Genomic DNA, 57,671 nt, shown 5'->3' with positions numbered 1-57,671 from the left:
TACCAGGACCGGCCGCCCTCGTACGCCTGGCACCACGCGATCGGGTGGTCGGATCCCATCCTGGAGCCGCCCGCGTCGTACGTCGTCTCGTCCAGGCTCGCGAGCACGTGGACGGTGTCGCGCGGGTTGGTCCGGAAGTTGTACCACTCGTCGTGCCGGTCCCAGCGGGACGGCAGGTGCGCGGTCGAGGGGTGGACCCCGTCCTCGACCTTGATCGTGGCGTCCTGGTTCTGCGGGTGCCCGGAGAAGTAGGCGCCCACGAGCGAGCCGTACCAGGGCCAGTCGTACTCGGTGTCGGACGCGGCGTGCACGCCCGCGTAGCCGCCGCCGTTCGCGATGTACCGCTCGAACGAGGCCTGCTGCTCACCGTTGAGCACGTCGCCGGTCGTCGAGAGCCAGATGACGACCTCGTACTGCGCGAGGTTCTCGTCGGTGAAGGCGGCCGCGTCCTCCGTGACGTCGACCGTGAAGCCGTTCTCGGTGCCGAGCCTCTCGATCGCCGCGATCCCGGCCGGGATGGCGTCGTGCCGGAACCCGGCGGTCTTGGAGAAGACCAGGGCGTCGAAGGGTTCCGCGGCGGCAGCCGCCGCGGCCGACGTCGTGGCGGACTGGTTGGAGCTGGGGACGGCGCCGGGTGCGGCGGCGAAGGCCGCCGCCCCGGTCGCCATGGACAGTGGGAGGGCCACCGCGGTAGCGGCGACGGCCGCGACCGTGCGCAACGCTGCGCGCGGTGCTCTCCAGAGCACGTTTCTCACCAAGGACTCCTTGTGATGTCGGGACATGCTGCGCTCCGGGGTGACGACGGCATCGGCCGTGAACCGTCGTCACCGATGGCGGACCAGCTCCGCCGGGCATCGTGCGCCACGCGTGGCGCGGCTCCCCGCCGCGGGCGGGGACGAGGGCCTCCCTTCTAGATCTGCTGCCAGTCGCCGTCGGACGCGGCGCTGCGCTCGACGGCGTGAAGGATCCGCTGGACGGCCAGGCCGTCGGCGAAGGACGGGGTGGGCTGGACGCCGGCCGCCAGGTCGCGCACGAGGTCCACGGCCTGGTGCGTGAACGCGTGCTCGTACCCGAGGCCGTGGCCCGCGGGCCACCAGTTCGCGATGTACGCGTGCTGGGGCTCGGTCACGACGATCCGCCGGAAGCCCGCGACCTGCGGGTCGTCCGAGGCGTCGAAGAAGTGCAGGACGTTCATGTCCTCGAAGTCGAACGCGACCGACCCGCGCGAGCCGTTGATCTCGAGGCGGATCGCGTTCTTGCGGCCGTAGGCGAAGCGGGTCGCCTCGAAGACACCCAGCCCGCCGCCGGCGAGCCGCGCGAGGAAGACCGCGGCGTCGTCGACCGTGACCGGTCCCCGCTCTGTCCCGGCCGTGCCGGACAGGCCCGAGAAGCCGGTCGCGACCGGCCGCTCGGAGACGAACGTCTCCAGGACGCCCGCGACCCCCGTGATCGCCTCGCCCGTGACGAACTGGGCGAGGTCGACGATGTGCGCCCCGATGTCGCCGAGCGCGCCCGAGCCCGCCTTGGACTTGTCGAGCCGCCACGACAGGGGCACGTCCTCGTCCGCGATCCAGTCCTGGAGGTACTGGGCGCGCACGTGGCGGATCGTGCCGATCCGCCCGTCCGCGACGAGCTGTCGCGCGAGCTGGACCGCGGGGACCCGCCGGTAGGTGAAGCCCACCGAGGCGAGCACCCCGCGCTGCGCGGCCGCGTCGGCCGCGGCGACCATGAGCTCGGCCTCCTCGACGGTGTTGGCCAACGGCTTCTCGCACAGCACGTGCTTGCCCGCCTCGAGCGCGGCGATCGCGATCTCCGCGTGCGTGTCGCCCGGGGTGCAGACGTCGACCAGGTCGACGTCGTCGCGCGCCACGAGCTTGCGCCAGTCCGTCTCGACGTCGCGCCAACCGAGCCGGCTCGCGGCCGCGGTCACCGCGTCCGCGTCCCGGCCCGCCAGCACGCGCATCTCGGGCGCGAGCGGCAGGTCGAAGAACCGCGGCGCCGTGCGCCATCCCTGCGAGTGGGCAGCCCCCATGAACGAGTACCCGACCATGCCGATCCCGAGGGTCGGGTGACCGTCTTGCGCCATCTCAGGCACTTCCTTTCGTGGTGGACGTCGCGGGCGGGTCGGTGGGAGAGGTGTCCGCCGGGCCGTGGCCCGGGGCTCCCGCCGGGCCGTGGCCCGGGGCGACCGGCGTGCGGCCGCCGGGGCGTCCGACCCGCCCGCGACGTCGAGGGAGCATGCTCAGGACTGGAAGGCCGAGGGCAGGTACTCGTCGACGTTGTCCTTGGTCACGACGGGCGCGTAGAGCTGCACCTGACGCGGGACCCCCATCGATGCGAGGTCGCTCATCGACTTGCCCTGCACCGCGAGGCGGGCGAGCTTGACGCCGTCGGCGGCCTGCGTGGACGGGTAGACGACCGTGGCCTGCAGGACCGTGTCGCCCGCCTTGATGTCCTCCATGACGTCCTTCGAGCCGGCGCCGCCGACCATGAAGAACTCGTCGCGCCCGGCCGCGTCGATCGCGGAGAGGACGCCGATGCCCTGGTCGTCGTCGTGGTTCCAGATCGCGTCGATCTTGGGGGCTGCCTGCAGGAGGTTCGAGGCGGCCTGCTCGCCGCCCTGGACCGTGAAGTCGGCGGCCACGCGGTTGCTGACCTCGAGCCCGCAGCCCTCGAGGGCGTCGGCGAAGCCCTTGCTGCGGTCCTGGGTCAGGGGCAGCGAGTCGATGCCGGCGATCTCGGCGACGACCGCCTCCTTGTTGTCCCCGAGCTGCTCGCAGATGTACGTGCCGGCGCTCACGCCCATGCCGTAGTTGTCGCCGAGCACGGTCGCGCGGGCCGCGAAGGGGCTCGAGAACTCGCGGTCGACGTTGATGACCGTGATGCCGGCCTCCATGGCGTCGGTCGCGACCTCGGTGAGTGCGGCACCGTCGAACGGCAGGATGACGATCGCGTCGACGCCGTCGTTGATGAACGTCTCGATCTGGCTGATCTGGAGGTTGACGTCGTTGGTGCCCTCGGCGACCTTGAGGTCGACGTCGTCGTACTTGTCGGCCTCGGCCTGGGCGGCCTTGGTGATGGCGCCCATCCAGCCGTGGTCGGCGGCCGGGGCGGAGAAGCCGATCACGACCTTGTCGCCGGTCGCGTCGTTGTCGGACGACGCGACGGGGGCGGCCGCGGCGCCGCCGGTCTCCTCCGCCTCGGGGGTGTTCGAGGTGCAGGCCGAGGCGAACAGTGCGACCGAGGTGAGGGCGACGGTGGCGAGGGTCAGACGACGACGCACCGAGGTGCGGGTACGAGCGGACATGAGATCTCCCTTGATTCTGGTCCGGCTGGTGCGGGTTGGGTGTGCTGGTCGGGTGTGCTGGGCGTGCTGCGTCCGGTTCCCGCGAGCGGGTCCGGCAGGTGGAGGCGCGGTCGGGCGGTCTGACGCCGTGGCGTCAGTCGGACCTGCTGCGCGAGGCGAAGCGCTGCTGGAGGAGCACGGCGACCACGATGATCACGCCCTTCGCGACGTTCTGTGCCGAGCTCGACATGTTGTTCTGCGTGAAGACGTTGGTCAGCGTGGTGAAGATGAGGACACCGAGGACGGTGCCGACGATCGTCCCGCGGCCGCCGACGAGCAGGGTCCCGCCGACGACGACCGCCGCGATCACGTCGAGCTCGTAGAAGAGCCCGTTGGTCGAGGTGCCGGCCGTCGTGCGGGCGAGCATCATCACGGCGGCGATGCCGGCCGTGAGCCCGACGAGCCCGTAGAGGTACATGGTGTGGCGCTTGACCTTGATGCCCGCGAGCCGCGCCGCCTCGGGGTTGCCGCCGACCGCGACCGTGCGGCGGCCGAACGTCGTGCGGTTGAGGAGGAACCAGCCCGCGACGGCCACGACCGCGAACATCCACACGAGCACGGGGATGCCGATCAGGTCCGCACGGAAGAAGTCGAGGAACGCGTCGACCTCGGTCACGCGCTGCGTCTGCCGGTTGGAGATCATTTCCGCGAGGCCTCGGGCACCCACCATCATGGCGAGGGTCGCCATGAACGCGACGACCTTGCCGTAGGCGATGATGACCCCGTTGATCAGCCCGCACACCGTGCCGACCGCGAGCGCGACGCCGACCATGACGATCCAGTGGGTGTCGGCGGCCATGGTCTGGGTCGCGAGCGTGCTCGCCCAGACGGTCGCCAGCCCCATGACGGACCCGACGGACAGGTCGATCCCGCCGGCCGTGATGACGAAGGTCATCCCGATGCTCAGCACGCCGATCACGGCGGCCATGCGCAGGATCGTGAGGACGTTGTTGACGCTCGCGAAGTTCTCCCCCGCGGTCGCGTACCCGACGACGCACAGCACGACGAGCGCCAGGACGAGGCCGATGTTCCTACCCATCGATCCATTGAACAAATTGCGGCGCGATGCCCCGCCCCCGGTCGCTCCAGGGCTCGGGGCGTGCGCCGGCCCGTCCACGACGGCGGCGCGAGCCATCTCCTGCTCGCTCATGCGGCACTTCCTTCCATGACGAGGTCGAGCACGCCGTGCTCGTCGATCGAATCTGCTGGGCCTTCGTGCATGACGCGCCCCTCCGAGATCACGAGCACGCGGTCGGAGAGACCGAGCACCTCGTCGATCTCGCTCGAGACCACGAGCACGGCCGCGCCCGATGCCGCGAGGTCGCGGATCAGCGCGTAGATCTCGGCGCGAGCGCCGACGTCGACGCCTCGGGTGGGCTCGTCGAGCAGGAGGACGCGGCACCCGTGGACGAGCCAGCGCGCGAGGAGCGCCTTCTGCTGGTTGCCCCCGGACAGCGTCCGGGCGTTCCGCTCGACCCCGGCGGGCCGCAGGTCGAGCGCGTCCGACTGCTCCTTGGCCGCAGCCCGTTCCGCTCCCTCGTCGAGGAAGCCCGCCTTCGCGAAGCGTGCGAACGTCGAGAGCGTGATGTTGCGGTACACGGGCTCGTCGAGCAGCAGCCCCTGGCTCTTGCGCTCCTCGGGGCACAGCCCGATGCCCGCGGCGACCGCGGCGGCGACCGAGCCCGGTCGCAGCCGCTTGCCCGCGACCGAGACCGTCCCCTCGCTCGCACGGCGCGCCCCGTAGACGGTCTCGAGGATCTCGGACCGGCCGGAGCCGACGAGACCCGCGAACCCGAGCACCTCGCCCGCCCGCACCTCGAACGAGACGTCCGAGAACTCGCCCGTGAGCCCGAGGGCCTCGACCGCGAGCACGACCTCGGCCTCGTCGGGGATCGGCGCGCGGGCGGGGAAGACGTTCTCCACCGCCCGGCCCGTCATGAGCTTGATGAGCTCGGCCGTCGGGGTCTGCGCGACCGCGAGGTTCTGGGCGACCGTCCGGCCGTCCTTGAGCACCGTGATCCGGTCCCCGATCTGCCGGATCTCCTCGAGCCGGTGCGAGATGTAGACGATCGCGACCCCGCTCGCGGTGAGCTGACGGACCACGCGGAACAGGTTCTCGACCTCTTCGCTGTCGAGCACGGCCGACGGCTCGTCCATGACGATGACGCGCGCGTCGTGCGAGAGCGCGCGGGCCATCGAGACGATCTGCTTGCCGGCGGCCGACAGGTCGCCCACCTCGCGGTGCGGCGAGATCTCCGGGTGGCCGAGGCGCCGCATGAGCTCGCGGGTCTTCTTGGCCGCCGTCCGCCGGTTGGAGAACCCCGCGGTCGACAGCTCGTGGCCGAGGTAGATGTTCTCGGCCACCGTGAGGCCGTCGACGACGTCGAGCTCCTGGTACATCGTGGCGACCCCGAGCCTGAGCGCGGCCACGGGGTGCGGGATCGTGACGACCTCGCCGTCGATGAGGATCTGGCCCTCGTTGGGCTGGTGCGCACCGGCGAGCACCTTGATGAGGGTGGACTTGCCGGCGCCGTTCTGCCCGAGGAGGCAGTGGACCTCTCCGGGGAGGATGTCGAGATCGACGCCGTCGAGTGCTCGGGCGCCGGGGAACTGCTTGACGATGCCCCGCATCTGCAGGAGCGGCCGCATGGGCTGTGGGTCTGCGTTGACCATGTGGGAGAACGTAGCCGACCTTTTGACGAGCGTCAATCATAAGATTGGCAACTTCCGCTTCACAATCACGACCTGACCGACAAAAGTAGCCATGCGTGTCCGACCCGCCGACCGTCCGATCCCTCGACACGCAGGGAGCGACACGCTGGGCGAGCAGGTGAGGGACGGGGAGAGCAGGCCTCGAGGCGGGCGTTCCGCGCCTGGGCGGGCGCGGGACGAGCTCCGGCCTCCTTGCCGCAGCAAACCACACGCTAGGTCGGCTTCTGTCGATCGTCAAGCAAAAGCCGCCGCGCGCAGTACGCTAGACGGATTGTCACCACTGCGTAGCAACGAGAGGCTCCGTGATACATCGTGCCCACCGAGGAACTGCTGAAGTTCGCCCCTCGCCCGACCGGCGCCGGGGACATGTTCCAGCTGCTCCGGGACGGCCAACCCCGCACTCGGGCTGACCTCGCCGCGATCACGGGCCAGGCCCGGTCCACGATCGCTGCTCGCATCGACCTGCTGATGGCGTCGGGGCTGATCGCCCCCGCGGGCGAGGCGAGCTCGACCGGCGGCCGGCCTCCCGTGACCTTCGCCTTCAACCCGGGCGCACGCATCGTGCTCGCGGTCGACCTCGGCGCGACGCACGCCCGCCTCGCGGTGACCGACCTCGCGTCGAACATCCTCGCGGAGGTCGATGCCCCGCTGACCATCTCGGACGGACCGCAGGACGTCCTGGCCTGGGTCGCCGAGACGGGCGAGAAGCTCATCGCGACGACCGGGCGGGACCTCGACGACCTGGTGAGCGTCGGCGTCGGCCTGCCCGGGCCCGTCGAGCACTCGACCGGACGTCCCATCAACCCTCCGATCATGCCCGCGTGGGACGACGTCGACGTGCCCGCGATCCTCAGGAAGACGTTCGACGCCTCGGTCCTGGTCGACAACGACGTGAACATCATGGCCCTCGGGGAGCACCGCACCGCGTGGCCGGGCGTGAGCGACCTGCTGTTCGTCAAGGTGGCCACGGGCATCGGTGCGGGCGTCATCTCGGACGGCGAGCTCCGCCGCGGCGCCCAGGGCGCCGCCGGCGACATCGGGCACATCGCGGTGCCCAACGGGGCCGACACCCCGTGCCGCTGCGGCAACATCGGGTGCCTCGAGGCGATCGCGAGCGGGCAGGCCATCGCCGGAGCCCTCACCAGGGAGGGCCTGGACGCCGCGAACAGCGGCGACGTCGTCTCGCTCGTGCGCGGCGGGGACCTCATGGCGAGCCATGCCGTGCGCCAGGCGGGCCGCGACATCGGCGCGGTCCTGGCGGCGTGCGTGAGCCTGCTCAACCCGTCCATGATCGTGGTCGGCGGTGTCATCGCGGACGCGGGCGAGCACCTGATCGCGGGCATCCGCGAGATCGTCTACCAGCGGTCCCTGCCCCTGGCCACGCAGCACCTGCGCATCGTCACGTCCCAGGCCCGCAGCCAGGCCGGCGTGCTCGGTGCGAGCGCCATGGCGATCGATCACGTACTCTCTCCCGCAGCGATCGACGCCCTGATCGCGTGAGCGCCAACGGAGGACTGATGAGCGTGCCGGACCGTCGGGCCCTGATCGTCCGAGGAGGGTGGTCAGGCCACTCCCCCGAGGAGAGCACCGACCTCTTCGTCCCGTTCCTCGAGGAGTCGGGCTTCGACGTCGCCGTCGAGTCCTCGCTCGAGGTGTACGCGGACGCCGACTACATGGCCGGCGTGGACCTGGTCGTCCAGTCCTGGACCATGGGCGAGATCCTGCCCGACGAGCTGCGGGGACTGCGCCGGGCCGTGACGGACGGGACGGGCCTCGCGGGCTGGCACGGCGGGATCGTCGACTCCTACCGCATGGCCACCGACTACCTGCAGATGCTCGGTGGCCAGTTCGCCGCGCACCCGGGCGACCTGGTCGACCACACCGTGGACGTCGTGCCCGAGCACGCGCAGCACCCGATCGTCGCCGGCATCGGCCCGATCCGGCTCCGCTCCGAGCAGTACTGGGTGCTCGCCGACTCCCTCAACGAGGTCCTGGCCACCACCACGATCGTCCCGACCGCCGACTCGCCCTGGCGTTCGCCCGTGGTGTCCCCTGCGATCTGGACCCGCGGCTGGGGAGCGGGCAAGGTGTTCGTGTGCACTCCGGGCCACCAGCTCGCCGACCTGGAGACCCCCGGGCTGCGGGCAGTGATCGAGCGCGGCCTCCTCTGGGCGGCTCGCTGAGCCCGCCCGCGCCTGACGGGGCTGCGCCCCGGGAGCGGACGAACGGTCGCCGGCCCGCTGGGGCCGGCGACCGTTCGTCGTGCTGATCCGGGCGACCTACCAGGCGCGCGCGACCGCGGTGTGCACGTCGAGCAGCGGGCCGGTGCGCTCGCTCGGGCCACGCCCGAACCCGCACTCGGTCCCCACGCCGAAGCCGCGCCCCAGGACCTGGGTCGCGGCCGCGAGCCGACGCTGCGCGCCCTCGACACCGTCCTCGTGGTGCACGACCCCGAGGTACAGCTCGGTCGCCGGGTCGATCGTGAGCTCCGCGAGCGGCGCGACGTAGTCCACGTCGTCGCGCTCGATCGGCACGGGCAGGTGGAACCACGCGACCTCGCGCGTGACGGCCGCCGCGAGGCCGTTCGCGACGTCGACCAGGCGCCGCGTGTCCGCCGGCTCGACGAAGTGCTTCTCGGCGATGTCGCCGTAGCAGAGGTGGAAACCGAGCTCGACACCCTCGGGGACGGTGGACGCGACGCGCGCGGCGAGCTCGACGCAGCCGGCCACGACGGGGGCGGCGTCGGTCGATCCCTCGGGGGCGAACCAGGCGCGCGAGGGACCTGCACCCAGGTTCGCGCCCTCGATGAACGCGAACTCGCTCGCGAGGTCGAGCTGGATCGCGAGGTCGGCCGCGGGCACCGCGGCGACGATCGCCTCGATCTCGCGGACCATCGCGGCCTCGTAGGCCGGGTAGACGGCCGCGCGCAGCTCGGGCACGACGAACGCCATGACGGGGGCCAGCGGCGTGGGCAGGCAGACCTGGAAGCGCGTGGTCGCGGGGATCGCCCCCTCGGTGCGCAGGCGTGCGAAGTCCGCGTACGACGCCGCCGCGGCGGCGGCGTAGCCCAGCTCGCCGAAGACCAGCTCGTCGGCAGGGACGGAGCCGTCGAGGACGTGCGGGCGCGCGTCGAAGCCCGCGACGGGGATGGGGGCGATCGGGACGCGCACGAGCCCGGCGACGGCCTCGAAGTACTGCCCCTGGAACATGATCCAGTGGAACCGCTCGCCCACCTCTCCGTCGGGGATGCGCTTGAGGTGGGTGCCTGCGTGCGCCGCGACCGTGCGGAACGTGTCCTCGGCCGTGGGGAGGTTGACGGAGCCGACGAGATGGGCGCCGCGCACCTGGGCTGCTGCGGAGGATGCGGGGGCGTGCGTGGCGGGCTGGGGCGCCTGGTTCACCTGGGTCATGGCCGTCATCGTAGACGCGGGTACCACTTCGCTGGTCGGGCTGCCCATCCCTCGGCCGACGACCTGTGGCACCATCTCGCGGATGACCTCACCGACGCACTTCACGGGCCTGCTCGCCTACCCGATCACGCCCCTCGGGCCCACGGGGGCGCCCGCGCCGGACGTGCTGGCCCGCCTCGTGGCGGACGCGGTGCGCGCGGGGTCGACGGCGTCACGGTCCTCGCCTCGTCGGGTGCGGGCACGTCGTTCTCGTCCGAGGAGCGCGCCACCGTGGTGGCCGCCGCCGTGGGCGCGGCACGTGATGCCGGACCGGGACCGTCCGGGCGGCGGGTCCCGGTGCACGTCGCCGTCGCGGCTCCCTCGACCGCCGACGTGGTGCGGAACGCGGTCGCCGCACAGGCCGGCGGCGCGGACGGCCTGGTCCTGACGCCCTTCTCCTACGTCCCGCTCGTCGACGACGAGGTCGTGGCCCTGTTCGAGGCCGTGGCGGCCGAGACCGACCTGCCCGTGTGCTTCTACAACCGGCCCGCCCAGAGCGGGTACGACGCGACGCCCCAGGTGCTGGCCCACCTGTCGAGGTCCGCACGGCTCCGGGGGCTCAAGGACCCGGCCGGGCGAGCGGGCGTGGGTGCACGCCTGGACGCCGTGCGGACGGCCGTCGGGAGCGAGCCGTTCGCCGTGGGCCTGAGCGGCGACCTCGCGATGATCGAGGGGGCGTTCACGGCCCTGCCCGCGAGCGACGCCTGGCACACGGGGGTCGCGGGGCTCGTGCCCGACGAGTACGCCGCGCTGCGGCGCGCGCACGTCGACCGGCGCCCGCTCGACGCCGTCGACGAGCGCTCGTGGCTCCTGGCGCTCGTCCGCGAGCTCGCCCTCCTGCGACCGGTCTCGGGCCTCCACGCGCTCGCCGGGCTGCTCGGCGTGCCCACCGCCCCGCCGCGGGGGCCGCTCCTCGCGACCCCACCCGAGCAGACCGTGGCGCTGAGGACCGTGCTCGCCCGGCGGCCGGCCGCGGCGCCGGGAGCCGCGACGTGGGGTCCCGCGCGGTAGAGGCCTCTCGTCGAGGGAGAGGGCTCCAGCCCGCTCCCTCGACGGGCCCTCGCGCCCGCGGGCCGTCAGTCGGCAGCCTGTCCCTGGTCACCGCCGTCGACGTCGCTGCCGGCACCACCGGACCCGTCGGGCTCCGGCGGCGCGTCCTCCTCGACGCCCGGCGCGTCGCCGACCGCTGAGGGGCCGCCGGCGAGGAGCGCCACGAAGCCTGCCTCGTCGAGGATCCGCAGGCCCAGGTCCCGGGCCTTGGTCTCCTTGGTGCCCGCGTTCTCCCCCACGACCACGTAGTCCGTCTTCTTGGACACCGAGCCCGACGACTTGCCTCCCGCCGCGAGGATCGCCTCCTTGGCGCCGTCCCGCGTGAACCCTTCGAGGCCCCCGGTGACCACGACCGTCAGCCCGCTGAGCGGGCCGGTCGTCTGCTCGACCTCGCCCGGTCCGGGGTGGCCAGGGATCGAGAACTGGACCCCGTCGCGCTGCCAGGTGTCGACGATCTCGACGTGCCAGTCCACCTCGAACCAGGCGAGGACCTGGTCGGCGATGATCGCGCCGACGCCCTCGACCGCGGCGAGCTCCTCGCGGCTCGCGGCCCGGATCGCGTCCAGCGAGCCGAACCACTCCGCGAGGGCACGCGCCGCGACGGGGCCGACGTGACGGATGTTGAGGCTCACGAGGATGCGCCACAGGTCCTTGGTCCGAGCGCGCCGCAGCTCGGAGACGAGGGTCTCCGCCGTGGTGGAGGGCCCGTACACCGGGACGTTCTTGACGACGCCCGCTGCGCGCCGTTCTGCGGTCGTCGAGTTCTCGTACCCGGGCGGATAGGTCTTGGCGACGACCTTCTGGAAGGGCCGGACGACCTTCGCGCTCATGACCGAGCCGTCGGACATCTCCACCTCACCCGACTCACCCACCCCTTCGAACGGGCGCGGCAGCCCGGTCTCGGGGTCACGGACGACGACGCGGATCGGGGCGAGCTGGTCGACGGTGAGCGAGAACAGCCCGGCCTCGGTCGGCAGCGGCGGCTCCGCGGGTTCGAGGGGCCGGGTCAGGGCCGCGGCCGTGACCTCGCCCAGCGCGTCGATGTCGAGCCCTCCGCGCGAACCGATGTGCTCGACGCGGCCCTGCACCTGCGCGGGGCACGAGCGCGTGTTGGTGCAGCGCAGGTCGACGTCGCCCTCCTTGAGGGGACGCAGCGGGTGCCCGCACACGGGGCAGTCGGCGGGCATCACGAACTCCGTACGGGGCACGCCGTCGTCCCGCAGCGCGACGACCGGACCGAGGATCTCGGGGATGACGTCGCCCGCCTTGCGCAGCACCACGACGTCGCCGATCAGCACGCCCTTGGCGCGCACGACGTCCTGGTTGTGCAGCGTGGCCTGGCGCACGGTGCTGCCCGCGACGAGGACCGGCTCCATGACGGCGTACGGAGTTGCCCGGCCGGTGCGCCCGACCCCGACCTGGATCGCGAGCAGGCGCGTGTTGACCTCCTCGGGCGGGTACTTGTACGCGATGGCCCAGCGTGGTGCGCGGCTCGTGGCCCCGAGGCGGCGCTGGAGCGCGAGCTCGTCGACCTTGACGACGATCCCGTCGAGCTCGTGCTCGATGTCGTGCCGGTGCTCGCCGTAGTACGCGATCATCTCCTGCACGCCCGCGAGCCCGTCCACGACCCGGTTGTGCGGGGACACCGGGATGCCCCACTGCTCGAACAGCGCGTACGCGTCCGACTGCCGCCCGAGCTCGGCGTGCTCGCCCTCCTGCCACTGCAGCGCCCCGACGCCGTGCGCGTACATGCGCAGGTTGCGGCTCGCCGTCACGGCCGGGTCCTTCTGCCGCAGCGACCCCGCGGCGGTGTTCCGCGGGTTGGCGTAGGGCGCCTGCCCGGCCGCGACGAGCGCCTCGTTGAGGGCCGCGAAGTCGTCGACCCCCAGGAAGACCTCGCCGCGGACCTCGATCACCGCGGGGTGCGTGGCCGGGTCGCCCGCGAGCTGCTGGGGGATGCTCGTGATGGTGCGGACGTTGGCCGTGACGTCCTCGCCCGTGCGCCCGTCGCCGCGCGTCGCGGCCCGCACGAGGCGGCCGCGCTCGTAGAGCAGCGCGATGGCCAGGCCGTCGATCTTGACCTCGCACAGGTACTCGACGGGGGCCTCGGGTGGGACGTCCAGGTCCCGGTGCACGCGCGCGGCCCAGGCCGCCAGGTCCTCCTCGGAGAACGCGTTGTCGAGCGAGAGCATGCGCTCGAGGTGCTCGACGGTCGCGAACCCCGTCGCAGCCCGTCCGCCGACGCGCTGCGTGGGCGACTCGGGGGTCTGCAGCGCGGGGTGCGCGGCCTCGAGCGCCTCGAGCTCGCGCATGCGTGCGTCGTACTCGGCGTCCGAGGACACGGGGGCGTCGGCCTCGTAGTAGGCCCGCTGGTCGGCCTCGACCTGCGCGACGAGCTCCGCCCAGCGACGCTGGGCGTCCGCCTCGTCGAGCGCGGGGGCGGCGTCGGGCACGACGCCGGACGCCTCGAGGTCGTCGGCGGGAGTCGTGGGGGGCGGCGGGGTGGCGTCGTTCACGTGCCCATTCTCGCCCGCGCCACCGACAACCGCCCGGTGCCCGCCGCGACACGCCTGCCCGACGACGTCGCTCTCCGTCGCGCGGCCGCCCCACCCCCGCGGGCCCCCCGTCCGGGCGGGGTGATCCGCGCCGTCGGGCCTGCGCTCCACCTCCCGACGGGGCCGGGCGGAACGGGTCCGGACAGCGCAACGCCCCCGCGCTGGAGGACACGGGGGCGTTGCAGGGGGGCCGGGGCCAAGGGGGGATGCCCCGGTCCCGAGGCGGGTGGCGCCACCCGGCAGGACGCGCCACCCAGCCGCTGACCCGTACCGCTCGGGTCGTCGGCAGGTCGCCGGCGGGCGGGCTGCTCCCCGTCCGCCGGCGCCCGATCAGTCCGAGGTCGTGGCCGCGGCGAGCGCGGCCGCCTCCTCGGTCGCCTTGCGCTCTGCGCGGACCTCCTCGCGGGTCGTGCCGTAGTAGGCCGCCACCATGATGTCGCGCATGTCCTCGAGCATCGGCAGGCGCGGGTTCGCGGGAGCGCACTGGTCCTCGTAGGCCCGCATCGCGAGGGCGTCGAGGCCACCGATGAACTCGCGCTCCGGGACCCCCTGCTCCTTGAACGAGCGCTCGATCCCGACCTTGGCGCGCAGCTCCTCGACCGCCCGGGCGTAGGACTCGACGGCCTGCTCGGGCGTCGAGGCCGGGAGCCCCAGGTGCTTGGCGATCTGCTGGTAGCGCTCGTGCGCGATGTACTTCTCGGCCTTGGGCCAGCCCGTGACCTTGGTCGGGATCTGCCCGTTGTACCGGATCGCGTGCGGCAGGAAGATCGCGTTCGTGCGGCCGTGGACCAGGCCGAACGTCGAGCCGACCGTGTGGGCCATGGCGTGCACGATCCCGAGGAACGCGCTGCCGAACGCCATGCCGGCGATCGTGGCCGCGTTGTGCATCTTCTCGCGGGCCTCGGGCGCTGCCGCGCCCTGCGTCACGGAGGCCTCGATGTGCTCGAAGACCAGCTTGATCGCGTGCAGCGCCAGGCCGTCCGTGAAGTCGTTCGCGTAGACCGAGACGTAGGCCTCGGTCGCGTGCGTCAGGGCGTCGAAGCCCGAGTCGGCCGCGAGCTTGGCGGGCATGGTCGCCGTCAGGACCGGGTCGATGATCGCGACCGACGGGGTCAGCGCATAGTCGGCGAGGGGGTACTTGTACCCGGTCGCGTGGTCCGTGATGACCGCGAACGGCGTGACCTCGGAGCCCGTGCCCGACGACGTCGGGATGCAGACGAGCTTGGCCAGGTCACCGAGCGTCGGGAACTTGAACGCGCGCTTGCGGACGTCGAAGAACTTCTCGCGCAGGTCCGAGAACGCCATCTCCGGGTGCTCGTACTTGAGCCACATGACCTTGGCTGCGTCCATGGGCGAACCGCCGCCGATCGCGACGATCGTGTCGGGCTTGAAGTCGCGCATCATCTCCGCGCCCTTCTCGACCGTCTCGACGCTCGGCTCGGGCTCGACCTGGTCCATGATCTGGATCGAGACCTTGTTCGGGCGCCGGCCCAGGACGTCGAGGACCTTGTCGACGATCCCGATCTGGCTCATGACCTTGTCCGTGACGATGGTGACGCGCTCGACGTCGGGCATCTGGGCCAGGTACTGGATCGAGTTCGGCTCGAAGTACGTCTTCGGCGGGATCTTGAACCACTGCATGTTGTTGTTCCGACGTCCGATCCGCTTGACGTTGATGAGGTTGACGGCCGACACGTTGTTCGACACCGAGTTGTGCCCGTACGAGCCGCACCCGAGCGTCAGCGAGGGGATCAGCGCGTTGTAGATGTCACCGATGCCGCCGAGCGCCGAGGGCTGGTTCCACAGGATGCGGACGGCCTTGACGCGCTGGCCGAACTCCTCCGCGACGGCCTTGTCCTCGGTGTGGATCGCACCTGAGTGGCCCAGGCCGTCGAACTCGACCATCTGCTCGGCGAGCGTGATGCCGTGGTTCGTCGACTCGGCGCGCAGCACCGCGAGGACCGGGCTGAGCTTCTCGCGCGTCAGCGGCTCGGCCGGACCGACCTGGGCGCACTCCGCGAGGATGATCGAGGTGTCGTCCGGGACGGAGAAGCCCGCCTGCTCGGCGATCCACTGCGGGCTCTTGCCCACGATCGAGGCGTTGAGCTTGGCGCCCGCGCAGTTCGCGCCGCCGGCCTCGACCCCGAAGATGAAGCGCTCGAGCTTGGCCTTCTCCTCGGGGTTCGCGAGGTAGGCGTGCATGTGGGCGAACTCGGCCAGGGCCGCGTCGTAGATCTCGGTGTCGAGGATGACGGCCTGCTCCGAGGCGCACACCATGCCGTTGTCGAAGCCCTTCGACAGGACGACGTCGTTGACCGCGCGGCCGAGCTTGGCGGTCTTCTCGATGTAGGCGGGGACGTTGCCCGCGCCGACGCCCAGTGCCGGCTTGCCCGCCGAGTAGGCGGCGCGGACCATCGCGTTGCCGCCCGTCGCGAGGATGAGCGCGACGCCGTCGTGGTTCATGAGGGCAGAGGTCGCCTCGAGCGAGGGCTGCTCGACCCACTGGATGCAGTCCTCGGGGGCGCCCTCCGCGACCGCGGCGTCCCGCACCACGCGGGCTGCGGCGACCGAGCACTGCTGGGCGCCGGGGTGGAACGCGAAGATGATCGGGTTGCGCGTCTTGAGCGCGATGAGCGCCTTGAAGATCGCGGTCGACGTCGGGTTCGTGACCGGGGTGATGCCCGCGACGACGCCGACCGGCTCGGCGATCTCGACGATGCCCGTGAGGTCGTCGCGTCCGATGACGCCGACCGTCTTGAGGTTGGCCATCGAGTTCGGCACGTGCTCGCAGGCGAAGATGTTCTTGGTGGCCTTGTCCTCGAAGACTCCGCGGCCGGTCTCGGAGACCGCGAGCTGCGCGAGGCGACCGTGCTCGTGGAGCGCCGCGACGGACGCCTTCTTCACGATGCGGTCGATGTCTTCCTGGGTGTAGGCGTCGTACTGCTTGAGCGCCTTGAGACCGCGGTCGACGAGGGCGTCGATCTCGCTGACTCCGACGGGGGGCTTGGCGGGGGCCTTGCTCGTGCTGCTCACGTTGCTCCTCCAGTGACCCGAGCGGCCGGGTCTGCGTCTGTCGTTCCCTTGCTTGTGAATACTTTCACAAGGTGCGCTTAGATGCAAGAGCCTCGTCGGTTCGTCTCGCCCGTCGGACGCCCGCCCCCACGGCGGCCCACCCGGACGACGGACCGGGCCCCGTTCCCGACCCCCGGACCGCGTCGCCTAGGGTGTTCGGCATGAGTGCTGAGAACGACACGATGGACCCGACCGACGCACCACCGGCCGTGCCGCACGACCCGTACCTGTGGCTCGAGGAGGTCGAGGGCCGCGAGGCGCTCACCTGGGTCCAGGGGCGCAACGCCGAGACCGCGGCCACGATCGAGGCCACGGCCGAGTTCGCCGCGACCGAGCAGGCGATCCGCGAGGTCCTCGACTCCGACGACAAGATCCCGGACGTCTCCAAGATCGGTGAGCACTACTACAACTTCTGGCGCGACGCGCAGCACGAGCGCGGCATCTGGCGCCGGACGACGCTCGACTCCTACCGCACGGACCACCCCGAGTGGGAGCTCGTGCTCGACCTCGACGCCCTGGGCGAGGCCGAGGGCCGGAGCTGGGTCTGGCACGGCGCGAGCGTCCTGCGGCCCGCCCCGGGCGGCGCATGGCGGCACGCGCTGATCGACCTGTCCCCCGGCGGCTCCGACGCCGACGTGACCCGCGAGTTCGACCTCGTGACGAAGCAGTTCGTCGCGCCGGAGGACGGCGGGTTCTACCGCGAGGAGTCCAAGGGCGGCCTCGGCTGGATCGACGCCGACACCGTGTACGTCTACACCGACTTCGGGCCGGGCTCCATGACCCCCTCGGGGTACCCCCGGATCGTCAAGCGGTGGCGCCGTGGCACCCCCGTGACCGAGGCCACCGTCGTGTACGAGGGCGAGCCCGAGGACATGTACATCTCCGCCTGGCGCACCCACTCCCCCGGCTACGAACGTGACTTCGTGGGCCGCTCGATCGCGTTCTACGACAGCGAGACGTACCTCGTCCAGGACGCGGGAACCCCGTCCGAGACGCTCGTCAGGATCGACGTCCCGCGTTCGGCCGAGGTCGGCGTCAAGCGGGAGTGGATGCTCGTCGAGCTGCGCGACGACTGGACCGTCGGCGGCACCACCTACCTCTCGGGCTCCTTGCTCGCGACCCGCCTCGAGGACTTCCTCGCCGGGGCGCGCGGCTTCACCATCCTGTTCGAGCCCACGCCCACGACCTCGCTCGCGGGGGCGACGTGGACCGCCCACCACCTCGTGGTCAACGTGCTCGACGACGTCAAGAACCGGCTGCACGTGCTGACGCCACCCCCTCCCGCCGAGAGCGTGGACGCACCGTGGACCCGCGGCGAGCTGCCCGGCCTGCCGAGCATCGGCACGGTCGTCGTGGGCGCGGTCGACTCCGAGGACAGCGACGACGTCTGGCTCGTCACGACCGACTACCTCACGCCCTCGACGCTCTCACTGCTGTCCGTGGGCGCGGGAACCCCGCCCGAGGTCCTCAAGTCCGGGCCCGCCTTCTTCGACGCGAGCGGCCTGGTCATCGACCAGCACTTCGCGGTGTCCGACGACGGCACGCGCGTCCCGTACTTCGTCGTCGGGCGCGAGGAGCTCGTCCGGCCGGAGGCGGGTGCCGCACGCGGTGACGCCGACCACGCCGAGGGCGCACGCGTGGGCGCCGCGCCCACGCTGCTCTACGGCTACGGCGGCTTCGAGATCTCCCTGACCCCCGGCTACTCGGGGGGCCTGGGGCGCGCGTGGCTGGCCGACGGCGGCGTGTACGTCGTCGCGAACATCCGCGGCGGCGGCGAGTACGGCCCGGCCTGGCACCAGGCGGCCCTCAGGTCGAAGCGCCACAAGGCCTACGAGGACTTCGCGGCCGTCGCACGCGACCTCGTCGCCCGGGGCATCACGACCCCCGAGCACCTCGGCATGGAGGGCCGCAGCAACGGCGGCCTTCTCGCGGGCAACATGCTCACGCAGTACCCCGAGCTGTTCGGCGCCGTGATCGTGGGCGTCCCGCTGCTCGACATGCGGCGCTACACGCACCTGCTCGCGGGCGCGTCCTGGGCGGCCGAGTACGGCGACCCCGACGACCCGGAGCAGTGGGAGTTCATCCGGACGTTCTCGCCGTACCACCTGTTCGACCCCGAGCGCGAGTACCCGCCCGTGCTCTTCACGACGTCGACCAAGGACGACCGCGTCCACCCCGGGCACGCCCGCAAGCTCGCCGCGAAGATGCTCGCGGCCGGCAAGGACGTGACCTACTACGAGAACATCGAGGGTGGTCACGGCGGCGCCGCGAACAACGCCCAGGCCGCGCACATGGCCGCGATCCACTACCGCTTCCTGCGCGAGCAGCTGGGCTGACGCCGAGCCGCCGCGTCCCGAGCGAGACGGCGGCTCGCCGCAGGACCGCTCCGCGACCTACGAGTGCGGCACCGTGGCCGTGATGAGCGTCCCGTCCTCGCGCCGGTTGCCCGTCAGGTCGCGCAGGCTCGGGGTGCCCTTGAGCACGGGGCCGTGCCCGTCGAGGGCGACCGTCACGGGCTCGCCCGCCACGACGCGCACGACCTTGCCCCGCACGTGCACCTCGGCGCTCTCACCCGTCTCGCACACGAACGTGATCGAGTCGGTCGTGATCGTGACCTTGAGCCGGGCCCCGTGCAGCATCACGCGGAACGTGAGCGACTCCCACGACTGCGGCAGCCGCGGGTCGAAGCTGATCCGCCCGCAGTCGTCGCGCATCCCCCCGAACCCGAAGGCGAGCGCCGACCAGGTCCCGCCGGCCGAGGCGACGTGCACGCCGTCGGCCGCGTTCGCATGACGGTTCTCGAGGTCCACGAGCAGCGACGACGTGAAGTACTCGAGCGCGAGCTCGTGGTACCCGACCTCGGCCGCGATGATCGACTGGACCACGCCGGAGAGCGTCGAGTCCCCCGTGGTCAACGGGTCGTAGTACTCGAAGTCGGCGAGCTTCTCCTCGGGCGTGAACTCGCTCCCCTGGAGGAACAGCGCGAGGACCACGTCGGCCTGCTTGAGCACCTGGTACCGGTAGATGACCAGCGGGTGGTAGTGCAGCAGCAGCGGCCGCTTGGTCGCGGGCGTCGCCGCGAGGTTCCAGATCTCGCGCTCCAGGAAGTGCGAGTCCTGCGGGTGGATGCCCAGGTGCTCGGCGTAGGGGATCGACATGTGCTCCGCGGCGCGCAACCACTCCGCGGTCTCCTCCTCGGAGACGCCGAGGCGGATCACGAGGCGTTCGTAGTCGTGCGGCGCGTCGCGGCGCATGGACTCGAGGGTCTCGGCCGCGACCCGCAGGTTGAAGCGGGCCATGACGTTGGTGAAGAGGTTGTCGTTGACGACCGTCGTGTACTCGTCCGGCCCGGTGACGCCGTGGATGTGGAAGTGGTCGTCCCCGTTGGCCCGCCAGAAGCCGAGGTCCGCCCACATGCGCGCGGTCTCCACGAGGATGTCGACGCCCTCGCGCTCCAGGAAGTCCTGGTCCCCCGTGGCCCGCACGTACTGCATGAGGGCGTAGGCCACGTCGGCGTCGATGTGGTACTGCGCGGTGCCCGCGGCGTAGTACGCCGAGGCCTCCTCGCCGTTGATCGTCCGCCACGGGAACAGGGCGCCCGCCTGCGAGAGCTGGCTCGCACGGCGGCGGGCGGCGTCGAGCATCTGGTAGCGGAAGCGCAGCGCGTTGCGCGCGTACCAGGGGCTCGTGTACGTCAGGAACGGGAGCACGTAGATCTCGGTGTCCCAGAAGTAGTGGCCGCCGTAGCCGGTGCCCGTGAGCCCCTTGGCGGGCACGCCGCTGCCCTCGGCACGGACCGTCGCCTGGGCGAGCTGGAAGATGTTCCAGCGCACGGCCTGCTGGATCTCCGGCTGGCCGGGGATCTCGACGTCGGACCGGGCCCAGAACTCGTCGAGGAACTCGCGCTGCTCGGCGTGCTGGAACGCGACGCCCTCCTCGCGCACGCGGTCGAGCGTGCGGCGGCAGCGGTCGATCAGCTCGCGCGCGGGCACCCCGCGCGACGTGTGGTAGGCCACGGTCTTGGTGAGCCGGACCGGCTTGCCCGGCTCGGCCTGGATCCGGTAGACGTGCTTGGCCAGGTCCTCGTCCACCTGGGTGCGCACGTCGTGCGTGTTCTCGGTGACGAGCTCGTCGTCCGTGGCGACCGCGAGCGTCATGCCCGAGTTGGTGCAGCGGTAGGACAGGACCAGGCGCTCGTCGTCGCCCCACTGCACCTGCGGCTGCAGGACCCGCTCGGTGAACTGGTTGGCCTTGCGCGGGTCGAACCCCTGCCCCATCGCGGCCGACGGGACGTGGTACTCGTCCTGCCCGTCCTGCCGGTTGAGGATCTGGGAGGAGATCGCGATCGGCGCGGGCTCGTCGAGCATCGTGACCTCGAACGTGATGACGGCCAGGTGCCGCTCGACGAACGAGACCATGCGCTCGGACTTCACGAGCACCCGCTTGCCCGACGGCGTGCGCCACAGCAGCTCGCGGCGCAGCACGCCGTCGGCCATGTCGAGCGACCGCTCGTAGGAGACCAGGTCCGCGACGGGCAGCAGGAGCGGCTCGTCGTCGACGTAGAGCCGGATGATCTTGACGTCGGGCACGTTGACGATCGTCTGCCCGACCTCGGCGAACCCGTACGCCTCCTCGGCGTGGTGGATGCGCCACGTCTCGTGGAAGCCGTTGATGAACGTCCCCTGCGTGTGGGACTCGCGCCCCTCCTCGACGTTCCCCCGCATACCGAGGTAGCCGTTGCCGACCGAGAACAGCGTCTCGGTGACCCCGAGGTCGTGGGCCGAGTAGCGGTTCTCGACCAGTCGCCACGGGTCCGCCGGGAAGCGGCTGCGGTCCACGGTCCCGTCGAAGCCGTGCTCGAACCCGGCCATCAGCGGGCCTCGTCGAGCGCAGGACGGTCGAGGACCGTCGCGTCGAGCTCGCCCAGGTCGCTCACGACCAGGTCCGCACCGTGCTCGGTCAGGGCGTCCGCACCGACCCCGCGATCCACGCCGACCACGAGCCCGAAGTCTCCCGCGGCGCCCGCCTGGACGCCCGAGATGGCGTCCTCGACCACGACCGCCGCGGTCGTCGGCACACCGAGGAGCTGGGCCGCGTACTCGTACGTCGCGGGAGAGGGCTTGCCCTCGAGGCCCGCTGCGGCAGCGACGGTCCCGTCCACGACGACCTCGAACCGGTCCGCGATCCCGGCAGCCGCCAGGACGGAGGGGGCGTTGCGCGAGGACGAGACGACCGCCACGAGCGCGCCGGCAGCGGTCACGGCGTCGAGGAACGCGATCGAGCCGGGGTACGGGGCGATCCCCTCCTCGACGAACATGCGGTTGACGATCTCGTTCTTCTTGTTGCCCAGCGCGCACACCGTGTCCTCGCCGGGCGCGTCGTCGATCGTGCCCCACGGCAGCTCGATCCCGCGCGAGGCGAGCATCGTCGCGACCCCGTCGAAGCGGGGCTTGCCGTCGATGTGCGCGAAGTAGTCGGCCGACGTGTACGGGGCGACCCCCCGCTCGGCGCACAGGGGCGCGAACAGGCGCTCCCAGGCGCGCATGTGGACCTCGGCGGTGGGTGTCAGGACACCGTCGAGGTCGAAGAGGACGGCGTGCAGAGCGGGCATCGCGCTCCTTCGGGAGAGTGGACGGACGAGGGAGCACCGCAGGACGTCGGTACCTCTCTCCGAGCCTACGCACCGCGGGCCACCACGGCGAAACAGGGCGACGTGAGACGGGTGACAGCACCGCGGCGCCCCCTCGCCCCGCGTCGTCACGGGCCTGCGGCCGACCCGACGGCCCACCGGCGCCGCCACGGCCGCAACAGCCGACAGGGCCGACGGGGACAGCAGGGCCCCGTCAGTCCTGCGCGCGCTCCGCGAGCATCTCCGCGACCCGCCCGAGGTTGCCGAGCATCGCCCGGTTCTCGTCGATGCTCCCGAGCCGCTGGCCCGAACCCAGCCCCACGCCGCCCGCACGGGGCGCCGCGAGGAGCGTGACGTCGTCGAGCCCTGCGGCGGGCAGGCCGATCCGGCGCCACGGCACGGTCACGAGCGAGGCCAGCTCGCCGAGGTTCGGCCCCGAGCACTGCGAGACCTTCGCGGGCGGCAGCCCGGCCCAGATCCGGGTCCCGCGCTCGACCGCGCGCGCGGCCAGCTCCCAGCCCTTCTCGTCCCAGCCGTCGGCGCGCGCCGCCAGGTCGAGGCCCACGGCGTCGGCCCCGGCGAGGACCACGGGCGCGATCCCGACCCACGCGGGCCCCACGTGCACGACGCTGCGCGCCCCCGCGTCCCGCACGGCCTTCACCACGGTCTCGAGCCCCGCGACGATGTCCGGTCCCTCGACCGCGCGCAGGCGCGAGTACCCCGAGAAGGTGGGCAGCACCCCTGCGTTGACCTGCGCGAGCAACGGCTCCGAGACCTGCACCACGAGCTCGGCCCCGGGCACCTGGCGGCGCACCTCGTCGAGGTGGGCGCGCAGCCCGACGGCGAGCGACTCCGCGAGATCCGCCGCGGCCCCGCGGTCGGCCAGGACGCGGTCGCCGCGGGTCAGGTACAGCTCGGCCGCGAGCGTCCACGGCCCGACGACCGACACCGCGAGCGGCCCGACGTACCCGTGCCCCGCGATCGCGAGCGCCCCGAGGTCCTCGCGCAGGAACGCCTGCGCCCGCCGCTCGTCCATGCCCGAGCGGTCCGCGAGCCGCCAGCCGTGCGGCCCGATCTCGACCGGCAGGTCCGCGAGCAGGGTCGCGGTGCGCCCCACGGCGTCGGCTCCCGGTCCGCGCTGGGGAAGCCGCGCCAGGAACGGTACGGGCGTCACGCCCGTGGGGACCTCCGCGAGGTCCCCGAAGATCATCTGCTGCGCCTCGAGGACGTCGGTACCCTCGCCGCCGGGCCACGGCCCGTGCCCGCTGACTGACGTCATGTCCTGAGTCTCCTTGCTGTTCGACGTGCCCTGCTGTGCGGTGTGCTGCGCGGTGTCCTGGGCGACGGGTCCGCCGGTCCGCCCGTCCTGCAGGTGCCGGTGCCGTCCCGCGACGATCTCACCCCGGCATCACCCGCACGAACCCTTGCCTTCTCCCTCTCTCCGAGTGAAGGCTGATGAGTATGCACCACAGACCGTGACGACGCGGTGGCCGCTGGACCGACCCCGCCGGACGAGCGAGGCGGACATGAGCAGCAGCAAGCACGAGGCGACCGGGGCCACCGCTCCCGACGGCCGGCACGAAGCGACGGCGACCACCCCCGTCACCGCGACCAACAAGGCGGCCGCGATCGCGGTGCACACCCAGGCCATCCCCGGGAACCACGCCCAGGCGCTCGCGGCGCTCGTCGCGGCCGACTTCCACAACCACGACCCGGCCCCCGGCTGCTCGGGCGGGCTCGAGGGCCTGGTCGCGGCCATGCACTGGTTCTCGGACGCGTTCTCCGACCAGCACGTCGAGGTGCTGCACGCGGTCGCCGAGGGCGACCTGGTCGCGCTGCACGTCGCGTTCAGCGCACGGCACACGGGGTTCTTCCGTGGTCTGGCGCCCACGGGTCGTCACTTCACGGTCCGCGAGATGCACATGCTGCGCTTCGTGGACGGTCGCGAGGCCGAGCACTGGGCGGTGCGCGACGACGCGTGGCTCGTGCGCGAGCTCAGCGAGCACGCGGTCGTCCCGACGAGCGCGGTCGTCGCAGCGACCCGGCCGGGCGCCGCGGTGGGGAGCAACGTCCCGGTCGTGGCATGAGGCCCGGTCAGCGGGCGGCGCCCGGCGCGCGCCGGGCCCGGTGGGCGCGCTGGACGGTCGACTGCCCGATCACCCGCGTGCCCTGGTAGACCACGAGCGACTGCCCTGCGGCCACGCCGCGCAGCGTCTCACCCGTGAGCTCGACCTCCATGCGGCTTCCCTGGGCACGCGACCCGGTCGCGTCGGCCGGCTCGCCCTCACCGTCCGCCGGCCCGACGACGGCGCGCACCCGCGCGGGGACCGGCGCCCCGTGGGCGCGGACCTGGACGGACGCCTCGAACCAGCCGGAGGCCGCCCGGGGACCCGTCGCGTCGGGCGCCCACCCCGCGTCGGCGAGGACGTCGTCCGCGAGCCAGACCGACCGGTCGCCCTCGATGCGGTCGACCGTGAGCAGCTCGGCGGGGCCCACGACGACCCGGTTGGAGACGGGTTCGACCTCGAGCACGTAGCGGGGCCTGCCGTCCGCGGCCGGGCGCCCGAGGGCCAGGCCCTTGCGCTGGCCGACCGTGAACGCGTAGGCGCCCTCGTGCTCGCCCAGCACCTCGCCCGACGTGTCGACGATCTCGCCCGTGCGCGCACCGAGGCGTGCCTTGAGGAAGCCCTGGGTGTCGCCGTCGGACACGAAGCAGATGTCGTAGGAGTCGGGCTTGTTCGACACGGACAGGCCCCGTCGCTCGGCCTCCGCGCGGACCTCGTCCTTGGACGTGAAGCCGCCCAGCGGGAAGATCGAGCGGGCCAGCCGCTCCTGGCCCATCACCGCGAGCACGTACGACTGGTCCTTGGCCTCGTTGGGCGATCGGTGCAGCTCGCGGACCGTGCGGGTCACGGGGGCGCCGTCGGGCCCGGTCTGCGTGACCTGGCGCGTCACGACCTGCGCGTAGTGGCCCGTGGCGACCGCGTCGAAGCCCAGCGCCGTGGCCTTGTCGAGCAGCGCCTCGAACTTGATGTGCTCGTTGCAGCGCACGCACGGGTTGGGCGTGCGTCCGGCCTCGTACTCGGACAGGAAGTCCGCGACGACCGTGTCCTCGAACCGCTCCGAGAGGTCCCACACGTAGTACGGGATGCCCAGCACGTCGGCGGCGCGGCGGGCGTCGCCCGCGTCCTCGATCGAGCAGCAGCCGCGCGAACCGGCGCGGAACTGCTCACGGTTGCGGGACAGGGCCATGTGCACGCCGACGACCTCGTGGCCGGCCTCGACCGCCAGTGCGGCCGCGACGGCGGAGTCCACCCCGCCGGACATCGCTGCCAGGACCCTCATGCGGGCCTCCTCCCGGTCGTGGTGGTCGTGCTCTCCCGGGCCGTTCCCGCGGGACGCCCCGAGGACGCGAGCCCTGCGGCCTGCGCCCGGGCGACCGCCTGGGGCAGGGCCGCCAGGAGGCGCTCGACGTCGGTGCTCGTCGAGGTGGCGCCGAGCGAGAACCGCAGCGCGCCGCGCGCGTCCTCCTCGGAGACGCCCATCGCGAGCAGGACGTGCGAGGGCTGCGGCACCCCGGCCTGGCACGCCGAGCCCGTGGACGTCTGCACGCCCGCCGAGTCGAGCAGGTAGAGCAGCGAGTCGCCCTCGCACCCGGGGAACGTGAAGTGGGCGTTGCCCGGGAGGCGGGCGGATGCCTCGGTCGACGGGTCCGGTCCCCGCAGCACGGCGTCCGGCACCGCGGCGCGCACGCCCCGGACCAGGTCGTCGCGCAACGCCGCGAGGTGCTCGGCACGAGCGGCCCGGGCCGCGACGGCCTCCGTCACGGCGACCGCGAACGCCCGGATGGCCGGCGTGTCCAGGGTGCCGGAGCGCACGCCGCGCTCCTGCCCACCCCCGTGCAGCACCGGGGTCAGCGGCAGACCGCGCTTGGCGACCAGGGCGCCGACGCCCATGGGGCCGCCGAGCTTGTGACCTGTGAGGGTCAGCGCGTCGAGGCCGCTCGCCGCGAAGTCGACCGGCGCCTGCCCGACCGCCTGCACCGCGTCGGAGTGCACGGGGATGCCGTAGGGGCGCGCGATCTGGACGACCTCCTGGACGGGCTGGATCGTGCCGACCTCGTTGTTGGCCCACATGACGGAGATGAGCGCGACCTCGTCGCCCTTGGCCGCGAGCTCGGCGCGCAGCGCGTCGAGGTCGAGCCGGCCCTCCTCGTCGACGGGCAGCAGGACGATCTCCGCGCCCGTGTGCTCGGCCATCCAGAACGCCGGGTCCAGCACCGCGTGGTGCTCGACGGCCGACACCAGGATGCGTCGACGGCGGGGCTCCGTGGTCCGTCGGCCCCAGAACAGCCCCTTGATCGCGAGGTTGTCGGACTCGGTGCCCCCCGCGGTGAAGATCACCTCGCTCGGGCGCGCACCGAGAGCGGCGGCCACGGCCTCGCGCGACTCCTCGACGACGCGACGCGCGGACCGGCCCGCGGCGTGCAGCGACGAGGGGTTGCCCGTCGCCGTGAGCTCGGCGACGAACGCCTCGAGGGCAGCTGGCGACATGGGAGTCGTGGCAGCATGGTCGAGGTAGGCGCCGGGCGCGGGTACCGCGGGCGAGCTGGGTGAAGTCATCGGGCGATCACAGTCGTCCAGTCTACGAAGGTATTCGCGACCGTCGAGGCCACGATGTGGTCGTCACCCGCGACGTGTGTGGAGGAACGCTGGACAGCACAGGAAAAACCGATATCTTGACGGATGCTCGTTCGCCCTCGGGAACCTCGTCGTCACCCTGCCACGACCCGTCGTGCTCCAGGGGTGACGGCATGAACGGCGACGTCTCGACCGCCCCACCGCAGGTGCCGCCGTGCGCCTCGGAGGACCCCACTCCCGCGCCCGACGACGTCACGTCCACCCGCGTCGTCCTCTACCCGCAGGACCCGCGCGCCCACGCGAGCGACCGCCTGCGGTGGGCGCAGCTGCCCCGCGAGCTCCGCGACGAGCTCGAGGCGACCATGGACGCCCGCGTGCTCGAGGAGATCAGCGTCGTCAGCGGTTTCAGCCCGGGCATGGGCTCGTTGCTGCGGCTGTCGACGGGCGAGCAGGTGTTCCTCAAGGCGGCCCGCACGCGCGACGCCCCCGAGTGCGCAGACCTGCACCGCGCCGAGGCGCACATCACCGTGCGGCTCCCCACGGCCGTCCCCACCCCCCGGTTCCTGTGGGGGCACGGCGACGGTGACTGGATCGTGCTCGCGTACGAGGCCGTCGACGGGTTCCCGCCCCAGACCCCGTGGCAGCCTGCGGTCCTCGCACGGGTGCTCGACACCCTCGACGACCTCGCCCGCGTCCCGGGCGCCCGGCAGATCCCCCTGCCGCCGGCCGGGCCGCAGGTCGCCTCCGCCACGACCGGGTGGGGCCGGCTCGTCCGCGAGCCCTACGAGCACCTGCCGACGCTGTCTCCCTGGGCCGCGCGCCGCCTGACGTCGCTCGCAGAGGTCGAGCTCGGCGTGCTCGTCGCGTGCGAGGGCGAGTCGATCGTCCACGGCGACATGCAGGCCCGGAACCTCGCGGTCACGGACGACAAGGTCTACGTCCTCGACTGGCCCTACGCCATGCGCGGGGCCGGATGGCTCGACCTGGCCAACCTCCTGGTCACGGTCGGCGCCCAGGGCGTCGCCGGCGTGTTCGACCCGGTCGACGTGCACGTCCCGACCGACGGCGGAGCACCTGCGGTGATCTGGGACGACGCCGAACGGGCCGGGGCCTGGCTCACCGCGGTGTTCGACGACCACCCCCTGGGTGCCGACGTGCACCCGGCGGACCTCCGGTCGATCCTGAGCGGCTTCGCCGGCTACAACATGGACCTCGCCCGGAGACCGGCCCCACGGTCGAACCCCTGCCAACCGACCGTCACCCTGGGGCGGGCGGTCTCGGCGCTCGCCTGGCTCGAGCACCTCGGCCTCTGACCCGCCGGGGACGTGCGAACGCCCCGGCTGGTCGTGCCCGCCGGGGCGTTCGTCGAGAGGTCGTCCCGGAGGTCAGCCCTTGTGCTCGCGCAGGACCTGCGCGGCCTGCGGCAGGACCTCGGCCAGGTCGCCCACGACCGCGAAGTCCGCGATCTCGAACAGCGGGCTGTCCGAGTCGTTGTTCACCGCGACGATGACCTGCGAGGCCTGCATGCCGCCGCGGTGGTGCGGGGCGCCGGAGATCCCGGCGCCGATGTACAGGCGCGGGGCGATCGTCACGCCGGTCTGACCGATGAACGTGTCGAACCAGCCCTCGTAGACCGCGTCGCGCGTCGCGCCGACCGCGGCGCCCAGCACGTCGGCCAGCTCCTCGATGGGACCGAAGTCGCCGTCGGTGCCACGGCCGCCCGCGACGACGGTCGCGGCCTCGGCCAGTGCGGGGCGCCCGCCCTCGACGACCGGCTTCTCCTCGCGGGAGACGACCGTGACGCCGGTCGCCGACGCCGGCAGCTCGACCGGGAACCCGATGACCTCGGTCTCGACCGAGGACTCGGCAGGCTCCGGCACGACGGAGTTCGCGCGGACCGTGAACACGGCCTGCTCGGTGACGACCTCGCACGAGGTGTCCCACGACCCGGCGAAGACCCGCTTGTGGCCCACCGCCTTGCCGTCCTCCGCACGGACCGCGGCGGCGTCGATCACGAGGCCCGCACCCAGCTCGTAGGCGAGCCGGGCTGCGGCCTCCTTGTTGGGGAACGTCGCCGAGAGAAGGACGATGTCCGCGTGCGCGCGGCGCACCGCGGTCGCGAGGGTCGCCGAGACGACCGCCGTGAGGTGGGCGTCGTCCTTGCTCAACGACGTGGGCAGCTCGGCCTGGAGGACGGTGTCCACCCCGTAGGCGCCGAGCTGCGCGAGCGTCGTGACGCTGGGGCTGGCGAGCGCCACGGCCTTGGGGCGGCCGAGGCTGCGGGCGATGGTGAGGAGCTCGAGGGCCGCGGACCGGAGCTGGGTCTGCGGGGAGTCGAGCAGGACGAGGACGTTGGTGGTCACGGTGTTCCCTCTCAGACCAGGTCGTTGCGGATGAGGAACTCGGCCAGCGCGCGACCGCCCTCGCCCTTGTCGACGACGACCTCGACCTCGGGGCGCGGCGGGCGGGGCGTGGCGGCGAGGACGCGGGTGCGGGCCCCGGCGTCGCCCACGGTCGCGGGGTCCAGCCCCAGGTCCGCAAGGTCCCAGACGTCGATCGGCTGCGTCCGCGCGGCCATGATGAGCTTGAAGTTGGGGAAGCGCGGCCAGTTCGCGTGGTCGGTCACGCTGACCACGGCCGGCAGGGGGGCGGAGAGCACCTCGAGCGCGTCGTCCAGCTCGCGCGTGACCTGGGCCGTACGTGCCTCGGTGTCGACCTCGAGCTTGCCCGCGAGCGTGAGCTGCGGCAGGTCGAGCTCGGCCGCGAGCAGCACGGGGACCACGGAGCCGAGCCCGTCGAGGGCGGCCATGCCCGTCAGGACGAGGTCGACCGGCCCCTCCTGCTCGAGCCGGCGGATCGCTGCGGCGAGCGTACGGACCGTGCCGAAGTAGTCCGAGCCCGCGAGCGCCTCGTCGCTGACGCGCACCCCGCGGCCGACGCCCATCTGGAACGCCTTGCGGATCGCGGTGTCGGCCTCCGGGCCGGCCATGGTCAGGACGACGACCTCGGAGGTCGCCTGCTCGTCCTCGGGCAGCGACTCGACGATGCGCAGCGCGGCCTCGATCGCGTTCTCGTCGAGCTCGTTGAGGGTCCCCTCCTCGGACGATCGCACCACACGCCCGGCGTCGAACCGCCGGTCGGCGTGGATATCGGGAACGTACTTGACGGCGACGACGATCCTCATCGTGATGTGCTCCGTGGTTGGGACGACGGTGGACCCGGGGGGTACCCGCATGCCACGCCCCTTCCGGGGAAGGTGTGGCACAGGCGAAACCCTACCGGCCAGCGCGGCACAACCGGGTGAGATCTCGCGGACGACCACCTGGTGAGCACAAGGCGTCCACGTGCGGGCCGCACAATGGAGTGGTGCCGACGCTCGTCCCCGCTCCCCGCCCCCGCCCCTCCCACGGTCCGGTCCCGCCTCTCGGTGTCCACCTCGCCGGTGACGGTGTCGACGTCGCCGTGCTCGCGTCGCACGCGAGCGCCGTGCACCTGTGCCTGCTCGACGTCTCGCCCGACGGCGAGCTCCGCGAGCGCCGCGTCGCCCTCGACGGGCCGACCTACGGCGTCTGGCACGGTCACGTCCCGGGTGTGGGCGAGGGGCAGCGCTACGGCTTCCGGGCCGAGGGGCCGTGGGACCCCGCGGCCGGTCTCCGGTACAACCCGGCGAAGCTGCTCCTCGACCCGTACGCGCACGGGCTCGTGGGCGAGCTCGACGACGACCCCTCGACGCGGGGGCACGTGGTCGAGCGCGACGCCTCAGGGGCTCTCGTGGGGGACGTCTACGGTCCCGCCGACCCGCGGGACTCGGCCGCGCACGTGCCGCACTCGGTCGTCGTCGCCCCGCGCACGGGGCACGCACCCGTGCGTCGCCCGCACGTCCCGTGGGCCGACACGGTCGTCTACGAGGCCCACGTGCGGGGCCTGACCATGCGGCTCGACGCGGTGCCCGAGGACCTGCGCGGCACGTACGCGGGCCTCGCGCACCCTGCGACGATCGCGCACCTCAAGGACCTGGGCGTCACGACGGTCGAGCTCCTGCCGATCCACGCCTTCCTCACCGAGCCGCACCTGGTCGCCAAGGGCCTGACGAACTACTGGGGGTACTCGACCGCAGGCTTCTTCGCCCCCCATGCCCCGTACGCGACGCGGGCCGCGCAGGAGGCCGGGCCCGGCGCCGTCGTCGACGAGGTGCGCGGCATGGTGCACCTGCTGCACGAGGCCGGGCTCGAGGTGATCCTCGACGTCGTGCACAACCACACGTGCGAGGGCGGCGCCGACGGGCCGCACCTGTCGTGGCGCGGTCTCGACAACCCCGTGCACTACCTGCACGACGGCGCGACCCCGGCCCGGCTGGCCGACGTCACCGGGACGGGGAACAGCCTCGACTTCCGCCGCCCCCGCGTGGTGCAGATGACGCTCGACTCGCTGCGCTGGTGGGCGCAGGAGGTCGGCGTCGACGGCTTCCGGTTCGACCTCGCCGTGACCCTGGCCCGCGGGCCCACGGGGTTCGACCCCGACCACCCGTTCCTCGTCGCGCTCCAGACCGACCCGGTCCTGAACGGGCTCAAGCTGGTCGCGGAGCCCTGGGACGTCGGCCCCGGTGGTTGGCGCACCGGCCAGTTCCCGGCCCCCCTGGCCGAGTGGAACGACCGCTTCCGCGGGGCCGTGCGCCAGTTCTGGCTCGCCGACCCGCGCGAGGCCTCGCACGGACGCCCCGGCCAGGGCGTGCGCGAGCTCGCGACCCGTCTGGCCGGGTCCGCGGACCTCTTCGGCCACAGCGACCCGCCTCTCATGCGCGGGCCCGTGGCCTCGATCAACTTCGTCACCGCGCACGACGGGTTCACGCTCGCCGACCTCGTCGCCTACGAGCACAAGCACAACGAGGCCAACGGCGAGGGCAACCGCGACGGCAGCGACGACAACCGGTCCTGGAACCACGGCGTCGAAGGGCGGCTGGCGAACGAGGACGCGACGATCGAGGGGCTCGAGCCGGGCGTCGAGATCGCGCCCCTGCGCCGCCGCTCGATCCGCAACCTCATGGCGACCCAGGTCCTCGCGGCAGGCACTCCCATGCTCACCGCGGGCGACGAGATGGGACGCACCCAGCGCGGCAACAACAACGCGTACTGCCAGGACGGGCCCGTGTCGTGGGTGAGCTGGGACCTGTCGCCCTGGCGCAAGGACCTGCTCGCGACCACGACCCACCTCCTGGCCCTGCGCCGCGAGCACGCCGCGCTGCGCAGCGAGACGTTCTTCCACGGTCGGCCGCGGCACGCCGCCGGGGACGCGGTGCCGGACCTCGCGTGGTTCGACGCCGCAGGCCACCCCCTCGACCACGCGGCCTGGCACGACCCCGGCTTCCGCGTCCTGCAGATGCTGCGCACGGGTCCGCGCGCCGGGGACCACGACGTGCTCCTCGTGCTCAACGGGTCGCTCGACACGGTCGAGGTCGTGCTCGCGGACGTGCCGGGGCGGACGGCCGGCGGGCCGGCCGACGAGGCCGACGAGGCGGGCGGGGACCCGGGCACCGGGCCCGTCGGGGACGGGCGGGCGCCCGCGTGGGACCTCGTGTGGGACTCCGACTGGGAGCACCCGGCCGAGCGCGCCCGGGAGGGGGCCCCGGAGGTGCTCGGTGGGCAGGGTGCGGCCGCGCTGCTGGAGCCGCTCAGCCTGCAGGTCTACGTCTCGACCGACCACCGCTGAGGGCGCCGGGGCAGAGGGCTCGCGGTGATGCGGAGGGCTCCGGACCGCCGCCTCGACGCGAAGCCTCTACCTCGCAGACGGCGCGGGGTCTAGTCTCTGCGCATGAGTGACAACGACGTCAGCATCCCCGGCACGCCCTCCTCCGCCCCGACGCACGGGAGCGCTCCCAGCCCCGGCCCGACCGACTCGGCCGAGGTCGTGGTCGTCGGCGCGGGCCTGTCCGGGCTCGTCGCCGCGACCGAGCTCACGGCCGCGGGCCGACGCGTGATCCTGCTCGACCAGGAACCCGCCGCGAGCCTGGGCGGCCAGGCCTGGTGGTCCTTCGGCGGGCTGTTCCTCGTCGACTCCCCCGAGCAGCGCCGTCTGGGCGTCAAGGACTCCCCCGACCTCGCGTTCGACGACTGGCTGGGCTCGGCGAACTTCGCCCCCGGGGCCGCCGAGGGCCAGGGCCCCGACCGCTGGGGCTACGCCTGGGCCCAGGGCTTCGTCGACTTCGCCGCAGGTGACCTGCGCCCGTGGCTGCACGCCAAGGGGGTGCGCTGGTTCCCGCTCGTCCAGTGGGCCGAGCGGGGTGGCTACCCCGCGGGGGGCCACGGCAACAGCGTGCCGCGCTTCCACGTCACGTGGGGGACGGGTCCCGGCATCCTCGAACCCTTCGTGCGCGCAGCCCTCGACGCCCGCGCCGCGGGACTGCTCGACGTCCGCTTCCGTCACCGGGTGACCGGGCTCGTGGTGACCGACGGCGCCGTCACCGGGGTGCGGGCGGAAGTCCTTGCCGACGACCCGGTCGGACGTGGGGTGCCCTCGGTGCGCGACGTCGTGGGCGAGGTCGAGCTGTCCGCGAGCGCCGTCGTCGTCGCCTCCGGGGGGATCGGCGCGAACCACGACCTGGTCCGCTCGCACTGGCCCGCGTCCGCCGGGGTGCTGCCCGCGCGCATGCTCTCGGGCGTGCCCGACTCGACCGACGGCCTGATGCTCGGCGTCGCACGCGACGCGGGCGCGGCCCTGGTCCACGAGGACCGCATGTGGCACTACCCCGAGGGCATCGCGAACCACTCGCCCGTGTGGACCGACCACGGCATCCGCATCCTGCCCGGCCCCTCGTCGCTGTGGGTCGACGCGCACGGCCACCGGCTGCCCTCCCCCCTCTTCCCCGGGTTCGACGCGCTGGGATCGCTCCAGCACGTCACGGGCCGCGCCGACGACCACTCCTGGTTCGTGCTCAACAAGGCCATCATGGACAGCGAGTTCGCGCTGTCGGGCTCGGAGCAGAACCCCGACCTGACCGGTCGCAGCGTGCGGCTCCTCGCGCAACGGGTCCTGCCCGGGGCCGTCGGGCCGGTCGCACGGTTCGCGGCCGAGTCCCCCGAGTTCGTGTGGGGCCAGACCCCGACCGAGCTCGCGGCCGGGATGAACGCCCTCACGGCGGCGACCCCCGGGTCGCAGGGTCACATCGACGCGGCAGAGCTCGAACGGCTCGTGCGGCTGCGCGACGAGCAGGTGCGGTCGGGGCTCGGCAAGGACCACCAGGTCGTGGCGACCGCGATGGCCCGCAAGTTCTTCGTCGACCGCGTCATCCGCGTGTCCCCGCCCCGCCCGCTCACGACGCCCCAGGACGGGCCCCTGCTCGCGGTCCGGCTCTCGGTGCTCACCCGCAAGACGCTCGGCGGCCTGCACACCGACACCGAGGGCCGCGTGCTGCACCCCGACGGCTCGGTGTTCGAGGGGCTGTACGCCGCGGGCGAGGCCGCCGGGTTCGGCGGCGGTGGCGTGCACGGCCACCGGGCGCTCGAGGGGACGTTCCTCGGCGGGTGCCTGTTCTCGGGGCGGACCGTGGGGCGCGCGCTCGCGCGCAGCCTGTAGCGCCGCGGACCAGCGCGTGCGCCCGTCACCAGTCCGTCGGGCCCTGCACGCGGTCCGTCGGGCTCACGCGCGCCGCACGCAGCCCGGGCACCGCGAGCAGTGCCTCGACGAGCTCCTCGCTGCCCCCGAGGTCGGTGGCCACGCTGTCGATCTCGCTGCACACGAACCACGACCGGTCGTCGGGCCACCACAGGTTCGGCGACTGCTGGAGCGTGGCGAAGGCCGTCGCCTGCGCGAGCGGGCCGTGCCACAGGTGGTAGTCGCGGTGCGGCAGCGCGAGCATCGGCGCCGAGGGCCGCTCGACCTGGTGCGCGGCCCGCAGCGCTCGCACCCGGGCCTCGGCCTCCGCCTGCGCCAGGGCGAGCGACGAGCCCGGCGCGTCCCCCTCACCCACGTCGTCGATCGCGTACGTCAGCACGGCGTACGACGTCGAGTCCTCGGGCCGTGTCCCGTGGTCGTACAGCCACCCGTACCCGGTCCACAGCGCGAAGTGGCACCCCTGGTCGCCCGTGAACGGCGCGAGGACCTCGAGGAGAAGGTCCATCTGCTCGGGTCCCGCAGCGGCCGGGCCGGCCCCCAGGTAGAGCGACCCCATGCCCTCGTCCCCCACGGCCCACGCGGGCGTGTCGGGGATGCGCGCGTACGCCGCGAACCCTGACGGCACGCACGACGCCACGGTCGCCCACTTCCCCAGGCGAGGCCCGATCCAGTCCCCGGCCGACGGGTCGTCGTCCCAGGCGACCCCCGGGAAGGGCGGCGGGAGGTCGGGGCGGTGAGCGGCGTCGTCGGGCATGAGGCGAACCTAGCCGCGGCGAGGGCGCCCGGCCAGCCGCCGCCCCCGGACGCGACGACGGTCCTCCACGGAATGCCTGGCGACGAGACGGAGGCCTGCAGCCCGCTGTCCGGGCGGCAGGCCTCCACCTCGGTACCGAGGGCGGTCAGGCGTTCGCGACCAGCCCCAGCTCCGCGACGCTCGCGAGCCCCTCGTGCCGGGGCACGATCCGCACGGTGTACCCGAACGCGCCCGACGCCTCCAGGCGCACGGCCCGGGCGAACGCCGCCCGCCCGCCCTCGTAGGTCTCGGCGAGCTCGAGCGGCTCGGCCGTGAACGACTCGATCACGTCGGCCTCCGTCACCCGCCCGTGCACCACCTGCACCTCGACGTCGTCGGGCGACAGGTTCCCGAGCGACACGTAGGCCCGCACGGACAGGAGGTCGCCGACCTGCGGCACCTCGCGGACCCCGCTCGACTCGACGTGGTCGACCCGTACGTGCGACCAGTCGCCGCGCACGTGCTGCTTCCACTCGGCGAGCTCGCGCGCAGGCCCGAACCCCGGCCCGTTGAGCGTGCGCCCCACGACCGCGGCGGGCCCGTACAGGCGGTGCACGTAGTCGGCGACCATGCGCGTGGCCTGGACCTTCGGTCCCAGGGTCGCGAGCGTGTGCCGCACCATCTGGAGCCAGCGCACCGGCACGCCCCGCTCGTCACGGTCGTAGAACCGGGCCGCGACCTGGGTCTCGACGAGGTCGTACAGCGCGGCCGCCTCGAGGTCGTCCCGCCGGTCGTTGTCCTCGACGCCGTCGGCCGTCGGGATGGCCCAGCCGTTCTCGCCGTCGTACCACTCGTCCCACCACCCGTCGAGGATCGACAGGTTGAGACCGCCGTTGAGCGCGGACTTCATGCCCGACGTGCCGCTGGCCTCGAGCGGGCGCAGCGGGTTGTTGAGCCACACGTCGCAGCCCGGGTACAACGACTGCGCCATCCCGATGTCGTAGTTCGGCAGGAACACGATGCGACCGCGCACGTCGTGCTCGTCGGTGAACCGGACGAGCTGCTGGATGAGGCGCTTGCCCTGGTCGTCGGCGGGGTGGGACTTGCCGGCGACGACGAGCTGGACGGGCCGCTCGGGGTCGAGCAGCAGCGAGCGCAGGCGATCCGGGTCGCGCAGCATGAGCGTGAGGCGCTTGTAGGTGGGCACGCGGCGCGCGAACCCGATGGTCAGGACGTCGGGCGAGAGCGCGTCGTCGACCCAGCCGAGCTCGGCGGGGCTGGCCCCGCGCTCGCGCCAGGACCTGCGCAGCCGGTTGCGGGCCTCGTCGACGAGCTGCCCGCGCAGCTCGCGGCGCATGCCCCACAGCTCCTCGTCGCTCACCCGGGCCGGGTCGAGCCATCCCGACGACGCCGTGTCGGCCGTGAGCTCGTCGAGCCCCAGCCGGTCCGCCTCGAGCGCCGCCATCCGGGGGTCGACCCAGGTGGGCGAGTGCACGCCGTTGGTCACGGACGTGATGGGGACCTCGCGCGCGTCGAAGCCCGGCCAGAGCCCGTTGAACATGCCGCGGGAGACCTCGCCGTGCAGGAGCGAGACGCCGTTGGCGCGCCCGCCCAGGCGCAGTCCCATGACGGCCATGTTGAAGACCGTCGGGTCGCCGCCCTCGTAGTCCTCGGCGCCGAGCGCGAGGACCTGGTCGAGGTCGATCCCGGGGATCTGGTTGTCTCCGCCGAAGTACTGCGAGATCAGGTCACGGCCGAACCGGTCGATGCCCGCGGGCACGGGCGTGTGCGTGGTGAAGACGGTCGCGGCCCGCACGGCCTCGAGCGCCGCGTCGAACGAGAGCCCTTGACCGGCCACGAGCTCGCGGATGCGCTCGACGCCCAGGAACCCGGCGTGGCCCTCGTTGGTGTGGTAGACCTCGGGCTCGGGGGCCCCGGTCAGCCGCGACCACACGCGCAGCGCGCGCACGCCGCCGACGCCGAGCAGCAGCTCCTGCTGCAGGCGGTGCTCGCCGCCGCCACCGTAGAGGCGGTCGGTGACCTTGCGGGCTGCCTCGTCGTTGCCCGGCACGTTGGAGTCGAGCAGCAGCAGCGGCACCCGGCCGACCGCCGCGACCCACACGTGCGCGTGCAGCACGCGCCCGCCGGGCAGGTCGATCGAGACGCGGGCGGGCGTGCCGTCGTCCTCGCGCAGGATCGTCAGCGGCAGGCCGTCGGGGTCGAGCAGCGGGTAGGTCTCGACCTGCCAGCCGTCGCGCGTGAGGGACTGGCGGAAGTAGCCCGCGCCGTACAGCAGCCCGACGCCGACGATGGGCACGCCCAGGTCGGACGCGCTCTTGAGGTGGTCGCCCGCGAGGATGCCGAGCCCGCCCGAGTACTGCGGCAGGACCGAGGTGATGCCGTACTCGGGCGAGAAGTAGGCGATCGCCGCGGGGAGCTCCTCGCCGCCCGCGACCTGCTCCTGGTACCAGAGGGGGTCCTGCAGGTAGCGGTGCAGGTCTGCCGCTGCCGCGCGCACCCGGTCGACGAAGACCTGGTCGGCCGCGAGCGCCGCGAGGCGGTCGGGACCGAGCGCCCCCAGCAGCGCGACCGGGTCGCGCTTCACGGACTCCCACAGTTGCGGGTCGATGCCGGAGAAGAGCTCGCAGGTCGGGGTGTGCCAGGACCAGCGCAGGTTGAGGGACAGCTCGTCGAGGTCGTGCAGCTCGGCGGGCAGGACGGTGCGGACGGTGAAACGTCTGATCGCTCTCACGGGACCGACAGTACGCAACTGCGGGCCGCTGTACACCCTCTACCCACCAGGTGCTCCCGGCGGCCGGTGCGTCTTTCACCCGTGCGTCGGGCGGCCGGGCTCCGCGGGTTGCGCGCCACACCAGCCCAGCACGTGCCGGACCTCGGTCCCGCTCGATACGTTGTGCACGTGCCTGAGAACTCCACGAGCCCTGTGACCACCGCGTCGGCGGCCCGACCGACCGCCCCCTCGATCGTGTCCCCCGCCGCTCCGGCGACCGTTCCCGCTCCCCCGACCGCCCCGGCCGCCCCGATCGGGCGCATCCCGGTCCTCGAGGTGTCGCCCGTGGTCGAGGGCGGTCGCTGGCCCGCGAAGGCCGCGGTCGGCGAGGTCGTCCCGGTCGAGGCCACGGTGTTCCGCGAGGGGCACGACGCCGTCGCCGCGACCGCCGTGCTCGTCGCCCCCGACGGCACGGACCACTCGTGGGCACGCATGGTCGACGTGGCCCCGGGGCTCGACCGCTTCCGCGCGACGCTCTCGCCCGACGCGCCGGGCGCCTGGTCGTTCCGGGTCGAGGCGTGGTCCGACCCGTACGGCACGTGGGCGCACGACGCCGCGATCAAGGTCGCGGCAGGCGTCGACGTCGAGCTCATGCTGGCCGAGGGGGTCGCGCTCTTCGAGCGCATCAGCGCCGTCGCAGGCCGGGAGCCGCAGGACGCGAAGACCCTGCGCGACGGCGCAGCAGCCCTCGCGGACGCCTCCCGCCCCTCCCCGGCGCGGCTCGCGGCAGCCCTGTCCCCCGAGGTGCGCGAGGCCCTGGGGCGCGCTCCCCTGCGGGACCTCGTGACGCCGTCGGGCACGTACCCCCTGCAGGTGGACCGGCCGCAAGCGCTGGCCGGGGCCTGGTACGAGATGTTCCCCCGTTCCGAGGGCGCGCGGCGCCTCAAGGACGGGACCTGGAGGTCCGGGACGTTCACGACGGCCGCCAAGCGACTGCCCGCGATCGCCGCGATGGGCTTCGACATGGTCTACCTGACGCCCGTGCACCCCATCGGGACCACGCACCGCAAGGGCCGCAACAACTCGCTGACCGCGCTGCCGGGCGACCCGGGGTCGCCCTACGCGATCGGCTCGAAGGACGGCGGGCACGACGCGATCCACCCCGAGCTGGGCACCGAGCGCTCGTTCAAGGCGTTCGTGAAGGAGGCCCGCCGCCTGGGCATGGAGGTCGCGCTCGACCTCGCGCTCCAGTGCTCGCCCGACCACCCGTGGGTCACCGAGCACCCCGAGTGGTTCACGACGCGCGTCGACGGCTCGATCGCCTACGCCGAGAACCCGCCCAAGAAGTACCAGGACATCTACCCGCTGAACTTCGACAACGACCCGGCGGGCATCTACGCCGAGGTGCTGCGCGTGGTGCGGGTGTGGATCGCGCGCGGCGTCACGGCGTTCCGCGTCGACAACCCGCACACCAAGCCCCTCCCGTTCTGGGAGTGGCTGCTGGCCGAGGTGCGCGCGACGAACCCCGAGGTGATCTTCCTGTCGGAGGCGTTCACCAAGCCCGCGATGATGCACACGCTCGCGCGCATCGGGTTCCACCAGTCGTACACGTACTTCACGTGGCGCAACGAGAAGACCGAGCTCGCGGAGTACCTGACCGAGGTCTCGGGGCCCGCAGGGAGCTACATGCGCCCCAGCTTCTGGCCCACGACGCACGACATCCTGCCGCCCTACCTCCAGCACGGAGGGGTCGCGGGATTCGCGGTACGGGCCGTGCTCGCAGCGCTCGGCTCGCCCACGTGGGGCATCTACTCGGGCTACGAGCTGGTCGAGAACGTGCCGCGCCCCGGCGTCGAGGAGCAGATCGACAACGAGAAGTACGAGTACAGGCCGCGCGACTGGGCGCTCGCCGAGGAGATCGGCATCTCGGCCCTCCTGACCCGCCTCAACGAGGTGCGACGCGAGCACCCCGCGCTGCGCCAGCTCCGCAACCTCACGGTCCACCCCACGACCAACGACCACGTCCTCGCGTTCTCGCGGCACCTGCCCGAGCGCGTGTCGCCCACGGGGGCGGTCGAGCCTGCCGACACCGTGATCGTGGTCGTGAACCTCGACCCGTGGGGCACGCAGGAGTCGATGGTCCACCTCGACCTCGGCGCGCTGGGGCTGGACGCCGAGCAGCAGTTCGTGGCGCACGACCTGCTCTCGGGCGCCTCCTACGGCTGGGGCCGGGACGTCTACGTCAAGCTCGTCCCGCAGGAGCAGGTGGCGCACGTCATCCACGTGAGGACGCCATGAGCAGCTCCCCGTACTCGGGCGGCCCCGCGGCAGGCCCGGGCGTGCGGGCGACCGGCCCGGCTGCGGGCCCGGCCCCCGTGGCCCCGACCACCGCCCCTCTGCCGGTCGGCGCGCTGCCACCGCGACGCCAGCCCGCGGCTCCGCTCGCCCAGCGCTCGGGTCTGTCGTCCGACCCGTCCTGGTACAGGACGGCCGTGTTCTACGAGGTCCTGGTCCGCGCGTTCTCCGACTCGTCGGGCGACGGCTCGGGCGACCTGCGCGGGTTGATCGAGCGCCTCGACTACCTCCAGTGGCTCGGGATCGACGCCCTGTGGCTGCCGCCCTTCTACCCGTCGCCCCTGCGCGACGGCGGGTACGACGTCGCGGACTACACGGCGATCGCGGGGCAGTACGGCACCATGGCCGACTTCACGGAGCTCATCGCGGAGGCGCACTCGCGCGGCATCCGGATCGTGATCGACCTGGTCATGAACCACACGAGCGACCAGCACCCGTGGTTCCAGGCGTCGCGCGCCGACCCCGAGGGCCCGTACGGCGACTTCTACGTGTGGAGCGACGACAACACGCGCTACGAGGACGCCCGCATCATCTTCGTGGACACCGAGACGAGCAACTGGACGTTCGACCCGGTGCGGCGCCAGTACTTCTGGCACCGGTTCTTCTCGCACCAGCCGGACCTCAACTTCGAGAACCCGCGCGTCGCGGACGCCATGCTCGACGTGACGAGGTTCTGGCTCCAGGTCGGGGTCGACGGGTTCCGGCTCGACGCGGTCCCCTACCTGTTCGAGGCCGAGGGCACCAACTGCGAGAACCTGCCCCAGACGCACGCGTTCCTGCGCCGCGTGCGCGAGATGGTCGACACCGAGTTCCCGGGCCGGATCATCCTCGCGGAGGCGAACCAGTGGCCGGCCGAGGTCGTCGACTACTTCGGCAGCGAGGACGCACCCGAGTGCCACATGTGCTTCCACTTCCCCGTCATGCCGCGCATCTTCTACGCGATCCGGGACCAGCGGGCCAACCAGGTCGTCGACATCCTGCGCGACACCCCGCCCATCCCGGCGGGCGCCCAGTGGAGCACGTTCCTGCGCAACCACGACGAGCTCACGCTCGAGATGGTCTCGACCGAGGAGCGCGCGTCGATGTACGGCTGGTACGCGCAGGACCCGCGCATGCGCGCGAACGTCGGCATCCGTCGACGCCTGGCGCCGCTGCTGGACAACTCGCGCAAGGAGATCGAGCTCGCGCACGCCCTGCTGCTGTCCCTGCCCGGCAGCCCGTGCCTGTACTACGGCGACGAGATCGGGATGGGTGACAACATCTGGCTCCCGGACCGGGACGCCGTCCGCACGCCCATGCAGTGGACGCCCGACCGCAACGCGGGGTTCTCCACCGCGGACCCGGGCAAGCTGTACCTGCCGCCGATCCAGTCGCTCGTGCACAACTACGGCAACGTCAACGTCGAGGGGCAGCTCGCGCAGCCGACGTCGTTGCTGCACTGGGTCCACGGCATGCTCGCGGTGCGCAGGCTCCACCCGGCGTTCGGGGCGGGCGAGCAGGTCACGCTCGAGACGGACAACGAGTCGATCCTCGCGTTCCTGCGCCGCAACGAGGCCGAGACCATCCTGTGCGTCGCGAACATGGCCGCGACCGCGCGCACGGCCACCGTCCACCTGCCCCAGTACGCGGGCGCGACGCTCACGGACGTGTTCGGCGGTGCACCGTTCCCCTCGGTGGGCGAGGACGGCGACGTCGTGATGACATGGGGCTCGAGGGACTTCTACTGGCTCACGGTGTCGTAGGAGGCCACCGACCTGCCCGGCAGAAGGAGCTGACGTGGTGCCGAAGACCGTCTCGTCCCCGCCCGTCGCGGCCGGCCGTGGGCCGCTCGGGCCGGCGCAGCGCGTCGCGGTCCCGGACGCGCGGCTGCTCGGGCTCCTCGACGCGTGGCTGCCCGCGCAGCGCTGGTACCCGGTCAAGGGGCTCGTGGTGCGCCACGTGCCGTGGATGAGCTTCGCGCTCTCGGACCGGTGCACGCTGCACCTGCTGCGCATCGTGGGCGAGGGGGTGGACCTCGTGATCCAGGTCCCCCTCGTCCTGACCCCTGCGGGTCCCCTCCCCGGCCCCGCGGGCCCGGGCGGGGGCGGCGCGGGAGGGACCGGGGCGCGCCCGTCCGGCACGTCCCGCACGCCCGTGCCGGGCCTCGTCGGGTTCGTGCCGAGCACCCCGGGTGGTCGCGGCGGCCCGGACGCGCCGCTCGCGGTGCACGACGGCGCCACGCACCCCGACCTGTGGGCGGCTCTCCTGGGGTCGCTCGAGCGCGCGAGGGACCCGGGTGCCGTACCGGGCGGTGCGGGCGCGCTGCTCGTGGACCTGTCCGGCGCCCGCCCGGTCGGTGGCGAGCAGTCGAACTCGTCGGTGGTCCTGCCGGCGACGGCGGGCGGCTCGATCCTCAAGATCCTGCGGACCGTCGCGATCGGCCCGAACCCCGACGTCGTGGTCCCCGCAGCGCTCGCCCGGGTGGGCTGGACCGGTGTGCCGCGACCGCTCGGCTGGGTCGAGGCCGGGTGGGGTGCGCTCGACGTGCCGTCGGGCGCGCCCGCGCTGGGCCCCGACCGGACCGCGCACCTCGCGATCCTCAGCGAGCTCGTGACGGACGCCCGCGACGGGTTCGAGCTCGCGTGCGCGTACGCGGCCCAGGACTCCTCGTTCGCGGACCTCGCGGCGGACCTCGGCCGGACGCTCGCGAGCATGCACCGGGCGCTGCGCGTGGCCCTTCCCACCGGTCCCCCGCTCGAGGCGGGCTGGCTGCTGGACGACCTGCGCCGTCGGGCCCGTGAGGCCTGCGCGTCCTCATTGCCGCTCGGGCGGCGCGCCGACCAGGTCGAGGCGTTCCTCGACGGGGTGTCCGACCGCCTGGCCCGCGAGGACGCGCCGCCGCCCGTGCTGCAGGCGATCCACGGCGACATGCACCTGGGCCAGGCCCTGCACGCGCTCGGGGACGGGTGGAAGGTCCTCGACTTCGAGGGCGAGCCCCTGCGACCCGTGGCCGAGCGCACGCGCCCGGACCTGCCGTTGCGCGACGTCGCGGGGATCGTGCGCTCGCTCGACTACGCGGCGGCGGTCGGCGGGGCACGCTCACCCCGGTGGACGACGACGGCGCGTACCGCGTTCGTCGAGGCGTACCGCCGTGCGATCGGCGAGGACGACGGTACCGCCGGGCTCTCGGACGCGACGACCGAGGCGATCCTGCGCGCGCTGATCCTCGACAAGGCGCTGTACGAGGTCGTGTACGAGTCCCGGAACCGGCCCGCGTGGGAGCCCATCCCGCTCACGGCCGTGGACCGGTTGCTGGGCGGGCGGTAGGGCTCCCGCGCGGCACGTCCCGGCCGGGCCGGCCGGGCCGCGCCGCGGCGTGCCGGTGCCGGCGGCCGCGCCGGGACCGCCCGGTCACCAGGCATGATGGTGCCGCGGTTCGACGACGACCCCTCACCTCTCTGGAGCTTCCCCGTGACCTCGGCCCCGGCCTCTGCAGACCTCGTGCCCCCGACGATGACAGCGCTGACATCACCTACCGTCCCGGGGCCGGCCCCGGCGGGACCGGCCGCGACCCGCCGCGAGCTGCACACGGGGTGGACCGTGCGCGCCGTCGCGGGCCCCGTCCCCGCCCACCTCGCGGACCGCCTGCGCGCCCCGGTGCCAGCGACCGTCCCGGGCGTCGTCCACACCGACCTCCTCGCGGCCGGGCTCGTCCCCGACCCGTACCTCGACGACAACGAGCACGTCCTCGCGTGGATCGGTCGCTGCGACTGGGAGTACCGCACGACGTTCGAGTGGGCCCCCGACGGCCACGAGCGCCACGACCTCGTCGCCAACGGCCTCGACACCGTCGCGACCGTGACCCTCAACGGGCACGTGCTCGCCGAGACCGCGAACCAGCACCGCACCTACCGCCTGCCGGTCGACGGGCTCCTGCGCCCCGGCACCAACGAGCTCGTCGTCCGGTTCTCCTCACCGCTCGCGTACGCCGCGGCGCAGAACCTCGCCATGGGCTACCGCCCCCACACCAACCCCCACCCGTTTAACGCGATCCGCAAGATGGCGTGCAGCTTCGGGTGGGACTGGGGGCTCGAGACCGCGACGTCGGGCATCTGGCGGCCGCTCGCGCTCGAGGCGTGGTCGGGCGCGCGGCTCGCGACCGTGCGGCCCGTCGCGACCGTCGTCGACCCCGGCACCGCGGTACCGGCCGACCAACCCGTCCCCGGCCGCCTCGCCGTGCACGTCGACGTCGAGCGCTCGCCCGGGCACGACCGTCCCGACGGTCCGCAGCACGCCGACCTCCACGTCGCCGTCCACGTCGACGGGCTCGTCACGACCGCCCGGGTCCCGGCCGGGGAGACGTCCACGGTCGTCGACGTCGACCTCCCGGTGGTGCGCCGGTGGTGGCCGCGCGGGTACGGCGAGCAGCCGCTCTACGAGGTCGCGGTCGAGCTCCTCGCCACTCCCGGGGCCACCGAGCCGTCCGACGGGAGCGCGCCGCCGTCGGGCGCGAGCCCGGCGCACGAGGCGCGCCCCGCCGTCGGGCCCCTCGACGTGCGGCGCCACCGCGTGGGCTTCCGCACCGTGCGCCTCGACATGCTCCCCGACGAGCACGACGGCGAGCCCGGCACGTCGTTCGTGATCGTCGTCAACGAGCGGCCCGTGTTCGTGCGCGGCGCCAACTGGATCCCCGACGACGCGTTCCCGCACCGCGTGACGCGCGAGCGGTACGCGGCACGCATCACCCAGGCAGAGCAGGCGAACGTCAACCTGCTGCGCGTCTGGGGCGGCGGGATCTACGAGGCCGACGACTTCTACGACCTGTGCGACGAGCGCGGCATCCTCACGTGGCAGGACTTCCTGTTCGCGTGCTCGACGTACGCCGAGGAGGAGCCGCTGCGCGGTGAGGTCGAGGCCGAGGTCCGCGACAACGTGGTGCGCCTGGCCCCGCACCCGAGCCTCGTGCTGTGGAACGGCAACAACGAGAACCTGTGGGGCTTCCACGACTGGGACTGGCAGCCGCGCCTCCAGGGCCGCACCTGGGGCCTGGGGTACTACACCGAGCTCCTGCCCGCGCTGCTCGCCGAGCTCGACCCGGGGCGCCCGTACACGCCCGGCAGCCCGTGGTCGGGCACGCTCGACCTGCACCCCAACCTCGACGCGCACGGCTCGGTGCACGTCTGGGACGCCTGGAACCGCAAGGGCTACGAGGTGTACCGCGACCACGTCGCGCGCTTCGTCGCCGAGTTCGGCTGGCAGGGCCCACCCACGTGGTCGACGCTGCGCGACGCCCTGTCCGACGACCCGCTCACGCCCGAGTCCCCCGGGATGCTCGTGCACCAGAAGGCCGCGCAGGGCAACGACAAGCTGACCGACGGGCTGCTCCCCCACTTCCCGCTGCCCGACGACATGGACGACTGGCACTGGGCCATGTCGCTCAACCAGGCGAACGCCATGACGGTCGGGATCGAGCACATGCGCTCGTGGAGCCCGCGCTGCGCGGGCGCGGTCGTGTGGCAGCTCAACGACTGCTGGCCCGTCACGTCGTGGACCGCGGTCGACGGCGCGGGCCGCGCCAAGCCCACGCTGTCCGCCCTGCGGCACGCGTACCGGGACCGCCTGGTCACGGTCCAGCCCCGTCGGCCCGACGGCGGCGCGCCCCTCCCCGACGGCCCCTCGGCCCTCGCGGTGGTCGTCGTCAACGACTCGCCGGACCCGTGGAGCGGGACGCTCGTCCAGCGGCGCGTGCGCTACGACGGGACGGTCCTCGCGGAGGCGGGCACCGCCGTCGGGCTCGCGCCGCGCGAGACGCGCACCCTCCTGCTGCCCGACGACGTCGCGTCCGCCGCGAGCACGCGCGACGAGCTGGTCGTCGCGACCCTGGGCGACGAGCGCGGGCTGTGGTTCTTCGCGGAACCGCGCGACAGCGCCCTGGTCGACGACGGGCTGGACGTGGCGGTGCGGGAGGTCGCCTCGGGCGTCGAGGTGCCGCAGCCCGTGCCAGGGTCGATCCGTGGGCCCGCCCCGGACGCCGGACCCGGCGTGGGCCACCGGTACGAGGTCACCGTGACGGCACGCACGCTCGTGCGCGACGTGACGCTGCTGGTCGACAAGGTGCACCCCGGCGCGACCGTGGACGACCAGCTCGTCACGCTCCTGCCCGGGGAGCGGGCCACGTTCACGGTGTCGGTCCCCGCGGCGCTCGGCCCCGAGGCGCCGGTCTCGCTGACCGCGCGCCGGGTGCTGCGGACCGCGAACCAGCTCGTCGCGGGGCCCTCGGCGCAGGCCGTCGCGCGATGAACCGAGCCCCGCGACGTCCCCTCGGACCCCGGCACGCCGCAGCCGTCCACCCCGCCGCGGGCACCGTGCGGCGCGGCTGGCCGCACGCGCTCCCGCGACGTGGAAAGGTTGGGCCATGACCGGGTCATCGACACCTCCGAGCAGCTCCCACCCACCGCTCCCCGTGGTGCCGGCCGATCCGGCCGTGCTCGCGGCCGTCGCCCTGGGCCGGGCGGCCGACCCGCACGCGGTGCTGGGCCCGCACCTGACCGCGGTGCCCCTCCCCGGGGGACGGACCGGCGCCGCCGCCACGGTCCGCGTGCTGCGCCCGCTCGCCGACGAGGTCACGATCGTGACGCTGGACGGCGAGTTCGCCGCGACGCACGAGCAGGACGGGATCTGGTGCGCAGTCGTGCCCGCGGCCGTCGACGAACCCGTCGTCGGCGCCGACGCGCCGGTCCTGCACGCCCCCGACTACCGCGTCCGCGCTCGCTACGGCGAGACCTCGACCCTCCTCGACGACCCGTACCGCTTCCTGCCGACGCTCGGCGAGATGGACCAGCACCTGATCCGCGAGGGCCGCCACGAGGAGCTGTGGACCGTCCTCGGCGCCAACCCGAAGGTCTACCCGAGCGCGCTCGGCGAGCCCGGGACGGCCGGGACGACGAGCGGCACCGCGTTCGCGGTCTGGGCCCCCAACGCCCGCGCGGTGCGCGTCATCGGCGACTTCAACCACTGGCAGGGCAGCACCCACGCCATGCGCACCCTGGGCAGCACGGGCGTGTGGGAGCTGTTCGTGCCGGGCGTCGCTCCCGGCGCTCTCTACAAGTACGAGATCCTCACCGCGGGCGGCGCCTGGCTCCAGAAGGCGGACCCCCTCGCGAAGGGCACGCAGGTCCCGCCCGCCAACGCGAGCGTCGTGGTCACCTCGGGGCACGAGTGGACCGACGACGCCTGGATCGCCGGACGGTCCGGGCGGGACCCGCACTCGGGCCCCGTGAGCATCTACGAGGTGCACCTGGGCTCGTGGCGCCAGGGGCTGAGCTACCGCGAGCTCGCGGAGCAGCTCACCGCGTACGTCCTGGAGACGGGCTTCACCCACGTCGAGCTCATGCCCGTGGCCGAGCACCCCTACGGCGGCTCGTGGGGCTACCAGGTCACGAGCTACTACGCGCCGACGTCGCGGTTCGGGCACCCCGACGACTTCCGGCACCTCGTCGACACCCTGCACCGGGCCGGGATCGGCGTGATCCTCGACTGGGTCCCCGCGCACTTCCCCAAGGACGAGTGGGCCCTCGCGCGCTTCGACGGGACCCCGCTCTACGAGCACCCCGACCCCCTGCGCGGCGAGCAGCCCGACTGGGGGACGTACGTGTTCGACTTCGGCCGCAACGAGGTGCGCAACTTCCTCGTCGCCAACGCGACGTACTGGTTCGAGGAGTTCCACGTCGACGCCCTGCGCGTCGACGCCGTCGCGTCGATGCTCTACCTCGACTACTCGCGCGGCCCCGGTCAGTGGCACCCCAACGTGCACGGCGGGCGCGAGAACCTCGAGGCCATCGCGTTCCTCCAGGAGACCAACGCGACGGCCTACCGGCGCACGCCCGGCGTCATGATGATCGCCGAGGAGTCCACGGCCTGGCCCGGCGTGACACGCCCCACCGACCAGGGCGGCCTGGGGTTCGGCCTCAAGTGGAACATGGGCTGGATGAACGACTCGCTGCGCTACGTCGCGGAGGAGCCGATCAACCGGCGCTACCACCACCACGAGATCACGTTCTCGATGGTCTACGCCTACTCCGAGCAGTTCGTCCTGCCCATCAGCCACGACGAGGTCGTGCACGGCAAGGGGTCGCTCTACGGCAAGATGCCGGGCGACGACTGGCGCAAGCGCGCGGGCGTCCGGTCCTTCCTCGCCTACCAGTGGTCCCACCCGGGCAAGCAGCTGCTGTTCATGGGGTGCGAGATCGGCCAGCACACGGAGTGGAACGAGGCCGCGAGCCTCGACTGGGCCGGCCTCGCCGACCCGGGCCGGGCCGGCGTCCAGCGCCAGGTGCGGGACCTCAACGACCTCTACCGGCGCACGCCCGCGCTGTGGGCCCTCGACCACGACCCCGCCGGCTTCGAGTGGCTCGACGCCGAGGACGGCGACCACAACGTCGTCGCGTACCTGCGCCGGGACGCCGCGGGGAACCAGGTCGCGGTCGTCGTGAACTTCGCGGGCACCCCGCACGAGGACTACCGGCTCGCGCTGCCGCAGGGCGGCGCGTGGCGCGAGATCCTCAACACCGACGCCGAGGTCTACGGCGGCTCGGGCGTCGGGAACCTGGGAGAGGTCCGGTCGGAGCCCCATCCGTGGAAGGGGCGCGCGCACTCCGCGACGCTGCGCGTGCCCCCGCTCGGGGCGCTCTTCCTGGAGCCCGTCTGACCTCGACGTCCCCGGGGGAACCCACGGGGACGTCCCGTGCACGACGGCGGCCGGTCACCTCGTGAGGGGACCGGCCGCGGTCGTGCAGCGTGCGCGGGCGTCAGTACAGGTTGATCGCCAGGAGCTGTCGGGCCTTGCCCACCCGGGGGTCGGCCGGGCCGAGGATCTCGAAGTAGTCGACGAGCCGGCGGCGCAGCGTCTCCTTGTCCTCGGCGCTCGAGCCCGCCAGGAGGTCGAGCAGCCGCCCGAACGCGTCCTCGACCTTGCCGCCGAGGATGTCGAGGTCCGCGACGTCGAGCTGCGCCTGGAGGTCCGTGGGCCGTGCCGCCGCCGCCTCGCGCGCGGCCTGCAGGTCGAGGTCACGCGTGCGGCGCAGCAGCCCGACCTGCGCGAGCCCGGCCGTGGCCAGGTGGTCGCGGGGGTCCTGCTTGATGGCCTTCTCGTAGGCCGCGACGGCCGCGTCGAAGTCGTCGCGCTCGATCGCGTCGTACGCCTCCTGGTGCAACGGGGGCAGCTCGGGCTCGGGGGCCACCTGCTCCGCCGGCGCCTCGCTGTCGGCCGGGGCCCCCTGGGCGGGCGCACGTCCCGTGACGCCGTTGCCCTCCGCGATCTGCAGCACCTGCTGCAGGACCGCACGGATCTGGTCGCCCGCGGCGGCGCCCTGGAAGAGCGGGACCGGCTGGCCGCCGACGATCGCGACGACCGTCGGGACGCTCTCCACCTGGAACGCGGCGGCGATCTGCGGGTACGTCTGCGCGTCCACGCGCCCCAGGAGGAAGCGCCCGCCGAACTCGTCGGCGATGGTGCCGAGCTCCGTGCCCAGCTGCGCGTTGGCCTGGTCCGTCGGGATCCAGAGCAGCACCACGACGGGATACTGCGTCGAGTCCTGGACGAGGTGCGGGAACGACTCCTCGGTGACGTCCACGACGTAGCCGCCGGCCTCCGGCGCTCCACCGGGGGTCCCGGGCGGCGGGGCCGACGGACGGTTCAGGGACGACAGGTCGACGGCGCCGCGCACGTCGAAGTTCGGCTGCTGGCTCGGTTGGCTCATGGCTACATCCTATGAAGAATCCGGTCGCCCGCCGTGCGGCGGGCGACCGGAGCTGCCGATGGTGCGGACGGCGACCGGCCCCGGGGGGACCCGGTCGTCAGGCGGTCGCGACCGAGGTGGCCACGTTCTCCATCCCCAGCACCTGGATCCCGGTGGTCGCGCCCGCGGGCGGGATGTACATCGCGACCATGGTCGTGTAGCCCACGTTGAGCACGTTCGTCGCCGGGGTGGAGCCGAAGATCGCCTTCTCGGTCTCCGAGCCCGGTGCGATGGTCCCGCCCGCCTCGACCGTGCGCGTCTCGAGGGCCGACAACCCGGCCACGACCATCGCGCCGCCGTCGGCCGTGCGCACGGCACGGGCCTGATCGGGCATCGGTGTGAAGGTCATGGTCATGGTGCCCTCGGCCTTGGCCAGCTCCGTCATCTGCAGGGTCGCGTTGCTCGCGACCCACGCGCGCAGCGGGTCCTCCGCGAACGACGCGGCGAAGGCCGAGCCCGTCCCGAGGGTCAGGACGTCCGCGTACTGCGCCACGGCGTCCGCAGGGGTCACGAGGAGGGACGAGTCGTCCATGGGGACGGCCTCGCTGCCGACCGCAGCGCCCGCGAACGTGGGGAGGGTCGCGCTCGGGAAGAGGCGGACCCATGCCCACAGCTTGTAGGGGTCGCGGGCCGTGCCCTGCTCGTACGCCAGGAGGCGCGGGGACTGGAGGTCCTCGGGCTGGACCGTCACGGCGTAGGCCTGGCGGGGCCAGGTGTCCGTGGTCGTGATGATGTCCTGCTGGACGTCGGTCGGCAGCTGCGTGATCAGGCTGCCGTCGCCTCGCGCCGCGGCGACCGCGAGCTGGCTCGTGCGGAGCGAGAGCGCCGGGCCGGCGAGGCGGCTGCTGAGCTGGGAGGCGTCGTTGGTCGCACCGGCCTGCTCGAGCGCGGTCCCGACGGCCGTGCGCACCTCGGCCATCTGGTCGGTGGTCAGTGCGGGGACGGCCTCGCTGGGCGTCGGGTCGGGGTCGGGGGCGGGCAGCGGCGAGGTGCAGCCTGCGAGCAGGAGCGCACCGGCCACGGCACCGACCACTGCGGCCGTGCGGGTCGCGGAGCGGCGAGTCGTTCGCATGCTCATCGGTCTCCTCCGGTCGTGTCGGGGGTCTGGGACGGGTCGTCGTCGGACGTGGGTGGGGCGGCCTGCGTCTGGCCGAATCCCCAGGCCTGGCGCCAGGCGTCCGCCCGGGCGGCCGACCCGCCGTCGGCGCCCGCCTGCGGGTCGGTGGTGGGCGCGGGCACCACGGGCTGGGCCGCGGTCGCGTTCTTCTGCCGGCCGGGCACGACCGGGATCTGACCGGTCATCCACCGGGCGGCGCGTGGACGCTGGGAGCGTGCGGTCTCCTGGGAGGCGAGCTCGGACTCGATGCGTTCCCGCTCGGCCTTCTCCCGCAGCTCACGACGGGTCAGGCCCGCTGTCGCGACCGGCGCCGCGACCTGCTGGTGAGAGGTCGCGTCCGTGCCGGGCGCCGGGTCGGAGGCCGGCGGCGTGCCGGGCGCACCGTTCGTCGCCCCGCGGGAGCCGCCCCCCGTGCGCTTCGTGGTCGGCTTCGAGGAGCCGTCCTTCTTCTTCCTGCCACCGACGAACGAGACGACGCCGATCGCGAGCCCGGCGAGCAGGAGCAGCGTGCCACCGGCGATCCCCGGCCACTGCCACGGTGTCGAGACCTCGCGCGCCCAGGTCAGGGTGACCACGGGCGAGGCGGGGTCCTCGCCCGTCCCGGCGGCGAGCAGGCTCCACCGACCGGGGCGGTCGGACCAGCGCAGGCTGACCTCGCCGGCGCCCGCGGCCTCGGCGAACCACATGTCGGACCCCGCGGGGTCCACGCCGACGACGGGCGTCTCCACGGTGGCTTCTCCCGCGGGGACCTCGCCCTCCGCAGGGGTCTCGCCCTCCGCAGGGGTCTCGCCCTCCGCAGGGGTCTCGCCCTCCGCGGGTGCCGCCGCGACGGACCGCGTCGAGAGCGTCTCCCAGTCGGTGAGGCCCGTGATGACCGAGTGCGCGTCGGCGCCGACCCATCCCTCGACGTCGACCTCTCGCCCGATCACGAGCGTGACGGGCTTGTCGTCGGGGGTCTTGGCCGTGACCGTCACGTCACCGGCGACCATGTCGAGGACGCCGGGCTCGGAGAGGACCAGGGGCGACGAGCCGTCGGCGGAGGTCGAGGCGACCACCGTCTCGCTCTCGCGCCAGATCGTCGCCGAGGCGACCCCCGTGCCGATCCCCACCAGGCCGAGCACGATCAGGCCGGCGGCCAGGATTCGTTGAAGCACCGAGTTTCCCTTCGTCATGGACAATCCACAATAGAGGCGAACACACGTCTGGATCGAAAGTTCGCCGGATGGCGACGATCGCCCCAGACTCTTCACCAAGTCCTCGCGACACCCTGACGGTACCTATTCCGGGTATTCAGGACACAGCCAGGCCACGTATCCTGGTGGACGATCCACAGGTCGGGCTGCCGGTGACGCGCCGGCACCCCTCGCCCGACCCCCATGCTGGTGTGGACCAGCCCAAGGCGGAAGGTCGACCCGTGTCCGACGAACGCACACTGTTCCCCATCACCATGCGCGGCTACGACCGCATCATGGTGGAAGGCCAGCTGGCCAAGCTCGAGAAGGACCTCGAGGAGTCCCGACAGCGCGCGCAGGCGGCAGACGCCAAGGCCGCTCAGCTCACGTCGGACCTCCAGGACGCCCAGCGCCAGCTGCGCGAGTCCGACCGTCCGTCGTACGCGGGCCTCGGCTCGCGCATCGAGCAGCTCCTGCGGTCGGCCGAGGAGCAGTCCGCGGACATCCTGGCCCAGGCCAACGCCCAGGCCGTGGACATCATGTCCCGCGCCAAGGTCGCGGGCGGGCAGATCCGTTCGCGTGCTGAGAACGAGGTCGCCGAGCTGCTGTCGAACGCTCGTCGCGAGGCCGAGGAGATCCGGTCCACCGCCGCCGCGGAGACCGAGAGCACCCTGGTCGGTGCGCAGCGTCGCGCCGAGGAGTTCGTGGGTTCCGCCGAGCGTGAGGCCGCCCGGATCCAGAGCGCGCTGAACACCGAGGAGAGCGAGCGTCGTTCGAGCCTCGAGCGCGAGCTGGGCACCCTGCGCGCCCAGGTCGAGCGCGAGACCACCGAGCTGCGCGTCGCGACCGAGCGCGAGACCGCCGAGCTGCGCGCCCGGGTCTCGGCCGAGACCGCCGCGATGCGCGAGGCCGCCGAGCGCGAGACCACCGAGCTGCGCGAGACGACGCGCCGCGAGGCGGAGCGTCAGGTCGCGGAGGCCAAGCGGGCCGCGTCGGAGGCCGCGAACGCCGTGACGACCGAGATGGAGGAGCTGCGCGAGAAGGCGCGCACAGCCCTCGCCGAGGCCGAGCTGGACATCGCCCGTCGCCGCGAGGAGGCCGAGCTCGAGAGCGCGGCACGCCACCAGGTCGCCAAGGAGGAGACCGACAAGCTCGTCGCGACGGCCGAGGCGCACGCGTCCGACGCCGAGGCCCGGGTCGTCTCGGCGCTCGAGCAGGCCGAGAAGGTCCGCACCGAGTCCGACGAGTACGTCAAGGAGGTCATCGCGACCGCCCGGCACAACGCGGACCGCGTGGTCGCCGAGGCCCGCGAGTTCGCCGAGCAGACGGTCGGGGACGCCAAGGCCGAGGCCGAGCAGCAGCGGGCCGCGGCTCAGCGCCAGCTCGAGGACCTCACGCGCCAGCACGAGTCGATCAACACGTACCTCGACGAGCTGCGTGGGCTCCTGGGCGACAGCGACGCGGTGGCCGCCAAGGCCAAGGGCGCTCCCCCGGCCGCGATCGCGGGCACGCCCGCGCAGCGCGCCCGCGCAGCCAACCTCATGACGGCCGAGTTCCCGCAGGTCGAGGCCGCGGAGTCGGAGGGCGAGGGGCAGGACCGTCCCGCCGAGCAGCCCGAGGCCTCGGCCCGCACCAAGGGCTGAGGACCATGACGACCGACGGCGACGGCACGGGGCGCACGGCTCCCGGGTCGTCGCCGTCGCCGCGTCCGGAGAGGGACGGCGACCGTGGTGGCGCCGCCGGTCCTCGGGCTCCGGCGACCGACGGGCCCGACGACGTCGCCGCCTGGCGCGCCCGGCGCACCGAGGCCGCGGCGCACCAGGCCGCCGAGCTCGAACGACGGCGTGCGCTGGAGTCCGCCGAGGCCGCGGTCCTGCTGCGGGAGTTCGTCGCGGAGGCCCAGCGCCGGGGTATCGCCCCGGTACCGCTCCAGGCACGCTCCTACGCGGGCGACGCGACGTACCGGACCCGCACGCTCGGCTGGTACCTGCGCAAGAACCGGACGCTCGCGGTCGGCACCGACGGATCGTTCTACGTCCTGAGCGTCCCGGGCGGCCTCTCGGCGCGTCTGCGGGGTGCGGTCCTCACAGCGTCGGACCCGCCGCTGGTGCTCGGCAAGGGCGGCCGCGACGGCGAGTCCATCTCCCTCGCCGACGCCCTCGCGCTCGTCCTCGAGCGCGGCTGACGGCGCCGCAGGCTCCCTCCGGCCCGACGGGTCGCGTGCTCGCACGGTCGACCGTGCGAGCTCGCGACCCGTCGGCGGGGCCGCTGCGTCAGCCCTTGGCGGTCGCCCAGAGGTCGCCGAGCGCGTTCGCCACGGCTGCCGGTTCCTCGACCGCGCTCATGTGCCCTGCGGACTGCACCAGCACGAGCGACGTCCCCCGGGCCGCGGCGACCATGTGCTCGGCCGCCTCGACAGGGGTCAGGGTGTCCTCCTCCCCCACGACCACGGTGACCGGACCGGCGAAGTCGGCCAGGACCTGGGTGCGGTCCGGGCGGGCGGCCATGGCACGCTGGGCCCACGCGACGCCGTCGGGCCGCTGGGAACGGATCCACTCCTCGAGGCGGGCCGTGAGCGCAGGGCGCGCGACCTTGCTCGTGGCCCCGAGGAGCGCACCCGGCATGCCCAGCACGGGGTCCACCGTGGCGCTGCTCGTGACGGCCTCCGCGATGCGCAGGCGGTTGGCCCGCGCCTCGTCGGTGTCGGCCGTGGACTTGGTGTCGACGAGGCCGAGCGCGACCGCGAAGCCCGGGTGGCGCTCCGCGACCGCGAGCGCGACGTAGCCGCCCATCGACATGCCCACGACGACCGCACGCTCGACGCCCGCGGCCCGTGCGGCGGCGACCACGCCGTCCGCGGCGGCCTCGATCGAGGCGGGCTCCGCGCCCAGCGGGCTCTGCCCCGCGCCGGGAAGGTCGACCGCGAGGACCGTGACGCCGCTCGGGAGGGCCGCGGCGACGTCGAGCCACATGCGGTGGTCGAACGGGAAGCCGTGCACGAGCAGCACGGGCAGCCCGTGCCCGTGCCGCAGGGTGTGGAGGGCGAGGCTTCGATCGGTCGTGGTCATGGTTCCTGTCCCGTCGTCGATGGCTGGACGTGCGTGCGGCTCGCGTCGTAGGAGGCCTGGTCGGAGGCCTCGGTGTCGGTCCCGGTCTCGGTCTGCGCGTCCCACGTCGTGGGCAGCGGCACGGGGAAGCCGGGCAGGACGTGCGCGACGATCTCGTCGAGCACGCGGCGGACCGACGGCTCCCCGACCCACAGGTGCTTGGCGCCCTCGACCGCGATGACCTCGGCCTGGGGCACGCGCGCGAACCGGCGGCGCGCCTCGTCAGGGCGCAGGTAGTCGTCGAGCTCGGGGACCAGGACCACGAGCGGCTTGCCGAACGCAGCCCAGCGGTCGAGGTCCTCGTCGGTCGCGCGGTGCAGGGGCGGCGACAGCAGGATCGCACCCTCGATGCCCGGGTCCGTGCCGTGCTTGAGCACGAGCTCGGTCCCGAACGACCAGCCCACGAGCCACCGGTTCGGCAGGTCGTGGAACTCGGCGAGCTCGATCGCGGCGGCGACGTCGAAGCGCTCGGCCTCGCCGCCGTCGAACGCCCCCTCGCTCGTGCCGCGCGGCGACGACGTGCCGCGCGTGTTGAAGCGCAGCACCGCGAGGTCCGCGAGCGCCGGCAGGCGCCAGGCGGCCTTGCGGTAGACGTGGGAGTCCATGTAGCCACCGTGCGTGGGCAGCGGATGCAGCGTGATCAGCGTGCCCGACGGCGTCGCGTGCGCGGGGAGCGCGAGCTCGCCCACGAGGGTCAGGCCGTCCGCGGTGTGCAGCTCGACGTCCTCGCGGCGGGCGGGCAGGACCGTGAGCGAGCGGATCGGGGCGCCGTGCTCGGCCGGTCGGCCCTCCGGGGCCGTGGGCGGCTCGGCCTGCGGGGTGGCCGGCTGCTCGGGGGCGGACGGTGCAGGGGGCTCGTCGGGGCGGTCGGTCGCGAGGTCGGGACGGTGCGCGTTCATCACGACCGAGCCTAGCCGCCGGCTCCTCCGGACGACGGCTCGGCGACGGACGGGGCGCCGGACAGGTGGTCCGGCACGAGACAGGTGGCTGCGTCGCGCCGGGAGCACCCGTCTCGCGCGGGAGCACCCGTCTCGCGCGAGCGTCAGCGCCGGCGCTCGCGGGCCGCCCAGCAGCCCGCGTGCCAGTGCCGGCGGTCCTCGAGCGCGGACTCCGCGCCGAACAGCGAGTCCTTGGCCCAGGCGACCACGTGGCTGGTGCCGGGCGGGATCGTCTGGCGGCACCCGGGGCACACGTAGGACTTGTCCCCGGACCGCACGGTCCGCACCGACCACTCGCCGTCGGGACCGGACTCCGAGCGCAGGCCACCGAGGGCGCGCCCCAGGTCGAGGGGGGCGGGCTCTGCTCCCCAGGGTCTGCGGCGGGAGGGGCGTTTCGACGGCATCCGTCCATTGTCCCCCGGCCGGAGGGCGCTCGGGCCGGGTGCGCCCGGGCAGAGGGGCGGGGCCGCACAGCAGCCGTCCGACGCCCGGGCGGCCCCGGTCGGGCCCGGGCGGGCCCGGGCCGACCCTTGGCGGACGACCCGTGGGAGCATCTCCCAGCGGCCTCTCAGAGAGTGCCGTTAGAGTTACCTGGCCTGCAACCCGTGCTCGGTCCGTGTTCGCTCCCGGTCGTGCGCGGAAACCCCCGACCGAAGGATCCTTGTGAAGCTCCGTACCTCTCGCGGCCTGGTCGCGATCGCCCTGGGGACCGCCCTCGTCCTCTCCGGCTGCGCCAGCGGCAACGACGGCGGCGCCAGCCCGTCGCCCTCCGAGTCCACCGGCTCCGGCATCCCGACTCCTTCGGCTGCGGACGTCGCTGCGGTCGAGGCCATCACCGTGACCGGCGACGCCGGGGCCGAGGCCACCCTGGAGTTCGAGCCCGGGCTCGAGGTCTCGGCTCCCACGACGCGGATCGTGAACGAGGGGACGGGTGAGGAGCTCGTCGAGGGCAACCAGGTCACCATGCACTTCGTGTCCTACAACGGCGCCGACGCCGCCAAGGCCGGGGAGTCGACGTGGGCGACCGACTCGCCGCAGTCGTTCACCCTGGGCGACCCGCAGTTCGACCTCCTGAACCCTGAGCTGATCGGCCAGAAGGTCGGCACGCGCATGCTCCTCGCCAACCCGATCGAGGACGCCGACGGCGTCACGACGGTCATCAACCTGGTCGAGGTCGTCTCCACCAAGGAGATCCCGACGCGCGCCGAGGGCGAGGCCGTGACCCCGGCCGACGGGCTGCCCGTCGTCACGCTCGACGACTCGGGCAAGCCGAGCGTCGAGATCCCCGAGGGATACACCGCGCCGACCGAGCTCGTGGTGCAGCCCCTCATCAAGGGGTCCGGTCCCGAGGTGACCGCCGACAGCACGATCACCGCGCACTACGCGGGGTACACGCTCGACGGCGAGCAGTTCGAGGCCTCGTGGGACTCCGGCACGCCCGCGAGCTTCCCGCTGACCGGCGTCATCCAGGGGTGGACGCAGGGCCTGGCGGGCCAGACCGTCGGCAGCCAGGTGCTGCTCGTCATCCCGCCGGCGCTCGCCTACGGCTCGGCAGAGGGCCACGAGCTCCAGGACGAGACCCTGGTCTTCGTCGTGGACATCCTCGACGCCTCCTGACGTCCGTGATCCGCTGACGGCTCCGCGGTCGGGCATCGCGCGAAGGGCCACCTCCCGTTCCGGG

Annotated in this window: 39 protein-coding genes (1 of these 39 running past the window's edge); 16 read left to right on the top strand and 23 right to left on the bottom strand. The window is 73.3% G+C overall.

Annotation, left to right across the window (positions count from 1 at the left end):
* The 5 genes from NHG27_RS12605 to NHG27_RS12585 all read right to left on the bottom strand — a co-directional run.
* Nucleotides 1–755, bottom strand: the 5' portion of a protein-coding gene (locus NHG27_RS12605) for a ThuA domain-containing protein (protein WP_497016520.1). 4,774 nt of this gene lie to the left of the window's left edge; 755 of the gene's 5,529 nt are visible here — the first part of the coding sequence; its start codon is at nucleotides 753–755; the stop codon falls past the left edge of the window.
* Between the two features lie 155 nt (nucleotides 756–910).
* A complete protein-coding gene (locus NHG27_RS12600) occupies nucleotides 911–2,086 on the bottom strand; it encodes a Gfo/Idh/MocA family protein (protein ID WP_497016519.1) in 1,176 nt (391 codons plus the stop codon).
* A 156-nt stretch (nucleotides 2,087–2,242) separates the two neighbouring features.
* The gene (locus NHG27_RS12595) at nucleotides 2,243–3,307 is read right to left on the bottom strand and encodes a substrate-binding domain-containing protein (protein WP_193721303.1); all 1,065 of its coding nucleotides are present in this window, start codon (nucleotides 3,305–3,307) and stop codon (nucleotides 2,243–2,245) included.
* A 133-nt stretch (nucleotides 3,308–3,440) separates the two neighbouring features.
* Nucleotides 3,441–4,496, bottom strand: a complete 1,056-nt coding sequence (locus tag NHG27_RS12590; protein ID WP_497016518.1) for an ABC transporter permease — start codon at nucleotides 4,494–4,496, stop codon at nucleotides 3,441–3,443.
* A complete protein-coding gene (locus tag NHG27_RS12585) occupies nucleotides 4,493–6,019 on the bottom strand; it encodes a sugar ABC transporter ATP-binding protein (RefSeq protein ID WP_193721304.1) in 1,527 nt (508 codons plus the stop codon). Before NHG27_RS12585 ends, NHG27_RS12590 begins: the two co-directional genes overlap by 4 nt.
* A 405-nt stretch (nucleotides 6,020–6,424) precedes the next feature.
* Here NHG27_RS12585 and NHG27_RS12580 point away from each other — a divergent pair, with 405 nt between their 5' ends.
* Nucleotides 6,425–7,558 (top strand): ROK family protein, encoded by a 1,134-nt coding sequence (locus tag NHG27_RS12580; protein WP_193721310.1) that lies wholly within the window; start codon nucleotides 6,425–6,427, stop codon nucleotides 7,556–7,558.
* 17 nt (nucleotides 7,559–7,575) lie between these two features.
* Complete coding sequence (locus NHG27_RS12575; RefSeq protein WP_497016529.1) at nucleotides 7,576–8,241, top strand: ThuA domain-containing protein; 666 nt, start codon at nucleotides 7,576–7,578, stop codon at nucleotides 8,239–8,241.
* A 96-nt stretch (nucleotides 8,242–8,337) separates the two neighbouring features.
* Here the strand turns inward: NHG27_RS12575 and NHG27_RS12570 are convergent, their stop codons facing one another.
* On the bottom strand, nucleotides 8,338–9,468 hold the full coding sequence (locus NHG27_RS12570) for a uroporphyrinogen decarboxylase/cobalamine-independent methonine synthase family protein (protein WP_497016517.1): 1,131 nt from the start codon (nucleotides 9,466–9,468) through the stop codon (nucleotides 8,338–8,340).
* On the opposite strand from NHG27_RS12570, the gene NHG27_RS12565 reads away from it, so the two are divergent.
* Entirely contained in the window at nucleotides 9,388–10,518 is a 1,131-nt protein-coding gene (locus tag NHG27_RS12565) for a dihydrodipicolinate synthase family protein (protein ID WP_497016516.1), read from the top strand. The genes NHG27_RS12570 and NHG27_RS12565 overlap by 81 nt on opposite strands.
* A 65-nt stretch (nucleotides 10,519–10,583) precedes the next feature.
* On the opposite strand, the gene ligA is transcribed toward NHG27_RS12565, so the two are convergent.
* A complete protein-coding gene (gene ligA, locus NHG27_RS12560) occupies nucleotides 10,584–13,073 on the bottom strand; it encodes an NAD-dependent DNA ligase LigA (RefSeq protein WP_497016515.1) in 2,490 nt (829 codons plus the stop codon).
* Between the two features lie 369 nt (nucleotides 13,074–13,442).
* Nucleotides 13,443–16,145 carry a bifunctional acetaldehyde-CoA/alcohol dehydrogenase gene (adhE, locus tag NHG27_RS12555; RefSeq protein ID WP_497016514.1) on the bottom strand — a complete coding sequence of 901 codons (2,703 nt, stop codon included), beginning with the start codon at nucleotides 16,143–16,145 and terminating at the stop codon, nucleotides 13,443–13,445.
* Nucleotides 16,146–16,345: 200 nt separating this feature from the next.
* On the opposite strand from adhE, the gene NHG27_RS12550 reads away from it, so the two are divergent.
* Nucleotides 16,346–18,520 carry a prolyl oligopeptidase family serine peptidase gene (locus NHG27_RS12550; protein WP_497016513.1) on the top strand — a complete coding sequence of 725 codons (2,175 nt, stop codon included), beginning with the start codon at nucleotides 16,346–16,348 and terminating at the stop codon, nucleotides 18,518–18,520.
* A gap of 57 nt (nucleotides 18,521–18,577) precedes the next feature.
* Here NHG27_RS12550 and NHG27_RS12545 read toward each other — a convergent pair whose 3' ends face one another.
* The 3 genes from NHG27_RS12545 to NHG27_RS12535 all read right to left on the bottom strand — a co-directional run bounded on the left by NHG27_RS12545 (nucleotide 18,578) and on the right by NHG27_RS12535 (nucleotide 23,092).
* On the bottom strand, nucleotides 18,578–21,055 hold the full coding sequence (locus tag NHG27_RS12545) for a glycoside hydrolase family 65 protein (RefSeq protein WP_193721361.1): 2,478 nt from the start codon (nucleotides 21,053–21,055) through the stop codon (nucleotides 18,578–18,580).
* Nucleotides 21,055–21,795 carry an HAD family hydrolase gene (locus NHG27_RS12540; protein WP_193721360.1) on the bottom strand — a complete coding sequence of 247 codons (741 nt, stop codon included), beginning with the start codon at nucleotides 21,793–21,795 and terminating at the stop codon, nucleotides 21,055–21,057. The genes NHG27_RS12545 and NHG27_RS12540 overlap by 1 nt, the downstream gene beginning before the upstream one ends.
* Nucleotides 21,796–22,027: 232 nt before the next feature.
* Entirely contained in the window at nucleotides 22,028–23,092 is a 1,065-nt protein-coding gene (locus NHG27_RS12535) for a uroporphyrinogen decarboxylase/cobalamine-independent methonine synthase family protein (protein WP_497016512.1), read from the bottom strand.
* 247 nt (nucleotides 23,093–23,339) lie between these two features.
* Here NHG27_RS12535 and NHG27_RS12530 point away from each other — a divergent pair, with 247 nt between their 5' ends.
* Nucleotides 23,340–23,900: an ester cyclase gene (locus tag NHG27_RS12530; protein ID WP_497016511.1), complete on the top strand. Its 561-nt coding sequence runs from the start codon at nucleotides 23,340–23,342 to the stop codon at nucleotides 23,898–23,900.
* A 7-nt stretch (nucleotides 23,901–23,907) separates the two neighbouring features.
* Here the strand turns inward: NHG27_RS12530 and mnmA are convergent, their stop codons facing one another.
* On the bottom strand, nucleotides 23,908–25,158 hold the full coding sequence (mnmA, locus tag NHG27_RS12525; protein WP_497016510.1) for a tRNA 2-thiouridine(34) synthase MnmA: 1,251 nt from the start codon (nucleotides 25,156–25,158) through the stop codon (nucleotides 23,908–23,910).
* Complete coding sequence (locus tag NHG27_RS12520) at nucleotides 25,155–26,435, bottom strand: cysteine desulfurase family protein (protein WP_497016509.1); 1,281 nt, start codon at nucleotides 26,433–26,435, stop codon at nucleotides 25,155–25,157. The genes mnmA and NHG27_RS12520 overlap by 4 nt, the downstream gene beginning before the upstream one ends.
* Nucleotides 26,436–26,626: 191 nt before the next feature.
* On the opposite strand from NHG27_RS12520, the gene NHG27_RS12515 reads away from it, so the two are divergent.
* Nucleotides 26,627–27,766, top strand: a complete 1,140-nt coding sequence (locus tag NHG27_RS12515; protein ID WP_497016508.1) for a phosphotransferase family protein — start codon at nucleotides 26,627–26,629, stop codon at nucleotides 27,764–27,766.
* A 72-nt stretch (nucleotides 27,767–27,838) separates the two neighbouring features.
* Here the strand turns inward: NHG27_RS12515 and NHG27_RS12510 are convergent, their stop codons facing one another.
* Nucleotides 27,839–28,816, bottom strand: coding sequence for an electron transfer flavoprotein subunit alpha/FixB family protein (locus NHG27_RS12510; protein WP_321575531.1), 978 nt, complete (start codon nucleotides 28,814–28,816; stop codon nucleotides 27,839–27,841).
* A gap of 11 nt (nucleotides 28,817–28,827) precedes the next feature.
* On the bottom strand, nucleotides 28,828–29,637 hold the full coding sequence (locus NHG27_RS12505; RefSeq protein WP_193721364.1) for an electron transfer flavoprotein subunit beta/FixA family protein: 810 nt from the start codon (nucleotides 29,635–29,637) through the stop codon (nucleotides 28,828–28,830).
* A 182-nt stretch (nucleotides 29,638–29,819) separates the two neighbouring features.
* Here NHG27_RS12505 and glgX point away from each other — a divergent pair, with 182 nt between their 5' ends.
* Together glgX and NHG27_RS12495 are read left to right on the top strand one after the other, a co-directional pair.
* A complete protein-coding gene (gene glgX, locus NHG27_RS12500) occupies nucleotides 29,820–32,159 on the top strand; it encodes a glycogen debranching protein GlgX (protein WP_497016507.1) in 2,340 nt (779 codons plus the stop codon).
* A 102-nt stretch (nucleotides 32,160–32,261) separates the two neighbouring features.
* A complete protein-coding gene (locus tag NHG27_RS12495) occupies nucleotides 32,262–34,022 on the top strand; it encodes an FAD-binding dehydrogenase (RefSeq protein ID WP_193721353.1) in 1,761 nt (586 codons plus the stop codon).
* Nucleotides 34,023–34,047: 25 nt separating this feature from the next.
* On the opposite strand, the gene NHG27_RS12490 is transcribed toward NHG27_RS12495, so the two are convergent.
* Together NHG27_RS12490 and glgP are read right to left on the bottom strand one after the other, a co-directional pair.
* Entirely contained in the window at nucleotides 34,048–34,815 is a 768-nt protein-coding gene (locus tag NHG27_RS12490; RefSeq protein WP_193721352.1) for a hypothetical protein, read from the bottom strand.
* A 145-nt stretch (nucleotides 34,816–34,960) separates the two neighbouring features.
* Nucleotides 34,961–37,546, bottom strand: a complete 2,586-nt coding sequence (glgP, locus tag NHG27_RS12485; RefSeq protein WP_497016506.1) for an alpha-glucan family phosphorylase — start codon at nucleotides 37,544–37,546, stop codon at nucleotides 34,961–34,963.
* Nucleotides 37,547–37,714: 168 nt separating this feature from the next.
* On the opposite strand from glgP, the gene NHG27_RS12480 reads away from it, so the two are divergent.
* The 5 genes from NHG27_RS12480 (at nucleotide 37,715) to glgB (ending at nucleotide 48,566) form a co-directional block, all read left to right on the top strand.
* Nucleotides 37,715–39,823: an alpha-1,4-glucan--maltose-1-phosphate maltosyltransferase gene (locus tag NHG27_RS12480; RefSeq protein ID WP_497016505.1), complete on the top strand. Its 2,109-nt coding sequence runs from the start codon at nucleotides 37,715–37,717 to the stop codon at nucleotides 39,821–39,823.
* Nucleotides 39,820–41,622: a maltose alpha-D-glucosyltransferase gene (gene treS, locus NHG27_RS12475; RefSeq protein WP_497016504.1), complete on the top strand. Its 1,803-nt coding sequence runs from the start codon at nucleotides 39,820–39,822 to the stop codon at nucleotides 41,620–41,622. The genes NHG27_RS12480 and treS overlap by 4 nt, the downstream gene beginning before the upstream one ends.
* Nucleotides 41,623–41,656: 34 nt before the next feature.
* Entirely contained in the window at nucleotides 41,657–43,186 is a 1,530-nt protein-coding gene (locus NHG27_RS12470; protein ID WP_321575530.1) for a phosphotransferase, read from the top strand.
* A 144-nt stretch (nucleotides 43,187–43,330) separates the two neighbouring features.
* Nucleotides 43,331–46,159 (top strand): glycoside hydrolase family 2 protein, encoded by a 2,829-nt coding sequence (locus tag NHG27_RS12465; protein ID WP_497016503.1) that lies wholly within the window; start codon nucleotides 43,331–43,333, stop codon nucleotides 46,157–46,159.
* Between the two features lie 115 nt (nucleotides 46,160–46,274).
* Nucleotides 46,275–48,566 (top strand): 1,4-alpha-glucan branching protein GlgB, encoded by a 2,292-nt coding sequence (glgB, locus tag NHG27_RS12460; RefSeq protein ID WP_497016502.1) that lies wholly within the window; start codon nucleotides 46,275–46,277, stop codon nucleotides 48,564–48,566.
* A gap of 100 nt (nucleotides 48,567–48,666) precedes the next feature.
* On the opposite strand, the gene NHG27_RS12455 is transcribed toward glgB, so the two are convergent.
* The 3 genes from NHG27_RS12455 to NHG27_RS12445 form a co-directional block, all read right to left on the bottom strand.
* Complete coding sequence (locus NHG27_RS12455; protein ID WP_497016501.1) at nucleotides 48,667–49,617, bottom strand: co-chaperone YbbN; 951 nt, start codon at nucleotides 49,615–49,617, stop codon at nucleotides 48,667–48,669.
* A gap of 97 nt (nucleotides 49,618–49,714) precedes the next feature.
* Nucleotides 49,715–50,728, bottom strand: coding sequence for a DUF8094 domain-containing protein (locus NHG27_RS12450; RefSeq protein WP_227748927.1), 1,014 nt, complete (start codon nucleotides 50,726–50,728; stop codon nucleotides 49,715–49,717).
* 2 nt (nucleotides 50,729–50,730) lie between these two features.
* Nucleotides 50,731–51,945 (bottom strand): hypothetical protein, encoded by a 1,215-nt coding sequence (locus NHG27_RS12445; RefSeq protein ID WP_497016500.1) that lies wholly within the window; start codon nucleotides 51,943–51,945, stop codon nucleotides 50,731–50,733.
* A gap of 242 nt (nucleotides 51,946–52,187) precedes the next feature.
* Between NHG27_RS12445 and NHG27_RS12440 the strand changes: the two genes are divergently transcribed.
* Both NHG27_RS12440 and NHG27_RS12435 read left to right on the top strand, forming a co-directional pair.
* Nucleotides 52,188–53,588 carry a coiled-coil domain-containing protein gene (locus tag NHG27_RS12440; RefSeq protein WP_193721568.1) on the top strand — a complete coding sequence of 467 codons (1,401 nt, stop codon included), beginning with the start codon at nucleotides 52,188–52,190 and terminating at the stop codon, nucleotides 53,586–53,588.
* 5 nt (nucleotides 53,589–53,593) lie between these two features.
* A complete protein-coding gene (locus tag NHG27_RS12435) occupies nucleotides 53,594–54,130 on the top strand; it encodes a hypothetical protein (RefSeq protein ID WP_227748928.1) in 537 nt (178 codons plus the stop codon).
* Nucleotides 54,131–54,218: 88 nt separating this feature from the next.
* On the opposite strand, the gene NHG27_RS12430 is transcribed toward NHG27_RS12435, so the two are convergent.
* The 3 genes from NHG27_RS12430 to NHG27_RS12420 all read right to left on the bottom strand — a co-directional run bounded on the left by NHG27_RS12430 (nucleotide 54,219) and on the right by NHG27_RS12420 (nucleotide 56,394).
* Nucleotides 54,219–55,013: an alpha/beta fold hydrolase gene (locus NHG27_RS12430; protein WP_497016499.1), complete on the bottom strand. Its 795-nt coding sequence runs from the start codon at nucleotides 55,011–55,013 to the stop codon at nucleotides 54,219–54,221.
* Nucleotides 55,010–55,951 carry an alpha/beta hydrolase gene (locus NHG27_RS12425; RefSeq protein ID WP_497016498.1) on the bottom strand — a complete coding sequence of 314 codons (942 nt, stop codon included), beginning with the start codon at nucleotides 55,949–55,951 and terminating at the stop codon, nucleotides 55,010–55,012. Before NHG27_RS12425 ends, NHG27_RS12430 begins: the two co-directional genes overlap by 4 nt.
* A gap of 143 nt (nucleotides 55,952–56,094) precedes the next feature.
* Nucleotides 56,095–56,394 carry an Rv1322 family protein gene (locus tag NHG27_RS12420; RefSeq protein ID WP_193721436.1) on the bottom strand — a complete coding sequence of 100 codons (300 nt, stop codon included), beginning with the start codon at nucleotides 56,392–56,394 and terminating at the stop codon, nucleotides 56,095–56,097.
* 259 nt (nucleotides 56,395–56,653) lie between these two features.
* On the opposite strand from NHG27_RS12420, the gene NHG27_RS12415 reads away from it, so the two are divergent.
* Nucleotides 56,654–57,607, top strand: coding sequence for an FKBP-type peptidyl-prolyl cis-trans isomerase (locus tag NHG27_RS12415; protein WP_193721435.1), 954 nt, complete (start codon nucleotides 56,654–56,656; stop codon nucleotides 57,605–57,607).
* Nucleotides 57,608–57,671: the final 64 nt, after the last annotated feature.

The sequence above is a fragment of the Oerskovia sp. 140933 genome (assembly GCF_059651515.1).
Note: the sequence above shows the minus strand (reverse complement) of the source record. Positions and strands in the feature narration are given on the sequence as shown.

What these genes read in the sequence shown, in the direction of transcription:
- NHG27_RS12490 (WP_193721352.1), bottom strand. Translation starts at nt 34,815, where the DNA reads ATGCCCGACGACGCCGCTCACCGCCCCGACCTCCCGCCGCCCTTCCCG.
- NHG27_RS12515 (WP_497016508.1), top strand. Translation starts at nt 26,627, where the DNA reads ATGAACGGCGACGTCTCGACCGCCCCACCGCAGGTGCCGCCGTGCGCC.
- NHG27_RS12590 (WP_497016518.1), bottom strand. Translation starts at nt 4,496, where the DNA reads ATGAGCGAGCAGGAGATGGCTCGCGCCGCCGTCGTGGACGGGCCGGCG.
- NHG27_RS12520 (WP_497016509.1), bottom strand. Translation starts at nt 26,435, where the DNA reads ATGACTTCACCCAGCTCGCCCGCGGTACCCGCGCCCGGCGCCTACCTC.
- NHG27_RS12565 (WP_497016516.1), top strand. Translation starts at nt 9,388, where the DNA reads ATGGGCGCCGCGCACCTGGGCTGCTGCGGAGGATGCGGGGGCGTGCGT.
- NHG27_RS12455 (WP_497016501.1), bottom strand. Translation starts at nt 49,617, where the DNA reads ATGAGCCAACCGAGCCAGCAGCCGAACTTCGACGTGCGCGGCGCCGTC.
- NHG27_RS12585 (WP_193721304.1), bottom strand. Translation starts at nt 6,019, where the DNA reads ATGGTCAACGCAGACCCACAGCCCATGCGGCCGCTCCTGCAGATGCGG.
- NHG27_RS12445 (WP_497016500.1), bottom strand. Translation starts at nt 51,945, where the DNA reads ATGACGAAGGGAAACTCGGTGCTTCAACGAATCCTGGCCGCCGGCCTG.
- NHG27_RS12430 (WP_497016499.1), bottom strand. Translation starts at nt 55,013, where the DNA reads ATGACCACGACCGATCGAAGCCTCGCCCTCCACACCCTGCGGCACGGG.
- NHG27_RS12535 (WP_497016512.1), bottom strand. Translation starts at nt 23,092, where the DNA reads ATGACGTCAGTCAGCGGGCACGGGCCGTGGCCCGGCGGCGAGGGTACC.
- NHG27_RS12505 (WP_193721364.1), bottom strand. Translation starts at nt 29,637, where the DNA reads ATGAGGATCGTCGTCGCCGTCAAGTACGTTCCCGATATCCACGCCGAC.
- NHG27_RS12425 (WP_497016498.1), bottom strand. Translation starts at nt 55,951, where the DNA reads ATGAACGCGCACCGTCCCGACCTCGCGACCGACCGCCCCGACGAGCCC.
- NHG27_RS12580 (WP_193721310.1), top strand. Translation starts at nt 6,425, where the DNA reads ATGTTCCAGCTGCTCCGGGACGGCCAACCCCGCACTCGGGCTGACCTC.
- NHG27_RS12530 (WP_497016511.1), top strand. Translation starts at nt 23,340, where the DNA reads ATGAGCAGCAGCAAGCACGAGGCGACCGGGGCCACCGCTCCCGACGGC.
- NHG27_RS12575 (WP_497016529.1), top strand. Translation starts at nt 7,576, where the DNA reads ATGAGCGTGCCGGACCGTCGGGCCCTGATCGTCCGAGGAGGGTGGTCA.
- glgB (WP_497016502.1), top strand. Translation starts at nt 46,275, where the DNA reads ATGACCGGGTCATCGACACCTCCGAGCAGCTCCCACCCACCGCTCCCC.
- NHG27_RS12540 (WP_193721360.1), bottom strand. Translation starts at nt 21,795, where the DNA reads ATGCCCGCTCTGCACGCCGTCCTCTTCGACCTCGACGGTGTCCTGACA.
- treS (WP_497016504.1), top strand. Translation starts at nt 39,820, where the DNA reads ATGAGCAGCTCCCCGTACTCGGGCGGCCCCGCGGCAGGCCCGGGCGTG.
- NHG27_RS12435 (WP_227748928.1), top strand. Translation starts at nt 53,594, where the DNA reads ATGACGACCGACGGCGACGGCACGGGGCGCACGGCTCCCGGGTCGTCG.
- NHG27_RS12495 (WP_193721353.1), top strand. Translation starts at nt 32,262, where the DNA reads ATGAGTGACAACGACGTCAGCATCCCCGGCACGCCCTCCTCCGCCCCG.
- NHG27_RS12420 (WP_193721436.1), bottom strand. Translation starts at nt 56,394, where the DNA reads ATGCCGTCGAAACGCCCCTCCCGCCGCAGACCCTGGGGAGCAGAGCCC.
- NHG27_RS12595 (WP_193721303.1), bottom strand. Translation starts at nt 3,307, where the DNA reads ATGTCCGCTCGTACCCGCACCTCGGTGCGTCGTCGTCTGACCCTCGCC.
- NHG27_RS12450 (WP_227748927.1), bottom strand. Translation starts at nt 50,728, where the DNA reads ATGCGAACGACTCGCCGCTCCGCGACCCGCACGGCCGCAGTGGTCGGT.
- NHG27_RS12550 (WP_497016513.1), top strand. Translation starts at nt 16,346, where the DNA reads ATGAGTGCTGAGAACGACACGATGGACCCGACCGACGCACCACCGGCC.
- NHG27_RS12545 (WP_193721361.1), bottom strand. Translation starts at nt 21,055, where the DNA reads ATGGCCGGGTTCGAGCACGGCTTCGACGGGACCGTGGACCGCAGCCGC.
- NHG27_RS12600 (WP_497016519.1), bottom strand. Translation starts at nt 2,086, where the DNA reads ATGGCGCAAGACGGTCACCCGACCCTCGGGATCGGCATGGTCGGGTAC.
- NHG27_RS12570 (WP_497016517.1), bottom strand. Translation starts at nt 9,468, where the DNA reads ATGACCCAGGTGAACCAGGCGCCCCAGCCCGCCACGCACGCCCCCGCA.
- mnmA (WP_497016510.1), bottom strand. Translation starts at nt 25,158, where the DNA reads ATGAGGGTCCTGGCAGCGATGTCCGGCGGGGTGGACTCCGCCGTCGCG.